We start from the raw sequence: 55,157 nt of genomic DNA on the forward strand, positions 1-55,157 counted from the left end.
GGTTGATGTCCAGGAGTATTATAGATTTTATATCAGAAATTATCCGAGAAATTTTCATAGAAACTATTGGTTTTTCTATGCTTTGACTATTATATTGAGGATAAAATAATTGCTGGGATATGGACAACCCTTGATTCGCAGCAAGTTAGCCTTGAATGTGAATAATCCTTTAAGGCAGCGGATTGTAGTGAAACATATGATGAGTAACATGCAAAAAGATGAATTAGGAGGGTATCTGAAAACCCGTCTGGCCTTTGGTGGTACACATGAAGAACTTTTCACGGCACCATCGATGGAAGCTATTTATGGCGTTACCAATGGAGTACCACGGCTGGTAAACAGCCTGGCTACAAATTGCCTCCTGTATGCCTGTGAGAAAAAGCAAAGACAGGTTGATGAAGAAACCGTTTATCAAGCTCAGAGTGAATTGAATTTCTAATCTTACTACCGGTCAGCCGCTGGAGTTATTTGATTCTGGCGGCTTTTGGTTTAATCAAATTGGATACCACTTTAAAATGAGAAATGAAATATTTTTTAATGGGCTAATCTGCAAAATTAACTCATAATGGCTCAATATGAGGTGGTTTTAATTTTAGAATTATGGCAGGATTAATGTGAGAATTCACAACAAAGCTATCGGCTCAGGATTGCAAGCAACTTCAGGTGCTCACCGCCTATATCAACGACCACTCTATTTTTGAATTGCGTTTGGACAGACTGGCCAGAATTGCATGTATGGGAACTACCAATTAAAAAACACTTTCAAGCAATACCATGGCTGCACCATCACTGAATATATCCAGCATCGGCGCATGGCGCAGGCCGAATCCTTATTATCTGAAACCGATCTGAAGATTGGCCAAGTTGCGCAGACCGTAGGCTATACAAACTCCAGCTAACATAGCCAGTCTATAACTGTTCTTGATATTTATGGTGGATTACGGTACCCTATATAGAACACATGTTCTATATAGGGGTGATTACACATGATTCCTGCCCGTATTGTGAAGGCTGAGGCATATAATCCCCGAACTCCTTGTAAAAACCAGTATTACCGGTGTGTAGAAGCACATTTTGAAGAACTGGCGGGCGTATGGGATGATAGGTTTTAAAGGGATTATGGTTATTGGCAGCCTTATGTACTGGACGTCATATATAAATACCTGGACTGTGGCGACCTTCGACGTCCACGGATGGACTAGTGCAGCGGTGCCATGGATGGCAAGGAGCTGCCGCTTGGGTTTTGCCCGGGTCAAATGTGATGACTGCCAGCATGAATACCTCTTGCCATTTTCCTGCAAACGCCGGTACTTTTGCCCCTCCTGTCATCAAAAACGGGTCCTCGAATTCGGTGAATTCCTTTATACCGAGGTACTCAAACAAGTACCCCACCGCCAGTGGGTCTTTAGCATCCCTAAAAGGCTGCGGCGCTATTTTATGTATGATCGCAGCCTGCTGTCCCAATTAAGCCGGTGCGCCTGGAAGGTCTCATCGCTTTACCTGAAGCAGGGAGTTTCTTTAGATGACCCTGAGCCAGGCGCTGTAATAGCCGTGCAGACCTTCGGGGATTTTTTAAACTTCAACCCGCACTTGCACATCGCCACGAACGGCTGTTTTGCAACCGATGGAGGATTTATGGTGGGGACTGTACCGGATGCTTCGAACCTCATAGACCTGTTTCGCCTGGAAGTATTCAGAATGCTAGAAAAGGCGGGGAAAATAAACGAAGACATTATTGAGAATATGATGAACTGGCATCACAGCGGTTTTAATGTCTATTGTGGGCCAGCCATTAATCCAGGGGATCAGGAAGGACTGGAAAAACTTGCTCAATATATTATTAGAGCGCTCCTTTCGCAGGAAAGACTGCTCTATATACCTTCATCCGCAGTACCCGACGGCATAGCCCGGGTAATCTACAAAGGGAAAAACAGCAGCATTCGGGAAAGTTTTACGGCCCTTGATTGGCTGGCCAGACTTGTCAGCAATATCATGAAATTTCGACCCCATTTTAGTTCTCAAGCATGCCTGAACCATTATTTACTACCTTGTGGTATACTGTTCTGGAAAAAGCAAATTCCTATCCAATGAGAGTTTTGCATAATGGAAAAATCCAACCTGTCATTCTGAGCGTTAGCGAAGAATCTTTGAGATCCTTCGGCGTTGCCTCAGGATGACAATTCTAAAATGCCGGTTATTTTTAAGAAAAAACGAATTATGCAAAACCCTCACTTATAAGTCAATGAATTTTAACACTCGAAAAATGCGGTTAGAGTATTCGATTTGAGGTAGCGCCATCCTTACTTCATGTATCGCTTCACTTCTTCATAGAAGCGCTGATGTTGCCTTTTTAGTGCCCTGGATGAGTGTAGGAATCAGTATTTTCAGCGTATTCCTGGTGGTGTTTGTCACGATGATGTATTCAGTCAGCAAGGTCAAAAAAGAAAACACGGCGGATGCACTCAAGAAAGAGGCATTGTAATTCAGTGCCCAATAAATACTGCCTTTTCGCAAGATTATTGACAAAAGAACAAAATATGGTTGTATGATGCCATAAGGAGGGCTGTAAAGCAGAAGTATAATATGTTAACACCGAATGACATCGAAAACTATGCTCAGGTCATGTTTAACTGGACAATGAGAAGTTGACGAAAATGAACCGTCTCAAATACCCTATTACCAAAGGAGTAATCATTATGAAGAGAACCAAAACGAAGTGGACATTGGTAACAACATTGCTAATTATAAGCTTATTCACGACAACCTGTTTCGCGGACGAAATAATAAAAAAAGAGATTAAAAAAGACCAATTTAAGGTGGTAGGATACTATTCCGGAGACCTGTTTAATGAACCAGTAGAAAAGCTGCAGACGGATAAGCTGACCCATGTGATATATGCATTTTTAATTCCACAAGAGGACGGTACACTGGTTGATCTGGAAAAGCCTGAGCAGCTTAAGCAATTGGTATCCCAGGCACATAATGATGGGGCGGAGGTTTTTATAGCCCTGGGTGGCTGGTCATATCAGGGCAAGCCCTTGGCACCCGTATTTGAAGCGGCAGCGGCATCTCAGGAAAAAACAACGCTGCTTATAGATAACATCTGCGCTCTGGTAGAGGAATACGACCTGGATGGGGTGGAGCTGGATTGGGAGCATCCAAATGTAAATTCTATAGCTGATTACGAAAGACTGGCTGTTGAACTCAAGACCGCCCTTGATCTGCAGAATAAGGAACTGACAGCTGCTCTTAACGGTGCTTGGTCTGCAACTGAGGGGCCGGAGGTATCTAAGTTGATTACTAATGCATGTCTGGAAAGCTTTAGCTTTGTAAATGTAATGGCTTATGATATGAATAATGAAGACCATAGTCCGGCTTGGTTTGCGGAGACATCTGTAGACTATTGGCTGAACAGGGGAATCCCAGCAGATAAAATTGTTTTGGGAATGCCTCTTTATGCGAGGCCGAGCTGGCTTCAGTACCGACATCTTGTGGAACAAAATCCTCAATTTGCTTACTCGGATTATGCTCCAACGGTTCCATTAGAATCTTATTATAACGGCTTAAATACACTGCGTGAGAAAACCCTTATTGCTTTAAAACAAGCAGGTGGTGTAATGCTCTTTGATGTTAATGCGGATTCAGGGGACAAGACCAGTGTTATATTAATGATAAATGATATTCTCTCTAGGACTAAACATCTGTCAAAGGATGAATTGAACAAATATATTACCGTAATTATTGATAATAAAGAGCTGGTATTTCTAGAAGAAGAAGGCTTTGGAGTTCCGTTTATAGATGAAAACAACAGAACCCTGATTCCTTTGCGAAAACCATTGGAAGCCATAGGTGCAACAGTAAGCTATGATGAAAAAAACCACATGGTAAAAGTGGAAAAGGCTGGAACAAATGTAACGCTGCCTATCGGTGAAAATATCATCACGGTCAATGGGCAGGAAGTAAAAATAGATACAAAGTCAATAATTAAGGATGGCAGAACCTATATTCCTTTGCGGGTTGTCTTAGCTGCTTTTGGTTACGATATAGAGTGGCACGGCAATAGTGCAACTATATTGATATTGAATAATTCCAAGGAATGACAGAGGGACGGTAGACGGGAAGGGCTGTTGAGATATATTTAGGATAGGAGCTTGTAGATATGGGTTTGCGCTGCGGTAATCAAATACAGAAGACTGTAAGGCAGGTATTTCGGGTTGAATGATTTATTGATGCACCCTTTCGAAAGTATTAGAAACTTTTCCTTATTAGCAATGCCGAGTTGACCACCACAAAAACGGAACCTACATTGTGAACTATCGGAAATGGCTAAATAGCCGACCATTTCTTCTGATTGCTTAACGATTAAAATAGTTCCGAAATGATCCTCATTTTTTATCTTTTCGTAGTCCGGGCCGCCTTCATTCACTGCGCCTACAAAGACCTGTTTTCCATCGACCATAGCTTCGATACCTTTACCGACGATCTGACGAAAGTTTTCGGGTTCGGTAAATGTGCCATTGGCTTCGTGAGCAGCTTTAAGGATGGCTCTAGCAACAGGACTTTCAAACAATAGGATAGCATAACTACTAGCCTTGGTTTGTTTTTAAATTATTTTAATTGAATCTTCCTTCATATAGAGCAGGTTCTATGGTAATCACATCCACAGTTCAGTACAACTCTGTAAGGCCTCATCATTTCATATAGATATATATCACTCCCTACTTTTTACAGTTATTCTTATAGCAAGCGCTGACCAGTGAAAATCTACTTGGCAGCTTCTGACCCGCTGTAAAATTGTCGGCTAACGAATAAATTTTATCGAATAGCGATAAAATTATATTGCAATTCAATAACTATTTTGCTATGCTACAAATAATTAAGGGTGCATCCCACCCGGTTAAGAAAGGAAGAAATCTATGTGGAATGGAGAGAAATCCATCATTTTGAGTAAGCTATGCGTTCTGCTCTTTATGGGTTTGCTTGTAGCTGCAGTAGTAACAGCACCTTGGCTGACCCAGTGGTATGTGCAATTTTCGCAGGCCGGGCTTGAGGAAGAGGCAGCCTATTTCATGGCAACCATTTATGTGGGATCTGTTCCTGCTGCTTATCTGCTCTATAGTCTGTTAAAACTGCTGCGCCGGATCGAGACCGGACAGGTATTTACTGCTAAAAACGTAGAATTATTGAGGCGGATCTCCTGGAGTTGTTTTGTAGGGGCGGGAATAGCTCTGATTTCCCTGCTTTACTATTACCCGTGGTTCTTTATGGGGGTGGCTGCTGCTTTTATGGGCTTGATCGTGCGGGTGGTGAAAAATGTAGTCGCACAGGCAGTGGAACTGAAAAACGAAGCCGATTACACAGTATAGGGGAGGAGGAACAGTATCATGCCAATCGTAGTAAATTTGGATGTAATGATGGCCAAACGAAAAATATCCTCGGGCGAACTGGCTGAAAAGATAGGCATCAGTCCAGCCAATCTCTCCATACTTAAAACCGGCAAGGCTAAAGCGATTCGTTTCTCTACCATGGAGGCGATCTGCAAATCGCTGGATTGTCAGCCCGGAGATATACTTGAATACAAACCGGACCAAGACTGAGGAGGATTGCAAATGGATGAAATTTCGATTAATAAAAATGAGGCAGATCTGATCTCGGGAAGCTTAGTTTTGGGCGAATCCGAGGAAAGCGTGCCGGAAGTCCCCATACTGAAAAAAGGAAAAGCGCCTTTTGCGGCCGACCGCAGGGACAGTTATTTTGCCCTGTTTGCCTTTGTACTAGGCTTTCTTTTTGCCCGTTGGGTATTGTTTGCCTGGCAGGGCTGGGGAGTGACCTTGTTCACCCTGCTCTTCTGCGGCTCAGTGACCTTGTATATGCTGAAAAAAGGGGTGCAGATCCCTAAAACCAGTTGGTTATGGCTGGTGGTGGTGCTGCTGATAGGACTAAGCTTCAGTCTATGGACCAACAACGGTCTGGCTCCATTGCACGGTTTGCTGTTATTCGGCAGTGCCGTGTACTGGATACTATGTGCAACCGGACTGCTCATCCAGGGCAAAACCAGCGATCTGCTTTTATTGGACAGTTATAATGCCTTGTTGGTTATTCCATTCAGCAATTTCGGCTGCCAGTATAAGGGTCTTGCCCTTCTGGGCAACAATAAACTTACCCGGGGAAGACAAGTTCTTTCTATAGCATTAGGTTTATTCTTATCCTTTATTGTGGCGGCTATGGTTTTACCCCTGCTGATGGAAGCTGACAGCGGCGGTTTTGCTAAACTCATCAATGGCATATTAGACGGATTTCGGGGGTTAGGCGACAAATTTTGGGAAACATTCTGGCAGCTCATTCTTGCCGTTCCCATTGCAGCCTATATTTTCGGTCTGGTTGCCGGCAGTGCTCATAAAAGAGGCACCGGTTTGTTTGAAAAGGACAGCACCCTTCAGCAGATTTCAGGCTTGCGGATACTTCCCATGACTACGGTTTACATTCTGATGGGCTTGTTGTGTACGCTTTATATAGTATTCATCGGGAGCCAGTTTCCTTATTTCTTTTCTGCCTTTGTCGGCCAGCGGCCAGAGGGGTGGCAGATTTATTCGGAATATGCCCGCAGCGGATTCTTCGAGCTGTGCCGTATCGCAGTCATAAATCTGTTCGTACTGACAGCAGCCAACATCATGAGTCAAAAGCATAGCAGGGATAGTATGTTCCTAAAGCTGCTCAACGTATTGCTGACCATTCTCACACTGGTGCTTATCGCCACTGCCTTCAGCAAAATGACCTTGTACATTGGTGCATACGGTTTATCTATGCGCAGGCTGCTGCCCTGTGTTTTTATGACCTTTATGGCCGTCATATGCGGGGGGGTTATAGCGCTGCAAAAATGGTCATTCTCCATAACTCGCTTGGCAGTTGGGGCGGGGGTAGTTATATTTTGTATGCTGTGTATAGTAAATCCCGACAGTTTGGTGGCCAGATACAATGCAGACCGTTATCTATCTGGAACGCTGGAGAACTTTGATGTGGAGATATTATACCGGTCCGGACCGGCCGGTGTCGATTCGGCCTTGAAGGTATATGAACAAACCAATGATCCGGCGCTGCAGTTTAAGCTGAAGGAATATCTGCTGGCTGAGCAGCAGCAGGCTGATGAAGTGGCTGGAGAGCCCGGTGACAGTCTGGAAAGAGCCCATGCGCGGTACAGAATTAGCGAATTTTATTGTGGTCAGAGTTTGCTAAGCGAATAGCTGATCAAATTCGCAAAGAGGCCTTTCCATCCGGACTTCAGGGGGTCCCTGCTTTGGAAGGAAAACCTAATCTGGGGGACGTACATGCTGGGCTAGATCTTGCTGCTGATTATAACTGCAGAAGACGAGATACATAACAGCGACTGATTCTATAGTATTTTTAATGCTAAAACAAAACGAGAATTATTCGCACTTTGCTTTAGCATTCATTTTGATTACAGATTATTTAATCCGATAAAAAAGGCCCCCTTCGGGAGCCATTAATTTGCGGATTAACAACATCAACTAATGATTTAAAGCTACAACCTGATGAAGTTATAGGTGCAAAGTGGTTTAGTAAAACAGAGATATGTGATTTACAGAAAAATGGGAAACTTCATCCTCTTATTGATTATCTTGATTGTATCTAACAATGCGATAGGTTCTTTGTTTATAAGTTCTGTTTTATAAAAAGATAGCCCATTAGGATTATATATCAGCAAATACAAACAGGCAGTACCCGCTAAATAAAAAAAACGCAAGTTTGGCGGGTCTGTTTTCATGCCTAAATAACCATAATCAAAAGCCCTCTGGACTTGCAAGTTTGGAGGGTATTTTCATGTTTAGCCAGTATACTGCAAATACTCAACAGTCGCTACCCAGTAGCGGCCTAGCGTGATAAAGCGGACATCATTGTAAGCACCAATTTAATCGGTAAACGATTAAAAAAAGCCTGTGCTGTTCATGGGGACAGTATGCTCATCAACGCGAACCATCAGAACCCATAACAGGATATGTAAAAACGCAAGCATTATAAAAGCTCATTTGGATTGTGTCCAAGTGAGCTTTTTTTGTCGGATAAAGAGTATTTTTGTGGGCTGCTGTTCCCCACCCTCTGTTTTGGTTTTCTACAAAGAAATCAAAACGGAGGTTTGAAAAATGAAAAGGATCAATTTGCGGGATTATTACCCGTCTTATACATCAGACTTTTTTATGGAAGTAGCAGATGAAATCGCATTATCCCTGAAACGCTTTGAGCTGGATTAAAAATCCAATTGGCGCGTACATACAGGCATAAAGCGTACTACTCTCTTGACCGGAACGATGGTATGCTGGTTATGGCATGGTGGTAGATGCATCTTCTACTCGTGGGCAAGTGGTCTATCGAAAGCTTTATGATGCCGCCAACCAGGTGCTTTACGGCAGACCGGGAATTTCCTAAATAGTTGCCCCTGAAAAAACTCCAAAATTGAGTTAGTCAGATTAAAACTGGTTCTTTGAAAAAAAACTAGATAACCAAAATAACTATTAGAACTTACAACTTGGTTTTTAAGCCATCAAAGTTGCAATTCTTTTTAAATTGTAGGCCAAGATCCCATAACCTACCCAGGTTTGTGTTCCATGTGGCTTACGAGATCGACAACGATTTAGACCATACTTACGCTTAAGCAGGCTGATAATGGCCTCACCGCCAGCCCGCCAGCGTTGTAGGCGCTTAAACCATGGTTGTGATTGATATTGTTTGCGTTCGGTCCCGATTTTCCCCTTGCGGGGAAGAATACATCGCTTAATACCCAGTGTTGTTAGGGTTTGCTCGTTCTTTGCGGTACCAAAACCACGGTCAGTTGCTACATTCACCGGTACACGGCCTACATTTTTAGTGTGCAGGTCAACAGCATCGGTAAGGAGGCTATCATCACTGGGGTTACCTTCGTAAACTTGATAACCAGTAACCACATGTTCTTCGGTATCTTGAATAAGAACTTTACGCCCAAATTCGGTTGGGGCAGAAAGCTTTCCTTTGCGTATGGGCCTGGCATTTCTATCAAAAAGGCTTACCACCCGGTCTTTTATGTGGGTGTTACCTGACTGTACCTGGGTAGTCTGATCAATAACCTGTTCGGTTATGGTAATAGCGTCTTCCAGTTTTTCTGCTAGTTTTCTGGCCTTGGTCGATACATCTTTGCCTTTACGCCAGATATAATGACGAGCATTTTTTAAAACCCGATTGGCTTCTTCAACTACCTGTTGAGCCGTTTCCATAACCTGGTCGGTAACTTGCCTGACTTCATTGTAGGCTTGCCCCGTACGCCGTTTGAGTATTTTGGTCATGGATAGGATTTTTTTCTTTACGGTTCTTTGTCGGTTGTGAAAGTCAGTCCTGATAGCAGCCCCGGCTTTCTTTATCTGTTTTACGGTTCTGGTTATTACCCGGATACCATCTGATAACAAACTGGCGTCAGTAGGATAATGGATATCTGAGGGAACAGCCGTAGTATCAACCCTGAGGCTTCTGCCCCGGATGATCTTTTCTTCAGCGGCTTTCTGTACCAATAGATGGTTTAGTTCTTCTACTATCTCAGAACCATACAGATTAGTAAGTTTGATCAGGGTAGTCGAATGTGGAACTTTTTTATCCAGTGGTATGTAACAGAACTTTCTCCACTTTATGCTATCATCTACCTCCTGAACCAGAGTTTCGTAGCCCAGTTGGTAGCGAAACTTAAGATACATCAGACGCAAATATGTGTCTACCGGTGTAGTAGGTCTACCAGTGGTAGTATGAAATCGCTTAATAAATGGGCGGATGAAACGATCATCATCAAGTATGGTATCTACCTTGGATAGTTCGGTGTTCAGTACTAATATTTCCGGGGGTAGAATTGATTCCCATAAACATTGTTGTGTATCCTTGACTACTAACATACGCTCACCTCAATTTTGCAGGAATTAGAGGTGAAATATAGAATGATACTCATAAGGGGTTCCTCCCTATCGCTTGTTTTGTGTCGTTACTAACAAGAATTCGAGTATCAGGAGGTAATCCCTTCTTGCTTTTGCCTGAATATTGGGATTTTACACTGTCTTTTGGGATTTGTTTCTGAACTTTCTCCCCGAGTTTTTCAGGGGGAACTAGATAATTAGATAGATAAGCCAGATTCTTTGATAAGAGTTTTTATAAGCCCGCAAATTCTTTTATTATTTCTATTGACATTACTACACCGACGTAGTAAGATAAAATCACTACATAAGTGTAGTAAAATTGTCGCAGACGTGCGGCAATGAACGGAGGGTGTACACCATGAACAATTTTCAAAAACTATCAGAAACAGAAATGGAAGTGATGCAGGTTATCTGGGCATCCGGTCGTCCAATTACCTCTAGCGAACTACTTGATTTTTTTGCGCGGAACAAAGGTAAGGCGTGGAAAGGACAAACAATGGCAACCTTTCTGGCAAGGCTGGTAGAGAAAGGTGTCCTGATTTCCATAAAACAACAGGGCCGCACGAATATCTATGAGCCTTGCATGTCTCCGGAGGAATACCGGAGCCAAGAAGCAAAGAGCCTACTGGAAACGCTATACGAAGGTTCGGTCAAAAACTTTCTGGCAACGCTTTATGATGGCAAAGAACTGACAAAGGATGAAATATCCGAATTGAGGCACTGGTTTGCAGAAAAGGCGGGTGAGAAAAATGGGTAATCTGTTGTCCAATCTCCTTGCCATGTCCGTTACGGGAAGCGTAGTTACTGGGCTGATGCTGATACTTCGACCTGTAACGGCGAAAATTTTTCCTGCCAAGTGGCAATACGGAATTGGGAAAATGGCAATCGCTTTTTTTCTCTTTCCTGTTTTCCTCTTTGCCGGAAAGCTCCATTTGGTTCAACCTGTCGTGGAAAGCTATCCTGCCGAACCGTATATCATCCAGAAAGCACTACCATCAAACGGTTTTGTGGATGCAATGGATACTCTGATGGAGAAGCATTTGACGGTTGAATTGATGGAAGCCGTTTTGTTCATTTGGCTTGTGGGAGCAATGGTTTTTGCCGGATGGCATTTCTATTGCTACCGCAGATTTTCTAAACAGCTTCGGACTGACAGCTTCTCCGTAGCGGACGATACCGCAACCGTCGTCCTGCTTTCCTCATGCAAAGCAGCGTTGGGCATCCACGGCGAAGTAAAACTCATGCTGAACCCCAAAATCAAAAGCCCTATGCTTGTGGGGGTGCGCCGCCCCATGATATTGCTGCCAACCTCAAACATGCAGGAACTTGACTTGAAGCTTGTTTTAGCCCATGAGCTAATGCACCTGAAGCGCAAGGATTTATGGGTAAAAATGCTTGCCCTGCTTGCTGGAACCGTGCATTGGTTTAACCCCCTTGTCCATGTTCTACGCAAGGATGTAAGCACATGGGGCGAGTTGTCCTGTGACGAAGCATTGGCATGTGATATGTCCAATGAGGAAAGAAAACATTATGGCGAAGCCATCTTGAACACGCTGGATAACCATTCCGGCATAAACACGGCTTTTTGCTCTTCCCTATGTGAGAGCAAAAAGCACATCGAAAGGAGATTAACCATGTTGTTAAATGTTAAGAAAATGAAGAAGCATGTTGCGCTTTTTGCTGTTGTCGTAATCGTAGCAATCGCAGGTATCGGAACGGCTGTATCCGCTTTGGCTGCGGATAATACTCTTAAGGCGGACTCTTTGACAAGGAACCCATTTGCACCAATAATGAACTCAGAGGTAAATGTAGCTTTCACTACGGACACGCCTGTTATCATTGGTTCCATAGACGGCTTGAAAGAGGTTGAACTCAAAGGAGACGGCAAGGAATACACTTTTGAAGAATTTAAGCAATGGTTGGAAGCTGCACGTCTTGAAGCTGCCGAGTTGGTGAAAATAGGCATATGGACGCAGGAACAAGCCGATAAAAAATTAGCACTTTATGAAAACACGCTGGCAGATATTGAGCAAAAGGGCGGCAAGACATTTGGCAAAATGATAGACAAAGGAGATGAAATTTTCCCAGAAACAGTTGATGTCTTTTACACAGCTGATGAACTTGTATTTGAGCTTCCCGCCAAACTTGCAGATACAGCAAACGGAGAAGTTGGTTTTGGATTAAGCGTTCAGCCCAAAAAATAGCTAAATGCAGAGTTGGCGGTAACTACCGCCAACTCACTGAAAAACATTCCTTGGAGTTGATTTTTACCTTGTGTCACTACGAAGATTTACTTGCTGATAAGGTAAAAAACCGTTGTTTAGATTGTGTTATTGTTAATTTTGACGATCATAGATAAACAAAATTAATATTGTGGTATTAAGGGCAAACTTGCCGAAAGGTAAGGACGCAAAGCCACAGGGTCTAAGATGTATTTTTCATTATGATAGCCTGGCTGCCGCATTGATTATGTATTAAACCTGCCCTTGTATAGTGGCAGGTTTTAATTTTAATACGAAAAATGAGTTAGTTAATACTGATCCTTGAAAATATGACAGTGATTTAGCATTGCTGAGGTTGTTGTTAATGATAATCTAAAACTACCCCATATTAATAATTGAAAAGTACCCCAGGATAAAATAGACTTTCCTATGTTGTCTAAAAGATATATAGGAGGTTCTGGGGAGATGATCAGCCTGGAGGAGAAACAGCAAATAATATTACGTCATTATCATGATGGGGAGTCCCAGCGAAAAATAGGGTATTTGTATAGTTTTGTGTAAATGGATTTTTCCATTTTACTTTTTCCGCGTATGCTAAAACAAAATGAGGATTATTAGCACTTTGCTTTAGCATTCGTTTTATTTAATTCGAGAAAAAAGGCCCCCTTCGGGTGCCATTAATTTTCGGATTAACAAGTCAGCTCCCCCCGGCCATATTTGCCTGGTTCACTTAGCCAGACTTAAGAGCAGTGGCTGGCAAGTATAATGGGGAACTATAGGACTATCAGCACCGGATGGGTGGGGAGTATTTGGTGGTGTATATCGCTAATAATGCGATGAGAGTCGTGTTTTCGGAAGATAAATTGCAAAATTTTTTAACAGGCACCCGGGCACAGGGTTCTGAACACAGTGGCTCTGCTCACTGGAACAAGAAAACAGAACCAACCACCTGTTTGGTAGTTGACCCTGTATAATCTCTTTGGACTTGGCCCCTATTCTCCTACAATAACTTAACAACTTAAGTGCCTGGCCCCTGTTCTACTCGAAGGTACCTTTTTACCTCTTCCAGGCTTTCATAATCCAGGATGCCGTCAATCATAACTTCTAAAGTCGGGATGTCTAATTTTGATATTTCTGCCTTAATTTCCTCTGATAACAATCCAAACTTTTTAGTAAGTAGCTTTATCGATGTTCTAACCAGGCAAATAGAGCGTTTTAGGGGAGAAGAGCAATGCTGCCGCTTGCTGGTAGGGATGCAAAGACCGGAGGAAGAGCTTTTGCGCAATGCTCTGGCCAGGATTGATGAAGGATTGATGGATAATCCTAGAGCTCTGGCCTTAAAAAAGGAAATCGCTCTCTCTTTCAGGGTCCCCTGATTAGCGAAAAACTTCAGGCAGGGATACAAATCTAGGAAGCAGGAATCGGAGGAAAGGAAAAGTAGGTAGGATGAAAGCCAGCCTGGGAAATGAAGAATTACTAAATCTGCCTAAAACCGCTTTTCTCTGCAGCCGCCGGGTACTGGCTTCCGCTGTGCTCAAATGCTATGATTGGGCCAACGCCCAGCGTGAGGCCGGTCGTTGCGTTATTGGCGGTTTCCACAGCCAGGTGGAAAAAGATGTCCTGCATTACCTTTTGAAAGGTACCCAGCCCATCATTTTAGCCCTGGCTCGCGGCCTGAAAACCCGCCTGGAACCTGAACTGAAAACCCCTTTGGAGCAAGGCCGCCTGCTCATCATTACCCCCTTTGACCATTCCGTAAAATGGGTTACCGCAGAAAACGCCGCCATCCGCAACCGGATGATGATAGAGTTGGCTGATGAGATAGTGGTGGGCTATTCCAGCCCGGAAGGACAACTGGATATGATTCTTCACTATTATAAAGAGAGAATGATTGTCAGGTTGTAAGCATTGGAGTGGATCTGCTGCATATTTCCATTGATCCACCCATAAGAATCCTCGTAGTTGCCATCCGCAAACGGAAATGCGGTTTTACTTTATGAGTTATCTTCATAAGTGTTTTCAAGCAATAGATTCATCCAATCCTGCTTGCTATGAAGTATCCTGGCAATGAAAATTTCGTCTTTAGCGATGCGATAGAAAATGATATACGGTTGGACTATAATGCGGCGGTATCCAGCTTTGACCAGGGACAAATCGTTGGTTGGCAGTACGGTCCCCAGGCGAGGTTTGTCCGCCAGTTTTAGAATAGAATTCTCAATTCGTTCCAACAACCTGGCGGCAGCCTTTCGATTATCTTCAGCAATATAATCGAATATGCTGTCCAGGTCATCTACCGCGTCCCGGGTGTAGCGAATTTTAAGCCTGGCCATGGATACGCTCCTTTAGATGAGAGAAAACCTCTTCGTGGTCGAACAGTTCGCCTGCTGCAATCTGCTTATCTGCTGCGGAGAGCTTTGCTTGTAAGTGAATCCAGGCTTCGCGGCGGCAAAAGGCTTCATGGCTCATTACTACCAGGTCATTTTCGCCGTTGTTGGTGATCAGAATAGGGTCGTCAGTTTCATGACAGAGCTTGGAGAAACCCTTATAATCCGAGCGAATCACCGATGACGGCTTAACAATCATGAGGCCGGGCCGGCGGATTCTGTTTAGCATCATGCATGCCTCCTATCAATTATCTGTCAAAAGTCTACCACGAGGGTTAAGGCAAAGTCAAACAGACCGGTTGGCAGGGCTATTCCGGCGCACCCAGATGATGATAAAGCTGGCCGATGAGATAGTGGTGGGCAATTAATGCTGTGTTTCCACGTCTTCAAAGAGTTCCTCAATCTTGACCTTAAAAAGGCGAGCCATTTTAAATGCCAGTTTTAGTGATGGATCATAGCGCTCTTTTTCAATGGCGTTGATAGTAGCCCGGCTAACTTCCAGCTTTTCGGCCAGTTGCGCCTGGGTCAAGTTGTGCATAGCACGATATACTTTAACATAGTTTTTCATCTGCCGGTCTCCAATACTACATATGATAGAAGCCATATAGTAATACCAACCGTTAAAACGCTGAGCCAGAGCCGGGTATCTTCCAAGCTGACCCAGGGTTGCAGCAGACTGAATATCAACATAATCATTAGGGCTAAAAAACCGAATAAGCCAGACCATAATACATGCTGTTCCTGGCGTTCATCAATGCCATTTTCTATTGCGTTATCAGTCCCTGCCAGGCGAGTGGTTGCCGAGTAGGTTGAAATAGATTCTATCCCCAATCCAAGAACCCATACCAACCCAACAGCCCAGCCGGGCACATCCACCCTCATTACTATAGCTGCAAGTATTACCATTGCCGGTAAGATAAACGAAGCCAACATCATTATTATAGTTGTTCCCCAATAGTAGTTAGGTTTACTTTTCAAGTACCTGAGTACAATATAACCCAGGAAAAAGCCTATTAAAACGGCCAGAGTTGCCTCAGCATCAATGCTGTTGTTTTTGCTATAATCAAACAGCATTACTATTGTGCATAGCAAAAAACCGATAATTATACTTAACGAAAAGAAGTTTGATAGCTTGTTTCTCTGCTTAGTGTATGAGTAAAAAATAAAAGAACCAAACCAGAATAATTCTCCCACTGCTAATGTCCCCAGCCACAGGCGCAAATCATTATAATGTAGCCATGGCTGAAGCAAGGCCAGTATTATTGCCCCGGCCAGGATAATGAAACCAGGATGACCAGCCTGGACAAGAAGGTGAATATCCCGTTCATCTGGCTTTGGCGTTTTGTCCCAGGGTGGGGGAATATCCATTAGTAGTTGACCAAGAACCCGGCGGCTTAAAAGAAATATAACGATAAGAGCAGCCGCATATATGAACATTAAAACTCCAAAAGGAAGTTGCCAGTGCAGTATATTATTAAGGGTCATAATAAAAGTGAAAAATACCATGGGGATTAATAAAAAGAAAAACATAAACATAGCCCAGGCGGTGCCGGTATGTTTTTGCTTTCGTGACCAGGCCAGAATTATGTATGCCAGGAACCAACCTGATAAGATAGAGAGAATGGAACCCGTTCGAAATACCCAGTCAGTTGCATAATCAATGATTAGAATTGCGGTTGTCCCGGCTAAAGCAGCCATCAGATAAACAATGAAAGACCACATCACATATCCCCCAATGATTTTGGACTAATATGAGTATAAAGCATACTTTACATATAGTCAATAAAACTTTACATTGGATGCAAGGGAACGGTTCTTTCTTGTATGTTGTTGAAACGCAAAAAAAAGCCGCTATTAAAGTTAAACAGACCGTTTCGTAGGGGACATTCCTGCTTAAATTTATCCGGCTCAGGGTGATAGCGACATCGTGGAACCCGCCGCCTGTTTTGTTAATAGGAACCTGACAGCTTAAAGAAGGGGGGACATATTTAACCTCGTTATAGCAATTTAATAAATTCATCCACTGTTAGACCGCTCTTTCTAATAAGGCTACGTAGAGTCGCGCGGTCAAGAGTTTTATGGTTAGGAATAATGAGTTTTACAGAACTCCCTTCTTTGGTCATCTTTATATGGCTACCTTTTTGAGAAACAAAAATCCAACCATCTTTTGAAAAGGTAGAAATTGCTTGTTGACCTGAGATAACAGGAAGAGATGGCATTATATTACTACCTCTATTTCTGTATATTCAGCGCTTATTTCAAACCCGGCGGGTTCTTCTTCGAGCCAGAGTTCAGCAGCTTCCCTGATATTATCCAGGACTTCTTCTTTCGTTTTTCCCTGAGATATACATCCGGGTAATACGGGACATTCTGCAATAATCCAGCCATCTTCCCCTGGAGTTAATATCACCGGTAACTTCATTAGCAGTTAGCTCCTTTCTTTAACTTTCTTATCCTACCCAAAGTCTATCACGGCTGTTAATGCAAAATCAAACAGGCCGGCACATTTGCAGCGTTTTAAAAAAAGGAGAAGTTGACAGCCTCTTTCTTCGCGGGGCTATTCCGGCGCTTAGATTATCCGGCGCAAGGTGAAAGCGACATCGTGGATGCTTTCGATGTAGAACATTCTGTCGACTACTGTTTTGAAGGCGGATATGGTTTCCTGGTAATAATGATCGTCCAGATCCCGAACACGCGGGTCAGGGTTGAAGAGATAGAGGCGCTTGACTCGCCGTAGTTTGTCCAGGGGAGCTAGGGCAAAAAAATTCTCATAAAGCTGGCAATCGGTGAGCAGAATAATTGTGGTACGGGAGTTGAGCAGGTGGGAGTAATTATCCCTGAGCTGGAAGAGGGGACGCCATAATCTTTGGTATAATTTAAAATAGCTTTAAAAAGGGGGATGGGTATAGTGTTAAAAAAACAGGTTCTTGGAGTTATTCTCATCATTATAATGGCTCTGGGGTTAGCCGGGTGTAACAGTGCAGTAACAAAAGGCGGACAGTCGGAAGGCAAAGATGTAATTCCGTTGATAATGCTTACATCAGAGCCTGCGGGCGAAAATGATGCTGGCAGCATGGAGCGGGAGGCGAGACTGGCTTCCTGGGATTTGAAGAGCGGCAAACTCTCCTGGGAGCAGGAAGCTTGTTTCCGGCAGGAGATGGGGGAGGAGTACAATCCTCGACTGGTCTGGGATGGCGGCTCCCGGCTTTTTGCCTGTTCATTTGGAAGCCAGGAAACGGGGAGATTAATAAAGGGCCATGCCAGTAATTTAAGCGTTCAGGAAGTAAGAACGGACAGTATGCCTATGGTGGCAGCTATTAAGGCCTCATCCGAGCAGGATGAGCTTCTGCTGGCCTATCCTCGTTCCCCGTCAGGGGAATCACCGGATTCATCAATTCCGGAGGTGATCGTTATCGAAAGTCACCGGGGCGATTTGGTGGTGAAGCGCGAACTACCGCTACCGGATTATGCCGCTAAGGGTGATATTATGCCTTTACTCATTTCCGGCAACTCTTCTCAATTCAAGCTGCTTTTGCTTAATAATGATGTTGAAGCCGGAAAGAATGGGCTGCTTTTAGCCAAGGTCGCTGAGCAGCAGGAAGATTGGCAAAAAATAAAGGGTGAAGCTTTGGGTTTAATTGTTGGCGGGGGAACGGACCTGGCTCAAGTCGGCAGCAATATCTACAGGACTATACCGGAGCCGGCAAAGCTCAGCCTGCAACAGCGGGAACCGGTCTGGGAAGAATTTTCGCCTCTCAGTGACCTCCAGGCCGGTTTAAGCAAGAATATTGAAAAGGCTATGGAGAAGTATGGCGATGCTTATTGTAATCTGCGACTGGGTAGTTTTAAGGATATTTTGCTGGTAGCGGCTGACCTGCCTGAAGAACACTGGATATGGGCTTTTCGAGGTGATAAGTGTATAGGCCGCTTGTATACCAATAATGAAACTCAAAGCATGGAGAGTTCCCCGGGGAATGAAAAGATGCAGGCAACTGCGTTTTCAGCCCGGGCAGACTGGTTTATATTGCCGACTGATGGTTACGGGCAGTATAAATAGTTTGGTTACAAGCATCGTAAGGGGGGAATAGGTCGGGGAAAGTTTTGGGGGATTACATTCAGTTTTGGACTTTAACCGGATTTCCTATTATCCTCGGCAGTAGCAAAGCCCCCATAGATTGTCAAGAGACAAGAAATTTACGGCAGTAGTGAAGAAAAACCTTTTACAAATAATTGTACTCGATTAAATATCGTCATCCAACTTCTTTAAGCTCCGGCCCGGCTTTTAATATTAAACTGGATATTCGGGCTCCAGCGAAGGTTTTCAGGCTACATGTCAAGGTCATGGATTTATTTGTACGGCTTTTTTATTTGAACTTTACCTGCGATTCACATCGCGAAAAGACATTAATCTTATCCTAACGCATAATAATCTGTGCTCCCTGGTTAATTAACAAAGTAACAACTATGCCCAGGAGCAGGGGAAGCAAAGCGGACAGCAAGGTCCAGCGAGCACTGCGGGTCTCTTTGAAAATGGTATAAAGAGTGGTGCCGCAGGGAAAATGGAGCAGTGAAAACAGCATGACGCAGAGGGCGGTAATCCAGGTCCAGCCATGATCAAGCAGTAAAATTCGCAATGCGTTCAGGCTGTCCAATTCCAGCATGCTGCCGGCGGAGATATAGCCCATGATAAGGATGGGCAGGACAATCTCATTGGCAGGTAACCCCAGGAGGAAGGCGATGAGGATAATGCCGTCCATGCCCATTAGCTGGCCCAGGGGGTTCAGCCAGCCCACTATTAATGCAAAAACGCTGGTTCCGCCAACAAAACTATTAGCCAGTATCCAGGTCAGGGCTCCCGCCGGGGCGGCAATGACCACGGCCCGCCAGAGTACGAATAGGGTGCGGTCCAGCAAGGAACGTATAAGGATTTGACCCAGTTGGGGCCGGCGAAAGGGAGGGAGCTCCAGGACAAAAAAGGAAGGCATTCCGCGAAAAAGGGTGCGGGATAGCAAAGATGAAACCAGCAGGGTAGTTGCTATGCCGGTCATAATTATTGCTACCACTGCCAGGGTAGCCAGTACGGAGCTATAAGCTTGGGAAACCAGGGTACCCATAAAGATCGTAGACAGGGCGATGAGCGTGGGAAAGCGGCCGTTGCAGATGGAGAAGGTATTGGTGAGTATGGCTATCAATCTCTCCCGGGGGGAGTCGATAATGCGGCAGGAAATAACCCCGGCAGCATTGCAGCCAAAGCCCATGCACATGGTTAAACACTGTTTGCCATGGGCTCCAGCCCGGCGGAAGAGCTTATCCATGTTAAAAGCTACCCGGGGTAGATAACCCAGGTCTTCCAGCAGGGTAAAAAGAGGGAAGAATATGGCCATAGGGGGAAGCATAACTGAAACTACCCAGGCCAGTGAACGATACATACCCTGAATCAGCAGCCCGCTCAACCAGACCGGCGCGTTTACGGCCAGAAAAAGGGCAGTAAGCTGCTCTTCCAGCCAGAACAGGCCGGTGGCCAATAACTGCGAAGGATAGTTGGCCCCCGTTATGGTAATCCAGAGAATCAATGTTAGAAGAAGCAACATAATAGGAAAGCCCAGCCAGCGGGAGGTAAGAATATTGTCCAGTCTGGCCTCCAGGCCGGTGTACTGTGAGTTTTTACTTCTGACTACCTGGGCCGAGACACTCTCAGCCTGCTGGTAGATACTACTTACTATCCGGTCTTTTATATTGGCTGTATTAGTGGGAAGAAGAGGTTCAATTTCTTGGAGTACGGATAAGCCCGGGTTGTTTATGGTAGACATAAGGCCACTTCCTCCTTCAATACTTGCCGGGGAAAATCATTGTTTTTGTGGTTGCTTATATGCTCCAGGATGCTGAAATCCCTTTCCAATACCCGCAGGGCCACCCAGCGGCTGTTAATCCAAGCCGGCAGGTAAGGAGCCAGTCTTTTTTCAATCTTATTTATGGATCTTTCCAGCTCGGGATCATAAACAAGCTGCCGTGGCCGGATGGCTATTTTACCGGCCAGCATATCGTCCAGAACATTTTTTAAGCTCTCTAAACCCCTTCCGCTGCGGGCGGCGGTACCAACTGCCGGTATTCCCAGCTGCCGGGCCAGCATGGCTATATCTACATGAATTCCTTTCCTTTCGGCTTCATCCAGAAGGTTTACACAGACTAACACCCGATCGGTAATCTCCAATATCTGTAACACAAGATTCAGGTTGCGCTCCAGACAGGTGGCATCACATACTACCAGAGTTATATCGGGGCGAGAAAAACAGATGAAGTCGCGAGCTACCTCTTCATCGGAAGAACTGGTGTGCAGCGAATAGGTTCCGGGCAGGTCCACCAGGGTATAATGCCGGTTACGGTGGGAAAAAGTACCTTCAGCCTTTATTACGGTTTTCCCCGGCCAATTGCCGGTATGTTGCTTCAGCCCGGTTAAACGGTTAAACACAGTGCTCTTGCCCACATTAGGGTTGCCGGCCAGGGCTATAACGAAATTATTTTGCTTATCCGGGCTATTTTCAGTGGACTCAGATAAAAGGGTGGTATTAATCGCCATGGGTTACTCCTTTCGTATTATTAATTAATTTGTATCCACCATGATTTGAGCGGCATTTTCATTGCGCAGGGCTATTACTGCACCCTTAATCAAATAAGCAGTCGGATTGCCGGAGGGGCTGCGCCGGATAATTTCAACTCTTGCTCCCGGTACCAGACCCAAGTCGAGAAGCCGGCGGCGATTGTTGCCTGGAGTCAAGATCTCGGCAATCCGGACGCTGGCTCCGATGGGGATATCGGCCAGGGATAGAGTATGGGGCATATTTCTTTCACCACTTTCGATTAGCCGGCCAATATTTTAACCCGATGTTTTTCTATAAAGCTATATATGGGTAAAAATGTTGCACCCGGCTAACTTTTAAAATCTAAATTAATATATTAGCCGGAAAGCAATTTGGTGTTTGTCCACGGAGAATTATGAAATTCACCTGGCACTCACTAACACTTTCTTTTCCGGTTCAGAGTTGAATAAGGGGAAGGTTGGAAGCAGCACATTTTTGGGGAGAGTGCGAAAGCAGACCATAATCAGGTATAATTAAAGTAGTAATTCTATGCAAAAACTCCTTTTGTTGCATAAGGTTGCAGCCGGAACTCAGTAGAGTCAAATAATCAATTTTTGACTCTACTGCAAAAACCCCTTTTTGCTGCATAGGGTTGCATAAATATGCAAAGCAAGCGTTGGCGAAGCATGGATGCAACACCCTGCGGGTGCTCCTGATGTCTTCGGATGTCACTATTAAAGGTTGTCTCCCATGGATGGGAGATTAGCGCGGTACCCCTTGAGCCGCGAGACAAGAAAAATTGTGAGAGGATAAGCCGACTGTTATGGATAATACCGTTCTATCCTTTCTTCAAGCCAGTAAAAAGAAAACTATATTACTAAGTGAATTGGAGCAACTGGTGGGAGGACAGGCCAGCTATGAAGATTTTGCGCTCTTGATTAATGATCTGGAGCAAAAAGGAATATTAACGGCTGTGAAGCAGCAAGGCTATAATCAGAAACCCATCCCCCTGGCCAATGCTTACCGTATAATCCAGTCCAAAATCCCGGCTGATTTCTTGCAGGAAATTGAGCGTTTTCATTTTATCCTGCATCCCTTAATCAAACTAGAGGCATATTATAGCCTGGCGGCTTCGGAATGGGAAAACGACCTGCCCTATATTCAACATATAAACCGCTTCCTGAAAGAGCAGGGCTTGCCTGATGATGAGGCTACCGCTCCCGAAAGGTCTTATGCTCTGGTGGGGGATGAAAAATGGATTGACGAAAAAGGCGGCAAGAAGCTTCTGGAGAGGGTGGGAATCTGGTCGGCTATGAATATTGTATATTTGCCTGATCCTCTGATGCTGGCAGTAAACCAGCTTCAGCATGCCCAGAGGGACGAAACCGGCCTGCATCTGGTGGTAGAGAACAAGGCTACTTTTCATGCTTTGCTGGAATATTTACCGGATACGATGTTTTATAGCTTGATTTATGGAGCAGGTTGGAAGATTACCGCCGATATCATCATGCTGGATAAACAGTTAAGTTTGCAAAACCGTGAGCATTGCATTTATTATTTTGGGGATTTGGACTATGAAGGAATCAGTATCTGGCATAGCTTGAACATGCGGCATCTGGCTCTTCCGGCGATAGCGTTTTATCGTGCTTTATTATCCAAACCGGCAGCTCGGGGCAAAGAAACCCAGGTTTGTAATGAGGAGGCTCTGGCTCACTTCCTGACCTATTTTTCCTTTGCGGAACAGGAAACAATCAGGGATATATTGGGTAATGGCGGTTACTATCCGCAGGAAGCCCTGAGCCGCGCGGAGCTGGGAGCAATATGGAGGGATGCTTCGTGGAGCTAGATGCGCGAAATATTACGGCTAATTATCGCGAACGGGTGCAGCGGCTAGCCATTTTTGATCCTTTATTTCGGCTGGAGAATAAAAAGACTACTGATAATAGCAATCGACCCATTGATTATTTCGGCCTGGGTTTACTTACCCTGCTGTTTTTCTTTGAAAATATGCTGTTGCGCAATCACAAGACCGGGGTTAAGGAACTGGCCCAGTTTTTCCAAAGCATTAATCAGGGAGAACTGGATCTGGATAGCGAAGGCTATGAAAAACTGGCCCGCGATATTATTGACGTATTTCGTCCTCCGGGTGGGAAAAGAAACTCCCGCAGTTTTTACGATTGGCATACCCGCCAGGAAGATACTATTTTCATCTCTATTTTAAAAGCAGACCGGCGTGATATTAAAAGCTCTACCCAGTATTACAGTTTGGCTGATCAAGGCCTGGAACTGGTATTTGCCACCCGGGAATATTATAGTGAGTTTCAGGTCTCCATAAATCAGCTGCTATTGCGCAAGCAGCTGGAAAGAGGGCAGTTCTGGGGAGCATTGCGTCAGATTGATGAAATGCGGGTGGCAGTTGAGACTCTGGAAGAAAGGATAATACGTATTCGCCATGAGGTGCAGCGCAACATTGTGTCGGAGAGTACGTATCAGCGTTATCGGGATATAATAGAAGAAATTAACCTGCGCCTTAGTCGTGAAGATAAAGAATTCGAAGAGCTGCAGGTCTTTGTCGGTGAGACCAGGGAGCGTTTAAGCTATGAACGAAAGACGCCCAAAGACGAGCAGACCTATGAACTCATGGTAAGAATTGATGTCGAGTTATTCGAAGTGCATAATCAACACGGGAATTTATTAAGGGAGAGTATCGAACTAAAGACTACCGCCTTGCAGGCTGCCCAGGAGTCTTTATACTTTGCCGGTATTGATTCATTTAATTTTCAAAAGGAAATTACCGAGCAGCTGCTGGCTGCCCCCTTGCCCCTAACTGCCGCTCGCACCCTGGTAGAGCCGTTTCTGTTTTTGGAGCGCAGAGAACAGTGGTCGCCCTTGACCGTATTCGCCCGGCAGAGAGTGGAGCGGCGTAAGGAAAATGTGGAAACCGAGGGATTCCTGCAAGCCCGGGATGAAGAACTGCAGGCCCGGGAGAAAGCAGTCCGGCGGAAGAATTACCGCCAGGTTATGGAGTTGGTTCTTGAAGCCCTGGGAGAAGGGGAGGAAATATATTTGCAGGAAGTGGTTAATTACTGCTATAACAGTGGGCAGGAACATCTGCTTAAGCAGCGTTTCTTTTATGATTTTTGGATACTGCTGCATCAGCGTTCACCCATTAATTTAGACAAAGACCTGGAAAGCATCCAGGAAAGTACCCTGGGGGAAGCTGTGGCCATTCTCACGGGTAAAGCCCGGAGTTTGACCGTGGTGGAGCGGGGTGAAGTTTTGAAAGTTACCGCACGTTACAGTATCCGTAACATGCAACTAAGATTGGAGAAGGAAAAAAATGCTCTATGAAGAACAGCAGGTTATGGAAGCCTTTCGCCTTTATACCAGGCTTGCGCTTAAGGGCTATGGCGATAAGGAAGCCTTGCGGCTTTACCTGGCCGATGACGTGGTGCGGGGATTGGTGGAGGAATTTGCCCAGGAAGTTGAATGTACGGTAATATCTGCCGGAGATCAGCTGTATCTTATTCCTCTGGCCTTAAGCTCACCTTTTCATGTGTCCAACCAGAGCTTGAAAGATCAGTATTTACCGGCGTACGCTGTGAATGCCGATATTTATCTAATGTATGTAGCTATTATCATACTGTTTGGGGAATTCTACGATAGCTACCAGACCATGGAAGCTACCCGCGAGTTTCTGACCCTGGATCATTGGCTGACCAGATTAAATGAGCGTCTGCTGGCCTTAAAGGAAATCAACCCCAAAGAGCTGGAGAAAATGGAATCCGAGCTGGAATATAACTGGCAGCAGGTGATCGATAAGTGGGATGCACTGGATGATTTAAAGGAGAAGGTCAAAGCCCGGGATGCCCGCACCCGCAGCCGTTTAGGGTTTTTGAACACGGTTAAAAAATTTCTGGAGGCGCAGGATTTAATCAGGGATATCGGCGAGGATGAAGTGACACTGACCGAAAAAGCGCAAACCATTATCCAGCGCTATTACATGGAAGTACAACATAACCAGAATATACTGGAGTTTATCTACCGGAACAGCCCGGATAAGGAGAGAAAGTAATGCCGGCTATATCTCGTATTCGATTTACCAATTTAGTCTTTGAAAATGGGGCTAAACGTTATAATGATGTGATTTTTCAATTTGATAGCTATAACGGGGTAATCCTGCTGGAAAATGGAGGAGGCAAAACCGTACTGGTTCAGGCGGTTCTGCAGACAGTTTTGCCCCATACCCTGTTGGGGGAACGTAAAGCCAAAGACACCTTTGCTCTGGAGAATAGTCCCGCTCATCTGGCGGTTGAATGGCTTATCAGCGATAGGCCCAGACGATACGCCCTTACTGCCGTGACCCTGTTTCATAGCAAAGAAGGTATGGACTCTTACAAATATGTGTACGAATATGGGCCTGGTGATGAACACTCTTTGGAGGGGCTGCCTTTTGTGCGCGAGGGGCAGAACGGCCCGAGCAGGCCTTCCAGCAAAGAGGAAATAGCAGATTACTACCAGTATATGAGCCGCAACCATTTGAATGCGCATTATTTTAGCAGCAATCGGGAGTATCAGAGTTATATTGAAGATAACTTTAAAATAATTAACTCGGAATGGAAAAGTGTAGCCCGGATCAATGCTGCCGAAGGGGCGGTGGAAGGTTTTTTTGCCGGATGCAGCACTACCACCCAGTTGGTTAACCAACTCTTGATTCCCACCGTGGAAGAGGCTCTGGCCGGTGGCGGAACCAAAGATTTCGTAGAGACCTTTAAAAGGCAGCGGGAGCATTTTAAAAAACACCGGCAATTACGGGATAAAATCTTAGAGAGTCAACAGGTTGATAGGAAAATCAATAGTTATGTTAATCGTTATGCGCTTTATGATGAAGCCCGGCAGGCCTTGCTCAAGGTAAAAGGGGATACCCGGTCGCTATATCAATTGGCGACCCAACAGCAGGAGCAGGTCGCACAAAGGCTGGAAGAACAGCGGCAGGCGACTACCCGGTTGCAGGAGAAGCGGCAAGAGTGGGAAAGAAAGCAGGCTTCTTACCAGTTGGCCAGTCGTCGGCAGGAACTGGATTATACCGGTCAAATCTATGAAGAGCGGCGTAAAGAATATGAAGAGCAACACGAAGAATATGATCAAAAAAACAGCCGCTTGCAGAATCTGGAGATTTCTCAATTGAAGGCGCGGATTCGCAGCAGTGATGAAGAAATTAAATACTATACCGAGCAGATAAGGAATTTGGCAGCTGATCCTGATGTAAGAAACCTGGAAGAAAAAATTAAGAATAATGCCGGGTATCTGCGTTACTGTTATTTGCAGGAAGAAGAGATACTGAATGGGCAAAAGCAGGAGAGTCAGGCTGAACTGGATAATGTAAACCGGGAACTACGGGAAATAGAAAGAAATCACAAGGAACAGCAGAACCATTATTACAAACTGCGGGAGCAAAAGGGACAGGCTGAGCAGCAGCGTATTCAAGCGGAAAATGATATGCAGAGCATTGCCAGTCAGATTCTGGCCAACCCGGTCCAGGAAGAGGTCATAAAGGAAAAAGCGAAATGGGAACAGCGAGTGGCCGAGTTAGAGCGCAATCGCCTGGAAAATCAGGGTCTGATTCGAAAATTACAAGAGGATAAGCGGCGGTTGCTGGAAGAACTGGCGCAGCTGCGTCCGCAATTACAAAACTACGCTCGTGAGGAACAGAGTCTTAAGGACCTTAATGAGCGTATTCAGGAAGAGCAGGAAAGCCTTTTATTGCGCATGAAAGAATTGAAAACCGAACTTTATTCTGTTCATTCTTTGTATACCCAGCAAACCACCGTAATAAATCATTTTGAGGATACGGTAGAAAATCTCCGTTTACATAAGGAACGGGCCATATTGGAGGAAAGCCAGGCTCTGGCCCTGCATACGTTTTACGAGTCCAGCATTTATTATAGCGCTGACCCGCTGGTTGAGACCTGGATTGATGATTGGCGGGAGCAGTTTACCTACCTGGAGGCAGGGGCGGTTTATGTTGAGAAAGCGGCCCAACAACTGGGATATTCAGTCAGCGAATATTTCTCGCTTTACCCCTTCTGGGCAATTAGTCTGGTATGTGGGACCTCCGAAGCCAATAATCTCCTGGCCCGTCTGCGGCGGCAGGCAATGATGCTGACTCATCCGGTTTTTATCCTTACCCAGGAGGAGGCCCGCAGCATACTGGACGGCCGGGGTGAACCATCCCATGAAGCTCCAGAGGTGAAAAGGCGGGTATTTCCAGCTAACTGGGAAGCAAATCTGTCTTCAGAAGCCTTTCAAAACTGGAAACAGGAATTGGAGAAGAAGGCGCATGATGCCAGTTCTGAACGTCGGCAGCAGGAAGTCTTGCTGCAGGAAATGGAAGAGTTCAGGAAACAGCTGCTACAGTTTTGGGAGAAGCATCCTTATGAAGAAACTTGTCAAGTACAGCAGTCCTGGCAGGAACTCCGGGAACAATTGGTAGAGCTGGATCAGGGTATACGCAGCCGGGAAGAGCGTTTGCAGGAGATAGATACCCGGCTGGATAGCCTGAGCAAAATGAACAATGAGATAAGTGAGGAACATGCCTACTTGAGCAACCGGATTATGAAAGCGCAGGATTATATCCGTAAAACCGGCGAGCGCGATAAAGCCGAACTGGATTTACAGCAGTGTCAGGAGCTCCTGTTGGCCCGGGAACAGGAACTAGAGCGGCTAAACCGGCAAAAGGAGCGAGGGGAACGGAGAAAGCAGGAATTGCAGCAGGAATTGCTGATGATTAAACAGGAATTACGCTATTTGCTAGAGCAGCCACTTTACCAGGAAGTCAATTCGGCTATCCCTCAGGAAAGCAAACTTAGTCGCGATTTGTTGGAAATCGAGCGCCGGGATTTGGTGGATGTCCTGCATCAGAAGCAAAAAGGCAGGCAACAGCTGGAAGACCGGCTGAACCAGGCCCGAACTGCCAGAAATGATAGTGAAAAAAACCTGGAACGGAAGCGGCGCCAATGTGACACTGAAATAGATGAAGACTTCATATTTCCTCCTGGCGGCGAGGAAGAAATTAATGTAATCATTCAGCAGACGAAAGTACTTAAGCAGCAGTTAAAAAGGCTGGAGCCCGGGTTTAAGCAGGCGGAAAAAGACTATGCTATCGCTCAGGATCGTTTTAACCAGCAGGAAGGCGATTTTTATAAAAAATTTACCCAGGCTGTTGTTTTTAGCCAATCGCTTATTGTGGTCAAAGATGAGCTGGATCAGGAGTACCAGGAAATTCAAAGCAAACAAAACTATTTGGATGAGCAGGCCATCATTTTAAAGGCAGAAGAAGATATGTTTAAGCAAGCTCTGGTAGAATTGGAACGCTATCATGAACGGTATGAATATCTGCAGGATGACATTGCTTATGTGGATTTGCCCTCCTCGGTGGCGCAGGACTTTAGCTACCGACCCATGCCTATAATTGAACGTTATATAAAAGAATTGGAAGATAAACAGGCCCACCTCAATCAGCTTGAGGACGGGCTGGAACAGGAAAGAAGCCGCCTGGGGCAGTTCTGTCGGGAGGAATTGCAGGATATTAAGCTGCGCCGGATGGTTATGAACGGGTTAAAATATCTGGATAATTATCAGGAAGTAGGGGAATGGAAGAATCGTTTGAGCAGCCGCATTGCTCTGGCTATCCGCCATGCTGAGGATGATATGCGGGAACATGATCGTCAGTTGCAGCAGTTTATTAATCATATACACAGCTATTTGCTGACTATGGCGGGTGAGCTGCGGGCTATTCCCCGTAAGACCAGGGTTAAGGTCCAGGATAGTTGGAAGGAAATATTTCAATTTGATGTGCCGCAATGGGAAGAAAAGGAAGGCAAGGATGAGCTGCGCAGGCATGTAGATTGGATGCTCAATCAGATTGAGGAGAACCGCTACCGTGATGAAAACGGAAAAGAAAACTATGCTCTCATGCACAAAGACATTGAAAAATGGCTGCAAGCCCCGCAGCTGTTGAGTAATGTCATGCAGGGAAAGAATATCAAGGTTAAGTGCCGCAAGGTTACTGCTGATGGCAAGGTCAGCAGTTATCCCAGTGCTTGGGAGAGCTCCAACCAGTGGTCAGGAGGAGAAAAGTGGAGTAAGAATATGGCTTTATTCCTGGGCATTCAAAATTACCTGGCCGAAAAACGGCAGGCGGTAAACCCAAGGGTGAAACGCAGCCGTACAGTTATTCTGGATAATCCCTTCGGCAAGGCCTCCAGTGAGCATATTCTGGATCCGGTCTTCTTTATTGCTGAACAACTGGGCTTCCAGATTGTTGCGCTGACTGCTCTGGCTGAGGGTAAATTTATCAGTGATTACTTTCCCATTGTATACAGCTGCCGCTTGCGGCCCAGCACCAGTCCGGATAAATACCTGATTGCAGCAGACAAAGAAATACGGCATGCTTATTTCCAGGATCATGATCCGGAAGCGTTGCGACGATTGGGACAACAGAAACAGATGGAACTGTTTTAGGATTTCCTGGAGTATGTTGGGGTTTTGCTCCGAAAGCTTAAATCTTGACGGGAGACAGTAACTACATAAAATAACGTCAAGCAGCAACTCGGGCTTGAATCTGAATCAGGATATACACTAAAATTTTAAGCATTAGAAGATACTGCGGAGCATTTTCAACACCTTGCTGCAACGAGGCGGGAGCTTTGAACCCGCCGCCTGTTTGGTTAATAGGAACCTGACCGCTTAAAGAAGCAGGGGACATTTTTCACATCGTTATAAATTATTGGGGTTCAAGAAAGGAATGATTACAAATGAGTATGCAGGAAGAATTCTATTCTGAGCTTATGAAGCGATTTCGAAAGATAGTGGAAGACAATAATCTTTTGGAACAAGAGATTATAATCACCGGCCGGCCGCTTACAGCGGAAGAGGCCATAGGAAAACCCAAAAGACAGGATTTTCCTATTATTAAAGGTAAAGAGAAGTTAATGCAGGCTGAGTTCAAAGGCGCCAAAGGACAAGCCTTTACCGACATGGCAGGTAATTTCAAGGGAACCTTACAACAAGTATTGAATATGCTGTTGACAAACAATTTTGACCGGGCGGTGCTAATAGCCAGTATGAATGCTGTATGCCGCTATTTGGGCTTGATTGATAGGACCGTTCATTGTCATGACGAGCAGCCTGAGCAATGTGCTGCCGAATTGGTCGAACAAATAAAAAGAGATTTTGGCATTCCCCGGGTAGCCCTTATTGGCTATCAACCTGCGATGCTGGAAAAACTGGCGGCATTTTTTCCGTTGCGGGTGGTGGACCTGGATCCTGATAATATTGGGAAGATCAAATCAGGTGTACAGGTAGAAGGCTATGAAGCAACCGATGAAGTGCTGGAATGGTGCGATGTTATTGCAGCTACGGGCAGTACCGTGGTAAACTCCACTATTACTGCGTATTGTAAACAGAAGCCGGTATACTTCTTCGGCACCACCGGTGCCGCTGCCTGTCATCTTATGGGTTTGCATCGCTTTTGTGCTTTAGGAGGATAAACTCAAATATTAAAGCATGGGGGTTAATCAACCCTCATGCTTTTTAAAGTCGTAAAAAGCTTGTTTCCATTCGGGATTATCCTCCATGAATTCGACCAGCAGTATAATTTTCCCTATAGTTTCCGGACTGATATAATGTTCAATTTTTTCAGTTTCCTCCAACAATTGCTCTTTAACCCCTATAATGCTTAAAAAGCGTTCCAGAGTCTCATGCCTTTTTAACAAATATTGCCCATGTTCCTGCCCCTTTTTGCTTAGTTCTATCACACCATACTTTTCAAACTGCAGGTAACCCATATCCGCTAGCTTCTGTACCATTTTACTGGCCGATGGAGGTTGCACATTAAGGGCTGATGCCAGGTCACCCATACGGGTATATCCCTTTTTACCAGCCAGGCGGTAGATCATTTCCAGATAATCTTCCATGCTGGCGGTAATAGTTTTAGTTGCCTGCTGCTTAATTTGATAACCCCGAACAGTGCGAAACTCGCGCCCTTGCTCTCCCATATAAACCATCTCCCCAACAATTCAAACAGTTTTATTTGCTGCTGGTTAATTGCTTGACTATGGTATTTATATTCGATTTTTGCAGAAGAAATACGGCATTGTTTTTGGGGGATGAATATTTAGGTGAAATTAGGGAGTTATGTAACGTTCTTATTAGATTTAAAGAATCTGTCCAAAAAGAGAGAAAATAGACAATTGAGGTATTTTGCCTAGATATATGGAATAAAAGCTTTTACAGAGTGCTGACTAAATAATAAGGAGAAAATTCTCCTCCTGATAAACTGCCAATGGGGTCAGGTCCGGGAAAAAGCTGTTGAGCAATTTCCGTATTGGTAAATCCTCTATTTCTTAATGTCTGAATATCTTTTTGTAGTTCCAGTAGATAATTCAACTTATATTGAAATAATACTTTGGCGTTTTTTCGAATACCGCTATGGGTGCAAAATACCGTAGTAAAATCCAGGTCCAATATTTTCTTGATTGATAATATAGTTTCATTCATATTCTCATCAAACATAACACTTTTTGGCTTAAGATTGTTTAAGAGATCACCGGAAAACAACCAACCTTTATTTTTTTCATGTAATACTTTGTGATAAGGGTAGTGCCCGGGTGAATCAATTACATCGAAAACATAGCTTCCGGTTTTTATTGTATCGTTTATGGGCTCGGCGTTGAATGGCTTTCTCCTACCCCATATATCCAACCGGTATTTTGCTAATTCAGGCTCTTGCCTGGCTTCTTCCAGAGAACTCTCATGCAGATAAATCGGAACTTGCATCTTTTCTTGCAACCAGTAGGCCATTCCGGCATGGTCTTCATGGATGTGCGATAAAAATATCTGCTCTATTTTATGGGCATTAAAAAACTCTATGGCTTCTTCTGCCAGAGAATATGGTCCACTATCTATTAGCAAGCCATCGATAAGATAATAATAGACATTCATTTGAAAAGAAGGTTTCCAGGGCATTTCCCTGCTGCCCCGCGCACAAATTATATCCTCGTAGTTGAAAACATCAAACATTATTATATTTACCTCCTTCCCCATGCAGAATTTTGCATTTGGGTAAAAAGCATCTTTAATAGTTTACCATGTCTGGCGATTGCTTTCACTTTAATCCTTCCCCATACTATATCGTTTTGCAGAAATAAGGAAAAAGTAATAACGAAGATAAGTTCATTTGAAGTGAAATGAGCAGTCATGAATACATTGCCACCGGAAACGACAAACTAGATAAAAATAAGAAAGGATGAGAGATGTGGCTTTACTTGGTGATCCCTTTGTAGCTAATTTACCCCGTCCCCTCTCCAATGAGGAATTAATACAGGCATTAAGGGTTGATATTGCAGGTGAATTGGAGGCAATCATCGGCTACGAAGCTCATATTATGGCTACTACTGATGAAAGGGTGAAAAAGGTACTCACTCATATTGCCAATGAAGAAAGGCGCCATGTAGGTCAATTACAGCAGCTTCTATTCGTTTTAAACCCGGGTGAACAGCAATATTTTGACCAGGGATTGCAGGCCATTCAACAACAGCAGTCCCAGAATTTCCAGATGCCGATGCAATAAAACAAACGGGGCAGGTCCATGTATCTGCCCCAACGGCATAGCCCGAGGTGACTATCTCTTTGTCATTGCATTGCTTTCGCTTTAATCAGTGACCCCCACCTGATGGGAACTCGCCCCTTCCTATTCATTCTATAATGAAAACCTTCCTCCAGCCCCAGCTATTTTCCATAAAACTTATAAATATTTTAAAACTGCTTGACATAATTGTGTCCGGAGAAATATTATTAGGATAAAGATTATGGGCATATGTTCATTATCGGAAACCGCTTTGCAAACATATGCCTTGCCGGCTATTATCGGCTAGATGCCTTGGTATCCCTTAATCGGGAAGCACTTGTCGGCTGTTGCCAATCTGAAAGGTGGTGAGAAGAATGCCTAAGAAAATTGCTGTTTGTTCCGCCGATTCATCCCCATCCTCTCCAGTGGACGGAAGATTCGGACGCTGCAAATGTTTTATGCTCTGGGACCCGGAGACCAGGCAATATGAGTCTCTAGCCAATACCGGGCCTGAGGCGGAACATGGCGCAGGCACAGGAGCTGTTCAGGCTCTGGTACGAAACAATGTGGGAATGGTTATTTCCCAGCGGGTGGGGCCTAAAGCCTATGCAGCATTGAAGGAAGCTGGGATAAAGGTATTTGCCGGCGCCGGCGGGAAAACGGTTGAAGCAGCCCGCCAAAGCTATGAGGCTGGTGAGCTCCATGAATTATTGACTCCTAATGCTTGAGTTTTACGCTTATTGCCAAAATATGTTTAATAAAATTTAGTTAGTGGAGGTAGTTTATTATGTTAGTAGCCATTCCTAAAGAGGGAGATATGGTCTGTGCCCATTTCGGGCATTGTGAAGAGTTTACCCTTTATGATACGAATGCCAAAACATTAAAATCAGTAACCAATCCCGGGCACCAGCCCGGTTTCCTGCCTGGTTTTTTGAAAGAACTGGGCACTGAATTGGTTATAGCAGGCGGCATGGGCGGAAGAGCTCAGGATCTATTTGCTGCCCAGGGCATTCACTTAATTGTCGGGATATCCGGCAAGATTGATGATGTTATTGTTCGTTTTGAAAAAGGCGAGTTGGTAAGCAGCGGAGAAGTATGCTCCGAACATGCCCATGCCGGAGACTGCCATAGTTGACAAGTCTTTAGAAAGGAGTTAAACATGCAAATAGCAGTCGCCAGTGGCAAAGGTGGTACGGGGAAAACTTTGGTAAGTACTTGTCTGCTGCGGATTTTGGGTGATAAGAATTCAGCTTTGATTGATACTGATGTGGAAGAACCCAATGCGGGATTGGTATTAATGGCTTCGGCCCCAAAAACTGCTGATGTAAGCCGCTTAGTACCAGAAATCGACTATAATTATTGCAATTTTTGCGGAAGGTGCGCCGAAGTATGCAATTTTAATGCCCTGCTGGTACTTAACGAAAAAGTCTTGCTTTTCCATGAGCTATGCCATTCCTGCGGAGCCTGTGCTTATCTTTGTCCCCTCGCGGCCATAAAGGAAACAGAGCACCCTATCGGGGTTATTGAAGAGGCCCATTTACCGGAGCATGGCCGAGTATTGACCGGTCGGCTTAATATCGGGGAAGCTCAGAGTCCGCCGCTCATAAAAGCAGTGAAAAAGCAGGGGGAAAGAGCCGCCTTAAGAATAATCGATTGTCCTCCCGGAACTACCTGCGCCATGATTGAGTCCATAAGAGACAGTGACTATTGCCTGTTGGTGACTGAGCCTACCCCCTTTGGCTTGCATGACCTGGAACTCTCCCTGGAAGCTGTGGCAATGTTGGGGATACCCGGAGGATTGGTGATAAACCGCTGGCAGGGGGAAGATGGAGAGCTATTAGCCCTGTCCGGCCAAACCGGGGTTCCTATACTGGGGCGCATTCCCTTTAGTGTGGAATTGGCCCAGGCTTATATGCAAGGCCGGGATCCTTTGGAGGCCATGCCCGTTTTGCTTGATATCTTAAGCGATGTTTTTAGGCAGATTAAGGGGGCCTTATCATGAAAAGCATTTATTCATTAATATTTGTATTGCCAAAAGTAGCGGCGAGATGGAGGTTATCATGAAGGAGATATTGTTTATCAGCGGCAAAGGAGGTACCGGTAAAACCGCGCTGACCTCTTCCTTTATACAACTGGCAGGAAATTGTATAGCCTGTGATTATGATGTCGACGCCTCCAACTTACCTATTCTCTTAAAGCCGCAAAATGTAAGGGCCTACCATTTTACTGCTGGATATAGCGCCCATATAGATGAGGAATCCTGTATCTCTTGCGGCCTTTGTACGGAACTCTGCCGTTTTGATGCTATCAGCTCGGAATACCAGGTTTTGCCGCTATTCTGTGAGGGATGTGGATTTTGTGAGAAGATTTGCCCGGTGGAAGCCATTGCCATGCAAGCACGGTCTTCAGGGCACTGCTTTGAGGGAGTATTCAATCAAAAAAAGCAGAACTTGTTTTTTGCCGACTTGAGACCGGGCGAGGAAAACTCCGGCAAACTGGTGGCTCAGGTTAAAAGCATGGCACGTAAAATGGCCGATATGAATAAGGCCGAGCTAATTATTGCCGACGGCCCTCCCGGAATCGGGTGCGCGGTTATTTCCTCCATGGTAGGGGTTGACCTGATAGTTTTAGTTGCCGAACCAAGCCTTTCCGGCTTCCATGATCTGCAGCGCGTTCACCAGTTAATGCAGTTACGGGGCATAAAAGGCGTATTGATTATCAATAAATGGGATCTAAATCCCCCGATCAGCCGGGAGCTAGAAAACTGGGCGCTGAAAAACTCCCTGCCCCTGGCCGGTAAAATACCTTTCAGTGCTATTATTGCCGAATCTATTGCCAAAGCTCAAATCCCAGCCACTAATCCCGAACTGCATAAAATGCTTTTTCCCCTCTGGGAAAATATTATTGGACAGTTGAATGCGGTTTAAATTAGAGAGGAGTGGAAGCTGATGCCTAATCGAGACGGAACCGGTCCTCTGGGTAGGGGAACCGGAACTGGTCGCCTTGGAGGAAAATGTTCGGTAGGTCGCGGGTACAATTGCCCTAATCCTGGCAGGGGACGCGGGCGCAGGAACGGCAGCGGCAACGGTCCCAGGGGTATAGGAGGCGGCGGGATCCGTGAATTAAACACCCCTGAAGATACGTCCGGCAAATAAGTCAAAGAGCAGGAGGGAGAGGGGTTATTCCCTTTCTCTTCTGCTCTTCGCTTGCCGAAGAATGCGAGCGGTATATTTATATAAGCCAATGAATATTAATAACTTTTTGCATTAGAATCAAATCAAGCAATAGAAAGAATATTCGCTGCTTAGGTATTGATGGATTTGCCAAGCTAAGAACCTCTTAACGGTTATTTATCTAAATACATCTTCCAGCTTAATTTCCAGTCCGGGAAAGAGCTTGGTGCTCAATAGCTGGTCGCTGGTAAATTCCCCGCTTTTTTGATATCTTTCCTCATCATCCAGGCTGTATACCACTACAACATTAAATTTGGGGAAAACCACCCAATATTCGGGAATACCGCTACGCTCATAAAGGTTGAATTTTTCATTCAGTTCTTTCTTGGCAGTGAAGGGGGAGATAATTTCTATTACCAGGTCGGGCGCACCCTTGCAGCCTTGCTCGTCCAGTTTACTCGGGTCGCAGATTACGCTCAGGTCGGGTTGTACAATATTATAAATTTCCTCGTCTTTTTTCTCGTTTAGCGGCAGGCGTACATCAAAGGGGGCGGCAAAAACCTGGCATTCTTTATCGCGCAGGTAATTTGCTATTTGTCTCCCTAATTCCATGGATATAGATTGATGTTTGGTAGAAGGCGCCGGGCTCATGTCATAGGGAACCCCATCGATTATTTCCCATCTCTGTTCATCCGGCCACTGCAGGTAGTCGGCATAGCTGTATTTTTTATCTGGTTTGGGAGAGGCCATGGACATTTCCCTTTCCTCCTTTCCGCAATATAACAAGGTGAAATATATCCCCGCTAAGCGGTCGCCTATTCACAAACAGGTGGCGGGTTCCAATCCCCAAAATTCCAGACTTTGTAATTTCTATTATACTCGAAATTCAAAATTGAAGGCAAGTAACATCAACGCTGTTTCAACTAACACAAAAAGCAATTATACTACGGTTGGGTATGCTTTTTGTGTTCTAAAAGGAAATTTTAGTGGTTCCAACCCATCCCGTGACTCTTTTGTTGAAATGAATTATAATAAATAGTAACCCTGGTATTTTTACTTCCCGGGGTCGCAAATAATAGGAAGGTGAAAAAATGAACTCCCCCAAGAAATACCCCAATAGATATTCTCCTCTGTAGCGGAATATCCCTCTAGCTACACATTAATTCATTGTGTCCATATCCAATATGCAATAAACGGCGGTAGTGGCGTAACTAGCGCTATTTGTGTTTGTAAAAATAGAATAGGAAGGTGAAATCATGAAAGATCCAGCATATACGGTCGAGTGTGCTCGGATCCTTGACATTGTGCCCATGTTAAATCTGGAAAGAAAGTACTTCGATACTTGTTGGCACTCTGAAGCGGCGCTTATCTGCAAATTAATTGAGCAAGAGCCGATGATGTTTCGAGTATGCAAAGTAAATGGCAAGGTTAAAGGCTACTATTGGGTTTTTCCTCTGGAGCATTCTATATGGAACAAAATCATAACTGGAGAAATGCCTGAAGGAGAACTGGTGAAGCACATCAGGTCGTTTGATGAACCAGAGCTGTATCTCTATATTTCTTCGGTAATCGTTGATCAAACTGATAAGCTGCGTAAAAACTATACCAAAGCTCTGGTATATGATTTTGGTCGGCGTTTTGTTTTGGGGAAAAGCAGCGATGCTCCAGACGTCCGTGCCATTGGCGCATTTACCATATCCGAAGGTGGACGGCGCCTGATGGAAAGAGCTAAATTTTCTTACCAGGGAAATTTCAGGGTTCATGGAAAGGAAATGAAATCCTGGGCGATTGACCGCCGGACTCTGGCCCAACAAAGTGTTTCAGAGCGTCAGCTGCGTCTGACCAGAAAGATTGCCTAAGGCAAAGGAAAAGCGAACGGACAGTTTCTTTGACATCACCATTTTCTCGGGGTATAGGAAAAATGGTGGTGTCTTTTTATGCCCGGTAAGAACCAATGGAAAGGGTGATGTTCCTGGGCATGTTACTCATTTCTTAACTATAATAATTATTCATTTTACATATAACTTATTACAATGTATTATATGTGTAAATAAATACATAAATGGAGTGTGATAGCAATATGTCAAACCTCAAAAGGCCCCCTTTGAAGAGAAGCATGAAGCTCGTTACTATTACCGTTGTTTTCCTCTTATTGTTTAGTCTGGCTGGTTGCAGCAGCAGCAAGCAAGGGGTCAATTCTTCAAGCGATAGTGCACCTCGGTTAACCGACCAGGCTATGGAAGGCTACTATGTTGATGCCCGGTGGCTGCAAGAAAACCTTGACCAGGTAACTATTGTTGATGCCCGGGCGGATAAGGAATATAAAAAAGGACACATTCCCGGAGCTGTAAATATAAGCTGGCAGGCTCTGTCCAATATGCAGCCCAAACAGGGTGAACCGGGATGGGGTGTGGTGTTATCCAATGAACAGTTAAGCAAAAAGCTTGGCGAATTTGGTATTAATGGGAAGAAGGATATCGTAGTTTATAACGATCCGGCTGGACTGGGTGAGGACGGAAGGGTCGTTTGGATGCTAAGGGTAGCTGGTTTACAGAATTCCAGGATGCTTTTTGGCGGATGGCCGGCATGGCAGAAGGCAGGCGGCGAGGAAACAAAGAGTATCCCACAGATTAAAGCGGTTTCTTTTTCCATTACTAATCCGGATACATCGCTGCTGGCAACTACTGAATATATCAAGGCCAATAAGGATAAGGTTAAATTGCTGGATACCAGATCGCCGAAAGAGTTTACTGGTAAGACTGACCATGGCGAAAGAGTCAGAGGACATATTCCCGGCGCTATTCACTTGCATTACAGCGATGCACTTAATGCCGATGGAACCGTGAAGACAGTAGATGAACTCAAGGATATGTTCGCTCAGGCTGGACTTAAACCCGGGGACGAAGTGATAGCTTATTGTACCGTAGGCATACGCTCGGGATTTATGACCGTATTATTGCGCATGTGTGGGTATGAAAACGCTAAAAATTATAATGCATCATTTAGTGAATGGGCGGGTGACCCTAACAACACTATTGAAAAGTAGTTGAAATCAAGGAAATTATCAGATTTTATGAACAGGCACAGGCCCGCCCTCGCTGGATAGGAGCCAATAAATGTATTGCATTCAATGGAAACAGTATAAGACTTTATTTAAGGCAATTATATCCCTGGGTTTACTTATCTGGCTGGGATACTCGATTCAGTGGCGAGAATTGGGACAAATTCTTCTGGATGTAAAGCTATATTGGCTAATGACTGCCCTGGGCTGGATTATTCTGTCTATGATTATCAGTACCTGCAAATGGCAAGTAGTCCTCAAGGCTCAAAGTTTAAACCTGGATTGGGTGGAACTTTGGAAAGCTTACTGGGCGGGTATTTTTATGAATAATTTTCTGCCATCCAGTATCGGTGGGGATGCCCTGCGAATTTATCGGGTCAATGAAATAACCGGTAATGTTAGCGCGGCAACTGCTTCTGTGCTTATGGAGCGAGTACTGGCTATATCGGGAATTGCTCTGGTGGGCATGGTTGGCGCTATTGTTACCGGAAAAACACGAGACGGTATATGGTTATTATTTATAGTATTGCTGCTAATTACCATCATTTTAACCGCCCTACTTCTCTCCCGATATTCCTGTAAATGGCCAAGAGCTCGTCGACTGGGTCAGTTCCTTGAGGGCATTGGTGATCAAGGAAAAAATTTTCGTGCGAATTGGCCTAAGCTGGGAGTAGTGGTAGCCCTGTCACTATTATTTCAGATTACTGTGGTAGCCGTTAACTACAACATTTTCCTGGCGTTTAATCTTAGCGGTTTGGGTTGGTGGGATGCCTGTTATTTAATACCTGTAACCTCGGCGGTAGCAATGATACCAGTGAGCATAAATGGTTACGGAGTAAGAGAAGGCGCATATGTGGCTTTACTTGCCGGTTATCAAGTTTCGCCAACAGTAGCGTTCAGTTCATCGTTGCTATTTGCCTTCATGGTAAGTTTATGCAGCCTGTACGGGGGAATAGTCATTTTGCGGCATAATAAACAAGGAGATATAAACAATGGATACCAAAAGGGCTTCGCAAATAGCCGGTGAAGAAATGAAAAAAGGCAGGAATTGTTGTCAGGCCGTATTGTTGGCGGCCAAAGAGGTCTGGAGTATTCCCGTAGATGAGAATATTTTAGCGGCGGCTGCTCTCATGGGAGAAGGAATGGGGGCGGGTTGTGTTTGTGGTGCTTTAAGCGGGATTATAATGGCATCCGGCATACGCCAGCACTATCAAGCTCATCCGGCTGGAAACAACCTGCCGGTTATTCTCCACGATGCTTTTAAAAATGAATTTGGAGTCACCTGCTGCCGAGCTATCAAAAATAAGCGTAGCCTGGTGGAGAAAATTGGGAGAAAAGGCTGTATCCAACTAACTGAACGTGCTGCTGCTATAATGCTGGAGGAATGGGAGAAGGGGAGCAATGCTAACAAAGATATCTGTAATAGTACCGGTACTAAACGAGGAAGAATGTCTTCCTGAATTATTGAATAGCTTGCAGCGTTTCTCGGGCATAGAAATCATAATCAGTGACGGGGGGAGTAGTGACCGTAGCCTGGAAATATGTAGCCGCCATCCGGTAAAAACAGTAACCGGAAGCGCGGGGCGAGGTATGCAGCTAAACCGGGGTGCACAACTGGCTACGGCGCCAATCTTATTATTCCTGCACGCAGACAGTCAGTTGGAGCCCATAGTAGTGGAGCAGGTGCTGGAGGCCATAAAGGAAGGTTACCACTGGGGCTGTGCAACCATGGATTTCGACGAACGCACCCCTTTTTACCGGGTACTGGCCTTTTTCTCCAATCTTCGTGCTCGCTGCTGGAAAAGCTGCTACGGTGACCAGGCCATATGGTGCCGCAAGGATGTTTTTTTTAATAATGGCGGGTTTCCTGACATTCCCCTGATGGAAGACCTGGCCTTATCCCATCACCTGCGTTCAAAATACCGCTGCCGGGTAGTATCAGGCAGGGTAACAAGCAGCGTCCGGCGTTTTATAGCCGGAGGGTTATGGGCAACCCTGATAAAAATGCAGGTTTTAAAGATGCTATATTTTCTCGGGACCAGCCCGGAGCGATTGGCTGATTACTACCAGCAGTGGCGGAGGGTAAGCTTATGAAATGTGCGCTGATAGTGATGAGCAAGATTCCTATAGGAGGCTTTACCAAGACCCGCCTTATGGGAAAGCTATCAAAAGAAGAATGTGTTGCCCTGCATAGTGCCTGCCTTTATGACATATGTTCATTGCTGACCGAATTAGGTTGGCCTGCTTATTTTTCCTATATCGGGGTATCTTCCACCGGAGAGGTCATTAATAAGGAAATACTGGAGCAAAAATGTAATCTTCCTCAGGGTATGCTAAAGCCTTTTGAAGTTCTGGAACAGAAGGGAAGTGACCTGGGTGAACGGATATTGTATTCCTTGGACCAGGTATTGAAGCACTATACTGCTGCCATCATCCTGGGAAGTGATTTACCCCAGCTAAAGGTTAAGACCCTGCAAAAAGCGGCCCAATTGCTGGACGAGAATGATATAGTGCTGGGGCCTTGTAACGATGGCGGTTACTATCTACTGGGAGTAAAGCACCCCTACCCTTTTTTATTTAAAAATATGCCCTGGGGTAGCAAGCAGGTATTGCGTCTTACCAGTGAGCGGGCCAAAATACATAAGCTTAAGCTGGCATTTTTAGACAGAGACAGGGATCTGGATCGATGGGAAGACTTATTATATTTTATGGCTCAGGGTGTAATTGATAAGAGATTAAGCAGCCTGCATAGCTATCGTTATATTAGTAATCTGAGAGTAAGAAAAGAGGCTCTGAAAAGGGGGATTTATAATGAAAACACCGATAAAGCAAATTTGCGACAAAGCTCTGGGTGGAGCTCTTCTTAGTGCCAATGAAATCCGGGGACTATTTGCGATCCCGCCTTTATCCGAGGAATCTTGCCATATTCAATGGGCCTCCCGCTCTATTAGCGAAAAAGCTGGCCTGGCGGAGATACACGGACAGGTAGGGGTTAACACTGCTGCTTGTCCCTGTAATTGCAGATTTTGTTCCTTTGCTGCTGCCAATCTTATCTTTAAGGAAAACCAGGTTTCGGATTTGGAATATATTATCGAGCAGTGTTTGCATCTACAGGAACAAGGTGCCAATGCGATTTATCTAATGGCTACTGCCAATATGAATTTCGCCGACTTTCTGAACATCGCCGGCGAAGTAAGGCTTAAATTGCAACCAGAAAGCATTATGATTGCCAATGTCAGGGATATTGATTATTATGAAGGGCTGGCATTGAAAGAGGCAGGGTTCGCTGGTATTTACCATGCAATTCGCCTGGGGGAAGGTGAAGTAACCCGCATTAGTCCGAGGAAACGATTGGAAACCGTTCAGGCAGCTAAAAAAGCCGGCTTAAAGGTAGGTACCTGTGTTGAACCGGTTGGCCCGGAGCATAGCCTGAATGAACTGGTGGAAAAAACTATCATTGCACGTGAAATAGAGCCGGTATTCAGCGGGTCTGCCCGGCGTATAAGCATTCCCGGTTCAAGCTTGGAACAGTATGGTATGGTCAGCGAAGCCAGTATGGCTCACATATTGGCTGTAGTTCACCTGGCTATGGGGCCGGGGATATCAGGGAATTGTACTCATGAGCCCAATACCCCGGGAGCCATAGCCGGAGCCAATCTATTTTGGGCGGAGGCAGGATTTAACCCCCGGGATACGTTTGAAAAAACTGAAGCCAGTCGTGGTTTTGACATTAAGAAATGTCAAGATATCTTTAAAGAAGCTGAATTTCCGGTATTGCAGGGATCTTCAGTTTTCTTTGCACGGGATTAAAAAACTAGTCGGGAGGGATTCTATTGAATAAAAAGGTATGGAAACAATGGTGGTTTAAAATAGCCTTATTGGTCATACCGGTACTTTTATACTATCTGGTGCCGGCATTCCAGGAAATTATTCAAAATGCGATTAAGGTTTTATCGCGGGTGGATGTAGATGCGGCCCGGGATTACATTCTGTCATTTGGTATATGGGCGCCGGTGGTATCTTTTTTCCTGATGGTGTTTCAATCAGTGGCGGCACCGTTGCCGGCTTTTGTAATTACCTTTGCCAATGCCGGTCTATTCGGCTGGGTAAAAGGTGCAGCTTTATCCTGGAGCAGTGCCATGGTGGGAGCCATACTTTGTTTTGCCATTGCTCGCCTTTATGGGCGTTCTGTGGTTGAAAAATTCACTACCCGCAGGGCCCTGAAAGAAGTGGATGTGTTTTTTGAGAAGTACGGTAAATGGGCGGTGTTGATTGCCCGTCTGTTGCCCTTTATTTCCTTTGATATTGTAAGTTATGCTGCCGGTTTAACTGCCATGGGCTGGTGGGAATTCATCTGGGCTACCGGTTTGGGTCAGCTTCCGGCTACCCTGGTATATTCCTATGTGGGAGACATGCTGGTGGGCAGTGTCCGCAATGTAGTCTTTGGTTTACTTATCTTATTTGCCCTGACCACTGTAATTATAATGGCTCGGCAGATTTGGAGGGATCGTAATGCTATGCAAACTACCAGTGAGGAAATATAAATTTAGTTATGACCAGTAAGAAAAGTGGGGAGTGAGGAGTAGGGGTTATAGTGTCAAAAGGACCGTCCGAGACTGCTGAAAAAGTGCTCTTTTGCGTGTCATTCTGAGCGATAGCGAAGAATCTCGTTAGCTAAAGTCCCAATATTACGGACTTCCAAAAGAGATCCTTCGTCGCCTGCAGCTCCTCAGGATGATATTTATGATACTTTTTCAGTGGTCTCGGACCGTCCCCTTGACACCTATTTCTATTATTTACTGGTTCCCTGGCGACCAAAGCCTTCGCCCAGCTTGATAGAATGCAATTGTCCCCCGCTGGCCCAATTATCCCGGGTATATTCATCAATCACCACTGTCACCCAATCGGGTTCAATTTCCAGAATACGGGCTGTTTCGCTGGTCAGAACAGTGACCAGTTCCTGTTTCTTATCCTGACTGCGGCCAGCAATCATTTTAACATTTATGATAGGCATAGCTATTCCCCCTTTTCAAGACCTCTTAACTGTTATTTATCTAAATACATCTTCCAGCTTGATTTCCAGACCGGGAAAGAGTTTGGTGCTCAATACCTGGTCGCTGGTAAATTCCCCGCTTTTTTGATATCTTCCCTCATCATCAAGGCTGTATACCACTACAACATTGAATTTGGGGAAAACCACCCAGTATTCAGGAATCCCACTGCGCTCATAGAGATTGAATTTCTCATTTAATTCCTTCTTAGCAGTGAAGGGGGAGATAATTTCTATTACCAGGTCGGGCGCACCCTTGCAGCCCTGTTCGTCCAGTTTACTAGGGTCGCAGATTATGCTCAGGTCAGGTTGTACAATATTATAAATTTCCTCGTCTTTTTCATCGTTTAGCGGCAGGCGCACATCAAAGGGAGCGGCAAAAACCGAGCATTCTTTATCGCGAAAAAACGACCATAATTGTCCTGCGAGTCCCATGGATATAGCTTGATGTTTGGTAGAAGGCGCCGGGCTCATATCATAGGGAACCCCATTGATTATTTCCCATCTTTCTTCATCTGGCCACTGCAGGTAGTCGGCATAGCTGTATTTTTTATCTGGTTGGGGAGAGGCCATGGACATTTTCCTTTCCTCCTTTTCACAATATAACAAGGTGAAATATATCCCCCGCTAAGCGGTCGCCTATTCACAAAACAGGCGGCGGGTAATCCCCCAAATTCCAAACTTTGTAATTCCTATTATACTTGAGGTTCACAAATGAAGGCAAGTGGCATATTTACCTGGTGGTCTATGACAAAGGGATCGGCTCCCGCTGGATGAGTAGAGCAAAAAAACACCTAAGAATTGAGTATGATATGTTCCCACAAACGATAGCCAATCTTGGATATGTTTCCAAATACGAGCGTGGATATGTTCCCAAAAACAACAGGGGTTGAAAACGCAGTTTTGATAGCTATTCCCTCATCTCAAAACATATTGAGACAGTGGTATTGATAGAACGGAAATAACGGCTTACAATGATTCACGTGTGGAAGGATGATGGTTATGAATCTGTTTGATATTCCTGGACATTTGAGAGATAAGGAGTTTTTTGAGTCTCTGCTGCCTGACCGGGGGATTCTGATTGAGCGCATCATCTCCACAGGCCAGGCATCCCCCACGGGTTTTTGGTATGATCAGGACCGGGATGAATTAGTGATGCTTCTTCAGGGTGAAGCCCAACTGGCATGGCCAGAAGGGAGAACTCTGTCAATGGGAAGAGGGGATTGGCTGCTGATTCCAGCCCACGAACGTCACCGGGTGGAGCGGACATCAAGCGACCCGCCCTGTATCTGGCTTGCAATTCACGGCCAACTGACGTGACGGGTCATAGCCCAGATGGTGTGGGAAGCGATTGCTGATGAAATTGGTGCGGTAGCTATGTATGCACAAATGGCCAATATGGTAAATAATGTAGAACTCAAGACCATGATAGGGCCCTGGCTATTCCCGCCACTGCCCTGAATTATAGCGAAACGAGGTGAGATCTCCCAAGTCAGGCAGCAGATTGCATTTTAGCTTTCAACTTCCTTATTCATATCATCTTAAGGATATTTAAAGTCTCCAGCTGCCCGGCCATCAAATCAAAATCACGATCATTGTGCAGAAGCAAAAGATTGTTTTCTATGGCAGTGAGTGCAATTAGAACATCTATTGTGCTGCGGGGTGTTATACCCTTGCGGCGCAGGTCGAAATAGAGCCGTGCCGCTTTTTCATAGGTAGCTGTTTTCTCAGGCAAAAAATAAATGATTTGGGTTGAGAGATAGTCACGCAATTGTTTATATTCCTTTTCATTTCGTGCTCCTTGTAAAACCTCCTGAAAGGTATAGGAGGAAAACCCAAAATCTATATTACGGGACAAGACTTGATCAAAAAGCTGGATTTTTTCATTGATTTGCCCTTTGAGAAAACCGATGAGTACCGAAGTGTCAACCAATATCATTTTCGCCCCTCCCGCATAGCCCTGTAATCATAATTGCCGGCAAACTGTATTTTGCCGCGCAATTCCTTCAAGTCCTTACGGGTACGGCGCTCCACAAATTCTATAATAGCTTTTTCCACAACATCTTTTTTGGTTTTTAGACCAGAAACCTCCATTGCCCTTTGCATCAAGGTATCGTCTATTATAATATTTGTGCGCATTGCTATACACCTCCTTATACACATAATAGTATCTTAGATTTGTTTGGTCAATAATTTTCGATGGAGATGGGCAGCAATGCTGCTAGCTGTCCTTTTGATAAACTAAATGCAATAAAGGAAGCCAGGAAAATACCTGCAGAATGGAATTGGAATGACAGGGGACGGGGTTGTTGACATGCCCGTACTACCATCTATTTGGAATGGTCGATTTTTGAGGGCTTATTGTATTTTGTAATGAACCTATAAAACACTTAGCAAAATTTTCAGGATATGTTATTGTCAATAACCCCGTCCCCCTGACACCGCCATTTCTCCCGCTATTATAATTCATGGTCGATTATATCTTTTATGCTTTTGAGAGTATTTATGCTGTATTGTAATTCATCAAGCTTATCCTGGCTGTAGTCATATTTTTGGTCGCTTTTTAAATCACAGGCTCCCTGGCCGGTAATTGGGTCCGGGTATTCGACTAATACTGATCTGGCATATTTTTGCTGCCCATCCAGAAAAAATCCTCTGTAGATTGCTTTTTCCATGGGTTCATAGGTTAGTCCCAGGTGTTGGCAGAAGATGTCGGCAATTTCTTTATCACCTGAAGCGCAATTTATCCATCCGTGAAAATCAATGATAATATCCGGGGCTTCTTCTATGACTAAGTCTCGTAAGGCTCTGGCTTCTGGTGAAGCAAATGGTTTGTCTCCGGTTTTGTTTCTGTTATTGGTCCGGACTTTAAAATCGTAGTCAAAATCCATATTAATATCTATGCCCTGGGATAAAAAAGGAAGGTGACAACATCTCCGTCGTATGTTAAGTACAATGGTGATAAAGATAAGAATAATTACATATACTATTACATGGCATTTGTAAAGCACTTGATTGACAATTGCTTTACGATTTGTTATGTTGAAGTTGCATAGGAGGGAGTGATATTTATGGCCCAAACAATGGTGAATTTTCGTATGGATGAAGATTTAAAAAAGAGCATGGAAAAGGTTTGTTCTGATATGGGGCTTTCTATGACAGCTGCTTTTACGATTTTTGCAAAAAAGGTTGCCAGAGAGAAACGTATTCCTTTTGAGGTCTCTGCTGATCCGTTTTATTCTGAAAGCAATATGAAATATTTAGAACAAGTTATCGCAGATATTAACGAAGGACGTGCTAAGCTTTTCGAGCATGATTTGATAGAGGCAGATTAATGCAGTTATTGTGGGAAGAAAGAGCATGGGAAGAATATGGCTATTGGCAAACACAAAACAAGAAAGTATTGAAACGGATAAACATATTGATTAAGGATATTCAAAGAAATACCTATGAAGGTATTGGAAAGCCGGAGCCTTTAAAAGGGAATTTAAGTGGTTGGTGGAGCAGACGAATTGATGAAGAGCATAGGATTGTTTATTGTGAAAAAGACGGTTCTATAATAATTGCCTCATGCAAAGGACACTATGAGGAATAAAATATCAGGTGGTGTAAAAATATACAGACGCTCCCACGGTTCTCCTAAGCCAGCCAAAAGCGGCGGCCGGAATAATAAAGTATGATGTTTATTATTCTTCTGTATCGTCATCCTCTCGGGAGGACTCGTAAAATCCGGGTATCATGTAGTTTTTGTGAGATACTTCGGCGATAAACCGGCTGGGGGTGTCATATCCTGTTTTTACAAGAATGCTTTTTAGATGAGTTCTTACCGAGTCATATTTTATACCCAATATGTCCGCTGTATCTTTTTGGGAGCTCGGCAGATTTGGAGGGATCGTAATGCTACGCAAACTACCAGTGAGGAAATATGAATTTAGTACATACCTTGTTAGGTCCTGGTGGATTTGCTAAGCTGAGTTTCAAGGAGGTGTTTTGAATGGAAACCCGGGAGGCTATTTTTGGTCGAAGGAGTATTAGAAAGTACTTGGACAAGCCGATTGAACCGGAGGTCTTGCAAGATATCCTGGAAGGCGCAGTCATGGCGCCATCTGCCGTCAACAATCAACCCTGGTATTTCCTGGCGATTCAGAGTCAAGAACAGATGGAAAAGCTGCGGGGCATTTTTCAGGAGGTTAGTGTAAAGACCAGGGCGGTATTGGAGAAACGTTTCCCTAACAATCCCGAGGTAGTCAGCGAGACCCTGGGATTTTTAACTGGTCTTGGCAATGCCAGGGTTTGCGTACTGGTTTTCCTGTTAAAGCCCAGCAAAGATTATGATATCATTGCGGTTGAGTCAACCTCCGCGGCGATTCAGAATCTTTGCCTGATGGCCTATGATAAAGGGATCGGCTCCTGCTGGATGACTGCGCCTTTATCGACTGGCTTTAGCGATATCCTGGAGAAAACGTTTGCACCTGGCAAGGGCAAGTTTATAGCCGCGGTTACGCTGGGGTATCCGGCTGTTTCTCCCCAGGCGCCGAAAAGAAAACCGGGGCGTTATGAGATTATCTGATCCCAAGCCCCCGGCTTTGCGACTGGCTGCTTTGACTGCTTGAATAAATCAGCCGCTATCCTCTTGCCACCGGTGGCCAAGAAAGCTAGTAGCGGCATTTCAGCAAGAGATGCTGATTATAGAATACAAAACAATCAAGGGGTTGCCGGAAGTTTAAACGATCACAGAAAATTAGTTGATATGAAAGATTCAGACCGGAGAAACATATTCATTATAATTTGGTTGGCAGGAGTTTTTGCGCTGGCTACATATACCCTGATCATAAATCTCAAGCTGTCATCTGGGTTTAATGGCGTATAATATCCTTCGTATCCTGGGACAGATGACGGTTCAGTTGCCGAATAGGCTGATACCTCTAAAGAAGATGGCCCAGAGACCGCATCTTAGCATTGTTAGAAAATGAGGACCGAAAAAAAGTATTGCCTTTGAGGCCAAGGGGAATCCCAGCAAAGCAGGGCTGGGGTTTGCCCGCAGCCAGGGAGTTGATTTCCTAAATTGCAGATACGGGAAGCAGGTGGGGTAGAGTATCTTTTGCTCCGAGAATGACATACTGTCATTTATACCCTCCTAACTTTTAAAGCGATATCAGAACCCGGACTTTAAGGTTTGGTTTTAGGCGGTGCCGCTAAAAGGAAACGCTGCCAATAGGGCCGCTTCTCATCCTCGACAAATCTGCATCCCAACACCGGCTCGGCATCCAAAGATAACATAACCGCTGCTTTCAGAACTTCCGTATCCAGGTGTTGATCGAATGTGATGACCGCCTGGATTTGCATATTGTAGTATCCGTACTTGAGTAAATATGCGACTCGATCAATTTCAGTTACCGGCAGTATGTTGGGAATTCGCGGTTCGGATTCTTTAAAAGCTATAGCGCACATAATCCTGTTCGCACGGATTGCCGGCAGCTATATATATGGCTCCCTCGGCCGGAACCGCGATAAACGAAGCAAGCGTTACCGATGATATTGGAGCGGCAGGATCAATATGGCGGCATATGGAATAGGGATGGTGCTCGTGATCAGCGAGGATTTCCATAACCGTTTCGACATTAATATGACCATAATGCTGATTCATGAAACTGCGGATTCGGTCTAAGCTATGGTAGCTGTCGGGCTGGTATTGCGGCGCAGTGTCCCCTTCCTTGAAGCGTTCGGTAAGATAATGATTGGAATGCAGCAGCAGGTCTTTTTCTGGACGAATAATTTCAAAATCGTTATGAATACTCTCATAACCCAACATATGACCGGTTATATCGGCCGGTTATTTTCTGGCATTCATCCTGCACCATCTTGCTGCAATCATTGCATACATGATGGACATCACGCCTTGTATTTAAGGTCTTTGTAGCGGTAGTCGGAAAACGGTATGGCGAATTCCTTTTTGCAAATCAAGCATATGGTATTGGTGTCGAGCATGTATTGCATATTATAATTCTTCCCGATTCTGAATTTCGGGCTGCTTTCTATCCGCCATAAAATCTTCAGTAAAGTAATGGGTGCCCGATTCAAGTATTGTCCATACGCTATCCATAGGAATCAAAACCACAATATCGTCAATTTTTTTCACATACACTTCATTTCCATCAAAACGATAATCTTTCGGCAATCGAACCGCCTGACTGCCGTTAATAAAAATTTTAGCTGTATCCAAAATAATCAACCCCCATATATGAATCATGATATATACCGCAGTATATAATCATCAATATTTACTTGTCAAAGAAGGTGGCAAGGTTCTGTTCACATCTTGACCAGCCCTCGTTTTTTTGGGTACTCCAATAAATATAAAAAATATTAAATAATTGTTGACATATTAAGATTACAGATGTAGGCTTATACATAAGCTTACAAATGTAATCGAAAGGAGGGTTTGATGTGCAGGAAGTTCCACAGATATCGGATGCAGAATGGCAGGTAATGAAGGTGATTTGGGCTGATTCACCGGTTAAGGCAAGTGAAGTAATTGACGAACTGGCAAACACAAGCTATTGGAAACCTAAAACAATTAAGACAATGCTTAGACGATTGGTAGACAAAAAAGTATTGGGATATTACCAGGAAGGAAAATCATATTTATACTACCCGATAGTCTCAGAACGCGATAGCATAAAAGCAGAAAGTGATTTTTTCCTGAAAAAAGTATTTAATGGTTCCCTTAATCTAATGCTGGCTAGTTTTATAGAAGAAGAAAAACTGTCGCAACAGGAAATTGAGCAACTAAGACGTACTCTCGATGATAAGGAGTAAAGCGGATGGTAAATTTGCCGGTAATTTCATCACTCTTTGATTGGATAATGCTGTCTTCACTGATGGGAACTATATTAATTTGCCTGATTTTGTCGGTTAAATTTGTATTCAAGCATAAGCTGGGAGCAAATTGGCATTATTATATATGGTTTCTGCTACTTTTAAGATTAATTATTCCGTTTACTCCCCAGAGTCCGGTTAGTATCTATAATCTATTGAATCAGAATAGTCAAAATATGCATTCTGATAATATTTATGATTATTTGGGGGAAGCAAAGCATCCAGCTATAGGTATTACAGATGCAACCGGCATTTCAGCAAGAGATGCTGATTATAGAATACAAAACAATCAAGGGGTTGCCGGAAGTTTAAACGAGTACAGAAAATCAGTAGATATGAAAGATTCAGACCGGAGAAACATATTCATTATAATTTGGCTGGCAGGAGTTTTTGCGCTGGCCACGTATACCCTGATCATAAATCTCAAGCTGTTATATAAAATCAAGTCCGAACCGATAATTAACAATTCATCAATCATAGCAGAATTAGAAGAATGCAAGTCAAGCATGAATATCTCCAAAAGATTCGCGATTGTTACAACCAGGCAGGTATCAAGCCCGGCATTGTTTGGGCTGATAAATCCAATTTTGTTGCTGCCCGATTCTATGGTTAAATCACTTGGTGCTGGTGATTTTAACTATATTGCGTTGCATGAATTAGCCCATTGGAAAAGAAAGGACGTCCTTATTAACTGGATAACCGTCATTTTGCAAATCTTGCACTGGTTCAATCCCGTGATATGGTATGGTTTTTACAGAATGCGTCATGACTGCGAGCTATCATGTGATGCCCTGGTTTTATCAAGATTGGCACCTGAAAAACATAAAGAATACGGACATACAATTATTCGTTTATTGGAGATGACTATTAAAACCCAATGGATTCCTGGAACAACAGGAATCTTAACGAGAAAGCCACACATTATGAGGAGGGTTAGCATGATTGCCAATTATAAAAAGGAATCGCATAACTTAACGCTTGCGGCTCTTGTGATATTTATTGTTATGGGGGTACTCGGCTGCACTAATGCTCAGGATAGTAAAAATCCTGATGCAAGAGCCAATATAGATGAGAGCACATACAATCAACTGCTTGGTGATTTGAAAAACAATCAAATAGCGGCAGGAACGGCTGATGTGGAAGGACCAGGGATAATAGTAAACCTTTCTGATCAAGCTGCAGATAATACTACAAAAGGAATTCCTGAACATGGATTGCTGGTTCATGATACTGATATTCTTCTTACTGTTAATGAGTTGATAAAAGCAGGTGCCGAAGCCATCTCAATAAATGATGAACGCTTGATTGCCAGTAGTGAAATAGAGTGTTCGGGAGACAAGATTCGAATTAACGGTACTCCGTGTAACAATCCTTATGTTATTAAAGCTATCGGTAATAGTGAAAAAATGCTGGAGACTTTGGAATCAAAGGGTGGCTATATAGAGTTCTTTAGAAAGTTGGGTTTTGGAGCAAATATAGAAAAGAGCGACAATTTGTTCATAGCAAAATATAGTGGAGAACTCAATTTCAAGTATGCCCGGGTTAAAAACTAGATAATTGCCATTTGTATAAAGCAGAGCAGATTTCTGGCGATACTTGGAAAAATCTGCTCTGCGTTCTTTGACAGCAGTGTTTTTCTGGCTTCTTTTCCGACCCGCTTTTTTCTCATAGATTCAGCCTATCTTCATGCCTGGCCAGCTGAGCGGCGAAAGGGGGCGAGCGACAGGATGTTGCGTTTGCATTAGAATCAATAGCAAATTTCAGTTAAACAGGAGGTCTGTCATCATGTCAGTAGAAACGGCAGGCTATCCCCACTATGGAGCGGTATACTGTCCATTTTTGAGCAAGCCCGCCGTCCCTTGATATGAATCTTTGTTTTAGTTTCCTGAGCCTCAGGAGAAGTAAGCCCTATCAACAGCTAGCCAGGTGATAAAAAGTATTGGCGCCCACAATGCCATCTACCTTTATGCCAGAGGCTTCCTGCAGTTTTTTTACCGCCGCTTCGGTTTGAGAACCGAATTTACCATCCAGCTTTCCCTGGTAGTAGCCCAGCTCTTGCAAGTTCCTTTGCAGCCAGTATACATCATAACCCTGATTGCGGTCCCAGCGGCCTTTTTGCAGGATGCGTGCCCCCATGGTAGCATAATTATACAACTGGTAAACTGTTTGGGGGCCTACTATGCCATCGTCTTCCAGGTGTACATCACGCTGGAAGATCTTTACGGCAGATTCCGTCTTACTGTCAAAATTTCTGTTTGCCGGCTGCCCCAGAGTTTCGGCAAATTTTTTGGCGGTGGTGGCCAGGCGATTTTGCAGAACCCAGACATCATAGCCATAACTGCCTTTTTTCAGAGTACGGGCTCCAAAGAGATTGCCTCCGGGGGGGAGATAAGAAGCCGTGGGTACACCTAAAAAAAGAAAGGTATTGGCTCCCACTATTCCATCTATGGCCAAATTGAAATACTTCTGAAATTTTTTTACCGCGTTTTCTGTTTCTTTACCAAATACCCCTTTTTCTTTTATACCTGAACCAATGGGATCGGGTAAGATTTTGAGCAGGTTCTGCAAAAGCTCGACATCCGTACCTTCATCGCCTCGTCTTAATACCCGGCTTCCCAGAGTGATATAGGTTGTCAATTATTTCGCCTCCTTTCTGCTGCTAATTTAACTTATGTGAAAAGGAAGCAAAAGGTTAACAAATAGGCCAGATAAACCGTGTCCAGGGGATATTCTTGGGAATAGTGCTTAGTATTAGTGGATAATATGGAGTCAAATAGGATTAAACCCTCATAACCTCCTCCTGATGTCTGACGCTTGCCGTCTGACGACCAATAACGCCTGACCCCTGACGACTAATTGACAAGGTCTTCGGGCTCGGGTAAACTTTAAGCATCGGAAGAAACTGCGGAGCAGTTTCAACACAGCGCTGCAACGAGGCGGGGGATTAGAACCCGCCGCCGGTTTTGTTAATAGGAACCCGGCCGCTTTAGGAAGCACCCTGCGGGCACCACTGATGTTCGCTTCGCTCACTATTGCGGTTGCGGGGGACATATTTCATCTCGTTTTCATGAATTTCATAAAAGGGCGATGAAAAAGAGGAGTAGGAAAGGGTAGCTTTTTAAGAGAGCCGGGATTGCTGGGAACCGGCAGGCGAGCTTTTCGAAGGCGCTTGGGAGCTGTCAGGAGGAACGCCTATAAGGTTAGTAAAGCCTGAATCCTTGAGGTGGGCAATTAAGCCAATCAGGGTGGAACCGCGGGTTATCCCGTCCCTGTTCAGGGGACGGGTTTTTCTATTTCTATATATTTTTAAGGAGGAGTAAACCCATGAATTTTCAAGAGCTGATTCTGCGCTTGCACAATTTTTGGGGCCAGCAAGGTTGCATAATTCAACAGCCCTATGATGTGGAAAAAGGAGCCGGAACCATGAATCCGGCAACCTTCCTGCGGGCTCTGGGGCCGGAGCCCTGGAAGGTGGCTTATGTTGAGCCCTCACGCCGCCCCACTGACGGGAGGTACGGGGAAAACCCCAATCGCCTGCAGCATTATTACCAGTACCAGGTTATTCTTAAACCCTCCCCGGATAATGTAATTGATCTCTACCTGGCCAGCCTGCGTGATCTGGGAATTGAACCGGAAAAGCATGATATCCGGCTGGTGGAAGATAACTGGGAATCGCCTACTCTGGGGGCCTGGGGCCTGGGTTGGGAGATTTGGCTGGATGGCATGGAGATTACCCAGTTCACTTATTTCCAGCAGTGCGGGGGCTTTGACTGCCTGCCGGTTTCAGCGGAGATAACCTATGGTATTGAACGTATAGCTATGTATATTCAGAATAAAGAGAGCGTTTTTGATATTGAATGGGTTGATGGCATTAGTTATGCGGATGTTCACCATCAGGCGGAAGTGGATTATTCCCACTATAATTTTGAAGCTGCCGATGTGGGGGCCTTGACCAGCATGTTCAATATTTGTGAAGAAGAAGCGGTAAGAGTGGCCGAGCGGCAACTGGTTCAACCGGCTTATGACTATGTTTTAAAGTGTTCTCACCTTTTCAACCTCCTCGATGCCCGGGGCGCTATTAGTGTTACCGAGCGCACTGCATATATAGGCCGGGTGCGTAATCTGGCCCGGATGGTAGCCCGGGAATACCTGGAGCAGAGGAAAAGGCTGAATTACCCTCTGTTAAAGGATAAAAACCTTAGAGAGCAATTAATCATCGAAGAGGAGGTGCTCTAAT

At 44.6% G+C, this 55,157-nt stretch carries 65 protein-coding genes, 1 riboswitch and 1 other annotated feature (1 of these 67 running past the window's edge); of the genes, 41 read left to right on the forward strand and 24 right to left on the reverse strand.

Features of this window, described 5'->3' with window-relative positions:
• The first annotated feature begins 109 nt into the window (after positions 1 to 109).
• The 4 genes from AWB54_RS10640 to AWB54_RS10650 all read left to right on the forward strand — a co-directional run bounded on the left by AWB54_RS10640 (position 110) and on the right by AWB54_RS10650 (position 4,100).
• Entirely contained in the window at positions 110 to 439 is a 330-nt protein-coding gene (locus tag AWB54_RS10640) for a hypothetical protein (protein ID WP_061214589.1), read from the forward strand.
• A 292-nt stretch (positions 440 to 731) separates the two neighbouring features.
• Entirely contained in the window at positions 732 to 899 is a 168-nt protein-coding gene (locus tag AWB54_RS16820; protein WP_455431853.1) for a helix-turn-helix domain-containing protein, read from the forward strand.
• Positions 900 to 1,098: 199 nt separating this feature from the next.
• A complete protein-coding gene (locus tag AWB54_RS10645) occupies positions 1,099 to 2,091 on the forward strand; it encodes a transposase zinc-binding domain-containing protein (RefSeq protein ID WP_235811161.1) in 993 nt (330 codons plus the stop codon).
• A gap of 605 nt (positions 2,092 to 2,696) precedes the next feature.
• Positions 2,697 to 4,100 (forward strand): glycosyl hydrolase family 18 protein, encoded by a 1,404-nt coding sequence (locus tag AWB54_RS10650; RefSeq protein WP_061214591.1) that lies wholly within the window; start codon positions 2,697 to 2,699, stop codon positions 4,098 to 4,100.
• Positions 4,101 to 4,138: 38 nt separating this feature from the next.
• Here the strand turns inward: AWB54_RS10650 and AWB54_RS10655 are convergent, their stop codons facing one another.
• Positions 4,139 to 4,570: a hypothetical protein gene (locus tag AWB54_RS10655; protein ID WP_061214592.1), complete on the reverse strand. Its 432-nt coding sequence runs from the start codon at positions 4,568 to 4,570 to the stop codon at positions 4,139 to 4,141.
• Between the two features lie 346 nt (positions 4,571 to 4,916).
• Here AWB54_RS10655 and AWB54_RS10660 point away from each other — a divergent pair, with 346 nt between their 5' ends.
• From AWB54_RS10660 to AWB54_RS10670, 3 genes are read left to right on the forward strand one after another with little or no spacing between them, the layout of a single operon-like run.
• On the forward strand, positions 4,917 to 5,366 hold the full coding sequence (locus AWB54_RS10660) for a DUF2975 domain-containing protein (protein WP_061214593.1): 450 nt from the start codon (positions 4,917 to 4,919) through the stop codon (positions 5,364 to 5,366).
• An 18-nt stretch (positions 5,367 to 5,384) separates the two neighbouring features.
• A complete protein-coding gene (locus AWB54_RS10665; RefSeq protein ID WP_061214594.1) occupies positions 5,385 to 5,597 on the forward strand; it encodes a helix-turn-helix domain-containing protein in 213 nt (70 codons plus the stop codon).
• 12 nt (positions 5,598 to 5,609) lie between these two features.
• Entirely contained in the window at positions 5,610 to 7,241 is a 1,632-nt protein-coding gene (locus AWB54_RS10670) for a DUF4153 domain-containing protein (protein WP_061214595.1), read from the forward strand.
• A gap of 1,308 nt (positions 7,242 to 8,549) precedes the next feature.
• Here AWB54_RS10670 and AWB54_RS10680 read toward each other — a convergent pair.
• Positions 8,550 to 9,926 (reverse strand): ISNCY family transposase, encoded by a 1,377-nt coding sequence (locus AWB54_RS10680; RefSeq protein ID WP_061214596.1) that lies wholly within the window; start codon positions 9,924 to 9,926, stop codon positions 8,550 to 8,552.
• Between the two features lie 376 nt (positions 9,927 to 10,302).
• On the opposite strand from AWB54_RS10680, the gene AWB54_RS10685 reads away from it, so the two are divergent.
• Both AWB54_RS10685 and AWB54_RS10690 read left to right on the forward strand, forming a co-directional pair.
• Entirely contained in the window at positions 10,303 to 10,701 is a 399-nt protein-coding gene (locus AWB54_RS10685) for a BlaI/MecI/CopY family transcriptional regulator (RefSeq protein WP_061214597.1), read from the forward strand.
• A complete protein-coding gene (locus AWB54_RS10690; RefSeq protein WP_061214598.1) occupies positions 10,694 to 12,148 on the forward strand; it encodes a M56 family metallopeptidase in 1,455 nt (484 codons plus the stop codon). Before AWB54_RS10685 ends, AWB54_RS10690 begins: the two co-directional genes overlap by 8 nt.
• A gap of 170 nt (positions 12,149 to 12,318) precedes the next feature.
• A riboswitch (cyclic di-GMP riboswitch) is annotated at positions 12,319 to 12,407 on the forward strand.
• 777 nt (positions 12,408 to 13,184) lie between these two features.
• Here the strand turns inward: AWB54_RS10690 and AWB54_RS16710 are convergent.
• Positions 13,185 to 13,325, reverse strand: a complete 141-nt coding sequence (locus AWB54_RS16710) for a hypothetical protein (protein ID WP_160328946.1) — start codon at positions 13,323 to 13,325, stop codon at positions 13,185 to 13,187.
• Here AWB54_RS16710 and AWB54_RS16050 point away from each other — a divergent pair.
• Together AWB54_RS16050 and AWB54_RS10700 are read left to right on the forward strand one after the other, a co-directional pair.
• Positions 13,282 to 13,542 (forward strand): hypothetical protein, encoded by a 261-nt coding sequence (locus AWB54_RS16050; protein ID WP_061214599.1) that lies wholly within the window; start codon positions 13,282 to 13,284, stop codon positions 13,540 to 13,542. The two genes, AWB54_RS16710 and AWB54_RS16050, sit on opposite strands and share 44 nt — an antisense overlap.
• 70 nt (positions 13,543 to 13,612) lie before the next feature.
• Positions 13,613 to 14,071, forward strand: coding sequence for a hypothetical protein (locus AWB54_RS10700; protein WP_061214600.1), 459 nt, complete (start codon positions 13,613 to 13,615; stop codon positions 14,069 to 14,071).
• A gap of 89 nt (positions 14,072 to 14,160) precedes the next feature.
• Here AWB54_RS10700 and AWB54_RS10705 read toward each other — a convergent pair whose 3' ends face one another.
• The 6 genes from AWB54_RS10705 to AWB54_RS10730 form a co-directional block, all read right to left on the reverse strand.
• Positions 14,161 to 14,496, reverse strand: a complete 336-nt coding sequence (locus tag AWB54_RS10705) for a type II toxin-antitoxin system RelE/ParE family toxin (RefSeq protein ID WP_061214601.1) — start codon at positions 14,494 to 14,496, stop codon at positions 14,161 to 14,163.
• On the reverse strand, positions 14,483 to 14,782 hold the full coding sequence (locus tag AWB54_RS10710; protein ID WP_235811162.1) for a type II toxin-antitoxin system Phd/YefM family antitoxin: 300 nt from the start codon (positions 14,780 to 14,782) through the stop codon (positions 14,483 to 14,485). Before AWB54_RS10710 ends, AWB54_RS10705 begins: the two co-directional genes overlap by 14 nt.
• 132 nt (positions 14,783 to 14,914) lie before the next feature.
• Positions 14,915 to 15,118, reverse strand: a complete 204-nt coding sequence (locus AWB54_RS10715; RefSeq protein ID WP_061214602.1) for a helix-turn-helix transcriptional regulator — start codon at positions 15,116 to 15,118, stop codon at positions 14,915 to 14,917.
• A complete protein-coding gene (locus AWB54_RS10720) occupies positions 15,115 to 16,272 on the reverse strand; it encodes a hypothetical protein (RefSeq protein WP_061214603.1) in 1,158 nt (385 codons plus the stop codon). The genes AWB54_RS10715 and AWB54_RS10720 overlap by 4 nt, the downstream gene beginning before the upstream one ends.
• Positions 16,273 to 16,547: 275 nt before the next feature.
• Positions 16,548 to 16,769 (reverse strand): type II toxin-antitoxin system HicA family toxin, encoded by a 222-nt coding sequence (locus AWB54_RS10725; protein WP_061214604.1) that lies wholly within the window; start codon positions 16,767 to 16,769, stop codon positions 16,548 to 16,550.
• Positions 16,769 to 16,972: a type II toxin-antitoxin system HicB family antitoxin gene (locus AWB54_RS10730; protein WP_061214605.1), complete on the reverse strand. Its 204-nt coding sequence runs from the start codon at positions 16,970 to 16,972 to the stop codon at positions 16,769 to 16,771. Before AWB54_RS10730 ends, AWB54_RS10725 begins: the two co-directional genes overlap by 1 nt.
• Before the next feature lie 486 nt (positions 16,973 to 17,458).
• Between AWB54_RS10730 and AWB54_RS10740 the strand changes: the two genes are divergently transcribed.
• Positions 17,459 to 18,607, forward strand: coding sequence for a hypothetical protein (locus tag AWB54_RS10740; protein WP_061214607.1), 1,149 nt, complete (start codon positions 17,459 to 17,461; stop codon positions 18,605 to 18,607).
• 358 nt (positions 18,608 to 18,965) lie between these two features.
• Here the strand turns inward: AWB54_RS10740 and AWB54_RS10745 are convergent, their stop codons facing one another.
• Genes AWB54_RS10745 through AWB54_RS10755 form a run of 3 tightly spaced genes read right to left on the reverse strand, consistent with a single transcriptional unit; the run spans position 18,966 to position 21,388 of the window.
• Positions 18,966 to 20,360 carry a nucleoside recognition domain-containing protein gene (locus tag AWB54_RS10745; RefSeq protein ID WP_061214608.1) on the reverse strand — a complete coding sequence of 465 codons (1,395 nt, stop codon included), beginning with the start codon at positions 20,358 to 20,360 and terminating at the stop codon, positions 18,966 to 18,968.
• Positions 20,348 to 21,127, reverse strand: coding sequence for a FeoB small GTPase domain-containing protein (locus tag AWB54_RS10750; protein WP_061214609.1), 780 nt, complete (start codon positions 21,125 to 21,127; stop codon positions 20,348 to 20,350). Before AWB54_RS10750 ends, AWB54_RS10745 begins: the two co-directional genes overlap by 13 nt.
• A gap of 24 nt (positions 21,128 to 21,151) precedes the next feature.
• Positions 21,152 to 21,388: a FeoA family protein gene (locus tag AWB54_RS10755; RefSeq protein WP_061214610.1), complete on the reverse strand. Its 237-nt coding sequence runs from the start codon at positions 21,386 to 21,388 to the stop codon at positions 21,152 to 21,154.
• A gap of 563 nt (positions 21,389 to 21,951) precedes the next feature.
• Here AWB54_RS10755 and AWB54_RS10765 point away from each other — a divergent pair.
• The 5 genes from AWB54_RS10765 (at position 21,952) to AWB54_RS10785 (ending at position 30,679) form a co-directional block, all read left to right on the forward strand.
• Positions 21,952 to 22,974, forward strand: coding sequence for a Wadjet anti-phage system protein JetD domain-containing protein (locus AWB54_RS10765; protein ID WP_061214612.1), 1,023 nt, complete (start codon positions 21,952 to 21,954; stop codon positions 22,972 to 22,974).
• On the forward strand, positions 22,965 to 24,479 hold the full coding sequence (locus tag AWB54_RS10770) for a replicative DNA helicase (RefSeq protein WP_201785624.1): 1,515 nt from the start codon (positions 22,965 to 22,967) through the stop codon (positions 24,477 to 24,479). Before AWB54_RS10765 ends, AWB54_RS10770 begins: the two co-directional genes overlap by 10 nt.
• Positions 24,469 to 25,203, forward strand: coding sequence for a DUF6063 family protein (locus AWB54_RS10775; protein ID WP_061214614.1), 735 nt, complete (start codon positions 24,469 to 24,471; stop codon positions 25,201 to 25,203). Before AWB54_RS10770 ends, AWB54_RS10775 begins: the two co-directional genes overlap by 11 nt.
• Positions 25,203 to 29,651: a hypothetical protein gene (locus AWB54_RS10780; RefSeq protein WP_061214615.1), complete on the forward strand. Its 4,449-nt coding sequence runs from the start codon at positions 25,203 to 25,205 to the stop codon at positions 29,649 to 29,651. Before AWB54_RS10775 ends, AWB54_RS10780 begins: the two co-directional genes overlap by 1 nt.
• Before the next feature lie 293 nt (positions 29,652 to 29,944).
• Entirely contained in the window at positions 29,945 to 30,679 is a 735-nt protein-coding gene (locus tag AWB54_RS10785) for a Rossmann-like domain-containing protein (RefSeq protein WP_153014712.1), read from the forward strand.
• A gap of 27 nt (positions 30,680 to 30,706) precedes the next feature.
• Here AWB54_RS10785 and mntR read toward each other — a convergent pair whose 3' ends face one another.
• Positions 30,707 to 31,186: a transcriptional regulator MntR gene (mntR, locus tag AWB54_RS10790; RefSeq protein ID WP_061214616.1), complete on the reverse strand. Its 480-nt coding sequence runs from the start codon at positions 31,184 to 31,186 to the stop codon at positions 30,707 to 30,709.
• Between the two features lie 232 nt (positions 31,187 to 31,418).
• Positions 31,419 to 32,210, reverse strand: a complete 792-nt coding sequence (locus AWB54_RS10795; RefSeq protein WP_160328947.1) for an MBL fold metallo-hydrolase — start codon at positions 32,208 to 32,210, stop codon at positions 31,419 to 31,421.
• A gap of 235 nt (positions 32,211 to 32,445) precedes the next feature.
• On the opposite strand from AWB54_RS10795, the gene AWB54_RS10800 reads away from it, so the two are divergent.
• From AWB54_RS10800 to AWB54_RS10825, 6 genes are all read left to right on the forward strand, one after another.
• Positions 32,446 to 32,760 (forward strand): demethoxyubiquinone hydroxylase family protein, encoded by a 315-nt coding sequence (locus tag AWB54_RS10800; protein ID WP_061214617.1) that lies wholly within the window; start codon positions 32,446 to 32,448, stop codon positions 32,758 to 32,760.
• Between the two features lie 371 nt (positions 32,761 to 33,131).
• On the forward strand, positions 33,132 to 33,485 hold the full coding sequence (locus AWB54_RS10805) for a NifB/NifX family molybdenum-iron cluster-binding protein (protein ID WP_061214618.1): 354 nt from the start codon (positions 33,132 to 33,134) through the stop codon (positions 33,483 to 33,485).
• Between the two features lie 59 nt (positions 33,486 to 33,544).
• Positions 33,545 to 33,892 carry a NifB/NifX family molybdenum-iron cluster-binding protein gene (locus tag AWB54_RS10810; RefSeq protein ID WP_061214619.1) on the forward strand — a complete coding sequence of 116 codons (348 nt, stop codon included), beginning with the start codon at positions 33,545 to 33,547 and terminating at the stop codon, positions 33,890 to 33,892.
• A 24-nt stretch (positions 33,893 to 33,916) separates the two neighbouring features.
• Positions 33,917 to 34,759 carry a nucleotide-binding protein gene (locus AWB54_RS10815; RefSeq protein WP_061214620.1) on the forward strand — a complete coding sequence of 281 codons (843 nt, stop codon included), beginning with the start codon at positions 33,917 to 33,919 and terminating at the stop codon, positions 34,757 to 34,759.
• Between the two features lie 58 nt (positions 34,760 to 34,817).
• Positions 34,818 to 35,684, forward strand: a complete 867-nt coding sequence (locus tag AWB54_RS10820; RefSeq protein ID WP_061214662.1) for an ATP-binding protein — start codon at positions 34,818 to 34,820, stop codon at positions 35,682 to 35,684.
• Between the two features lie 21 nt (positions 35,685 to 35,705).
• Positions 35,706 to 35,912 (forward strand): DUF5320 family protein, encoded by a 207-nt coding sequence (locus tag AWB54_RS10825; protein WP_061214621.1) that lies wholly within the window; start codon positions 35,706 to 35,708, stop codon positions 35,910 to 35,912.
• A gap of 195 nt (positions 35,913 to 36,107) precedes the next feature.
• On the opposite strand, the gene AWB54_RS10830 is transcribed toward AWB54_RS10825, so the two are convergent.
• Entirely contained in the window at positions 36,108 to 36,686 is a 579-nt protein-coding gene (locus tag AWB54_RS10830) for a Uma2 family endonuclease (protein WP_082736174.1), read from the reverse strand.
• A gap of 500 nt (positions 36,687 to 37,186) precedes the next feature.
• Between AWB54_RS10830 and AWB54_RS10835 the strand changes: the two genes are divergently transcribed.
• The 8 genes from AWB54_RS10835 (at position 37,187) to AWB54_RS10870 (ending at position 43,535) form a co-directional block, all read left to right on the forward strand.
• Positions 37,187 to 37,789: a hypothetical protein gene (locus AWB54_RS10835; RefSeq protein ID WP_061214622.1), complete on the forward strand. Its 603-nt coding sequence runs from the start codon at positions 37,187 to 37,189 to the stop codon at positions 37,787 to 37,789.
• A 245-nt stretch (positions 37,790 to 38,034) separates the two neighbouring features.
• The gene (locus AWB54_RS10840; RefSeq protein ID WP_160328948.1) at positions 38,035 to 38,976 is read left to right on the forward strand and encodes a sulfurtransferase; all 942 of its coding nucleotides are present in this window, start codon (positions 38,035 to 38,037) and stop codon (positions 38,974 to 38,976) included.
• 70 nt (positions 38,977 to 39,046) lie between these two features.
• Positions 39,047 to 40,018 carry a lysylphosphatidylglycerol synthase transmembrane domain-containing protein gene (locus tag AWB54_RS10845; RefSeq protein ID WP_061214624.1) on the forward strand — a complete coding sequence of 324 codons (972 nt, stop codon included), beginning with the start codon at positions 39,047 to 39,049 and terminating at the stop codon, positions 40,016 to 40,018.
• Complete coding sequence (locus AWB54_RS10850) at positions 39,984 to 40,451, forward strand: C-GCAxxG-C-C family protein (RefSeq protein ID WP_061214625.1); 468 nt, start codon at positions 39,984 to 39,986, stop codon at positions 40,449 to 40,451. Before AWB54_RS10845 ends, AWB54_RS10850 begins: the two co-directional genes overlap by 35 nt.
• Entirely contained in the window at positions 40,393 to 41,085 is a 693-nt protein-coding gene (locus AWB54_RS10855) for a TIGR04283 family arsenosugar biosynthesis glycosyltransferase (protein ID WP_082736176.1), read from the forward strand. Before AWB54_RS10850 ends, AWB54_RS10855 begins: the two co-directional genes overlap by 59 nt.
• Positions 41,082 to 41,858, forward strand: coding sequence for a TIGR04282 family arsenosugar biosynthesis glycosyltransferase (locus AWB54_RS10860; protein WP_061214627.1), 777 nt, complete (start codon positions 41,082 to 41,084; stop codon positions 41,856 to 41,858). Before AWB54_RS10855 ends, AWB54_RS10860 begins: the two co-directional genes overlap by 4 nt.
• Positions 41,803 to 42,801: a radical SAM protein gene (locus tag AWB54_RS10865; RefSeq protein WP_061214628.1), complete on the forward strand. Its 999-nt coding sequence runs from the start codon at positions 41,803 to 41,805 to the stop codon at positions 42,799 to 42,801. The genes AWB54_RS10860 and AWB54_RS10865 overlap by 56 nt, the downstream gene beginning before the upstream one ends.
• A 23-nt stretch (positions 42,802 to 42,824) precedes the next feature.
• Positions 42,825 to 43,535, forward strand: a complete 711-nt coding sequence (locus AWB54_RS10870; protein WP_061214629.1) for a TVP38/TMEM64 family protein — start codon at positions 42,825 to 42,827, stop codon at positions 43,533 to 43,535.
• 248 nt (positions 43,536 to 43,783) lie between these two features.
• On the opposite strand, the gene AWB54_RS10875 is transcribed toward AWB54_RS10870, so the two are convergent.
• Both AWB54_RS10875 and AWB54_RS10880 read right to left on the reverse strand, forming a co-directional pair.
• The gene (locus tag AWB54_RS10875; protein ID WP_061214630.1) at positions 43,784 to 44,005 is read right to left on the reverse strand and encodes a tautomerase family protein; all 222 of its coding nucleotides are present in this window, start codon (positions 44,003 to 44,005) and stop codon (positions 43,784 to 43,786) included.
• A 36-nt stretch (positions 44,006 to 44,041) separates the two neighbouring features.
• Complete coding sequence (locus tag AWB54_RS10880; RefSeq protein WP_061214631.1) at positions 44,042 to 44,620, reverse strand: Uma2 family endonuclease; 579 nt, start codon at positions 44,618 to 44,620, stop codon at positions 44,042 to 44,044.
• Positions 44,621 to 45,043: 423 nt separating this feature from the next.
• On the opposite strand from AWB54_RS10880, the gene AWB54_RS10885 reads away from it, so the two are divergent.
• Together AWB54_RS10885 and AWB54_RS16535 are read left to right on the forward strand one after the other, a co-directional pair.
• A complete protein-coding gene (locus tag AWB54_RS10885) occupies positions 45,044 to 45,361 on the forward strand; it encodes a cupin domain-containing protein (protein ID WP_201785625.1) in 318 nt (105 codons plus the stop codon).
• Positions 45,362 to 45,376: 15 nt separating this feature from the next.
• Positions 45,377 to 45,502, forward strand: a complete 126-nt coding sequence (locus AWB54_RS16535) for a hypothetical protein (protein ID WP_268873647.1) — start codon at positions 45,377 to 45,379, stop codon at positions 45,500 to 45,502.
• A 70-nt stretch (positions 45,503 to 45,572) separates the two neighbouring features.
• Here the strand turns inward: AWB54_RS16535 and vapC are convergent, their stop codons facing one another.
• The 3 genes from vapC to AWB54_RS10900 all read right to left on the reverse strand — a co-directional run bounded on the left by vapC (position 45,573) and on the right by AWB54_RS10900 (position 46,932).
• Positions 45,573 to 45,980: a type II toxin-antitoxin system VapC family toxin gene (gene vapC, locus AWB54_RS10890; RefSeq protein WP_061214633.1), complete on the reverse strand. Its 408-nt coding sequence runs from the start codon at positions 45,978 to 45,980 to the stop codon at positions 45,573 to 45,575.
• Positions 45,977 to 46,180 carry a type II toxin-antitoxin system VapB family antitoxin gene (locus AWB54_RS10895; protein WP_061214634.1) on the reverse strand — a complete coding sequence of 68 codons (204 nt, stop codon included), beginning with the start codon at positions 46,178 to 46,180 and terminating at the stop codon, positions 45,977 to 45,979. The genes vapC and AWB54_RS10895 overlap by 4 nt, the downstream gene beginning before the upstream one ends.
• Positions 46,181 to 46,500: 320 nt before the next feature.
• On the reverse strand, positions 46,501 to 46,932 hold the full coding sequence (locus AWB54_RS10900) for a hypothetical protein (RefSeq protein ID WP_153014713.1): 432 nt from the start codon (positions 46,930 to 46,932) through the stop codon (positions 46,501 to 46,503).
• A gap of 180 nt (positions 46,933 to 47,112) precedes the next feature.
• Between AWB54_RS10900 and AWB54_RS10905 the strand changes: the two genes are divergently transcribed.
• The 4 genes from AWB54_RS10905 to AWB54_RS10920 all read left to right on the forward strand — a co-directional run bounded on the left by AWB54_RS10905 (position 47,113) and on the right by AWB54_RS10920 (position 48,911).
• On the forward strand, positions 47,113 to 47,376 hold the full coding sequence (locus AWB54_RS10905; RefSeq protein ID WP_061214636.1) for a type II toxin-antitoxin system RelB/DinJ family antitoxin: 264 nt from the start codon (positions 47,113 to 47,115) through the stop codon (positions 47,374 to 47,376).
• Positions 47,376 to 47,636, forward strand: coding sequence for a Txe/YoeB family addiction module toxin (locus AWB54_RS10910; RefSeq protein WP_061214637.1), 261 nt, complete (start codon positions 47,376 to 47,378; stop codon positions 47,634 to 47,636). The genes AWB54_RS10905 and AWB54_RS10910 overlap by 1 nt, the downstream gene beginning before the upstream one ends.
• Before the next feature lie 399 nt (positions 47,637 to 48,035).
• On the forward strand, positions 48,036 to 48,611 hold the full coding sequence (locus tag AWB54_RS10915; protein WP_061214638.1) for a nitroreductase family protein: 576 nt from the start codon (positions 48,036 to 48,038) through the stop codon (positions 48,609 to 48,611).
• Positions 48,612 to 48,650: 39 nt separating this feature from the next.
• The gene (locus tag AWB54_RS10920) at positions 48,651 to 48,911 is read left to right on the forward strand and encodes a hypothetical protein (protein WP_061214639.1); all 261 of its coding nucleotides are present in this window, start codon (positions 48,651 to 48,653) and stop codon (positions 48,909 to 48,911) included.
• Between the two features lie 299 nt (positions 48,912 to 49,210).
• On the opposite strand, the gene AWB54_RS15960 is transcribed toward AWB54_RS10920, so the two are convergent.
• From AWB54_RS15960 to vapB, 3 genes are all read right to left on the reverse strand, one after another.
• Entirely contained in the window at positions 49,211 to 49,387 is a 177-nt protein-coding gene (locus AWB54_RS15960) for a hypothetical protein (protein ID WP_160328949.1), read from the reverse strand.
• A gap of 85 nt (positions 49,388 to 49,472) precedes the next feature.
• Positions 49,473 to 49,853 carry a carcinine hydrolase/isopenicillin-N N-acyltransferase family protein gene (locus AWB54_RS10930; RefSeq protein WP_061214641.1) on the reverse strand — a complete coding sequence of 127 codons (381 nt, stop codon included), beginning with the start codon at positions 49,851 to 49,853 and terminating at the stop codon, positions 49,473 to 49,475.
• Positions 49,854 to 50,039: 186 nt separating this feature from the next.
• The gene (gene vapB, locus AWB54_RS10935; protein ID WP_061214642.1) at positions 50,040 to 50,264 is read right to left on the reverse strand and encodes a type II toxin-antitoxin system antitoxin VapB; all 225 of its coding nucleotides are present in this window, start codon (positions 50,262 to 50,264) and stop codon (positions 50,040 to 50,042) included.
• A gap of 224 nt (positions 50,265 to 50,488) precedes the next feature.
• Here vapB and AWB54_RS10940 point away from each other — a divergent pair, with 224 nt between their 5' ends.
• Entirely contained in the window at positions 50,489 to 50,860 is a 372-nt protein-coding gene (locus AWB54_RS10940; protein WP_061214643.1) for a BlaI/MecI/CopY family transcriptional regulator, read from the forward strand.
• A 5-nt stretch (positions 50,861 to 50,865) separates the two neighbouring features.
• The gene (locus AWB54_RS10945; RefSeq protein WP_061214644.1) at positions 50,866 to 52,473 is read left to right on the forward strand and encodes a M56 family metallopeptidase; all 1,608 of its coding nucleotides are present in this window, start codon (positions 50,866 to 50,868) and stop codon (positions 52,471 to 52,473) included.
• A 358-nt stretch (positions 52,474 to 52,831) separates the two neighbouring features.
• Here AWB54_RS10945 and AWB54_RS10950 read toward each other — a convergent pair whose 3' ends face one another.
• Positions 52,832 to 53,557 (reverse strand): peptidoglycan-binding domain-containing protein, encoded by a 726-nt coding sequence (locus AWB54_RS10950; RefSeq protein WP_061214645.1) that lies wholly within the window; start codon positions 53,555 to 53,557, stop codon positions 52,832 to 52,834.
• Positions 53,558 to 53,998: 441 nt separating this feature from the next.
• Positions 53,999 to 54,194 (forward strand) — a binding site (T-box leader).
• Between the two features lie 50 nt (positions 54,195 to 54,244).
• Between AWB54_RS10950 and glyQ the strand changes: the two genes are divergently transcribed.
• On the forward strand, positions 54,245 to 55,156 hold the full coding sequence (glyQ, locus tag AWB54_RS10955; RefSeq protein ID WP_061214646.1) for a glycine--tRNA ligase subunit alpha: 912 nt from the start codon (positions 54,245 to 54,247) through the stop codon (positions 55,154 to 55,156).
• Position 55,157: a 1-nt sliver of a glycine--tRNA ligase subunit beta gene (gene glyS, locus AWB54_RS10960; RefSeq protein ID WP_061214647.1), read on the forward strand. It continues 2,066 nt past the right edge of the window; just 1 of its 2,067 coding nucleotides falls inside the window; the start codon is cut by the window's right edge — 1 of its three bases falls inside, at position 55,157; the stop codon falls past the right edge of the window.

The sequence above is a fragment of the Syntrophomonas wolfei subsp. methylbutyratica genome, assembly GCF_001570625.1.
GTDB classification, from domain to species: domain Bacteria; phylum Bacillota; class Syntrophomonadia; order Syntrophomonadales; family Syntrophomonadaceae; genus Syntrophomonas; species Syntrophomonas methylbutyratica.

Coding starts and splice junctions, on each gene's coding strand:
- AWB54_RS16820 (WP_455431853.1), top strand. CDS start 732: ATGTATGGGAACTACCAATTAAAAAACACTTTCAAGCAATACCATGGC.
- AWB54_RS10645 (WP_235811161.1), top strand. CDS start 1,099: ATGATAGGTTTTAAAGGGATTATGGTTATTGGCAGCCTTATGTACTGG.
- AWB54_RS10650 (WP_061214591.1), top strand. CDS start 2,697: ATGAAGAGAACCAAAACGAAGTGGACATTGGTAACAACATTGCTAATT.
- AWB54_RS10660 (WP_061214593.1), top strand. CDS start 4,917: ATGTGGAATGGAGAGAAATCCATCATTTTGAGTAAGCTATGCGTTCTG.
- AWB54_RS10665 (WP_061214594.1), top strand. CDS start 5,385: ATGCCAATCGTAGTAAATTTGGATGTAATGATGGCCAAACGAAAAATA.
- AWB54_RS10670 (WP_061214595.1), top strand. CDS start 5,610: ATGGATGAAATTTCGATTAATAAAAATGAGGCAGATCTGATCTCGGGA.
- AWB54_RS10680 (WP_061214596.1), bottom strand. CDS start 9,926: ATGTTAGTAGTCAAGGATACACAACAATGTTTATGGGAATCAATTCTA.
- AWB54_RS10685 (WP_061214597.1), top strand. CDS start 10,303: ATGAACAATTTTCAAAAACTATCAGAAACAGAAATGGAAGTGATGCAG.
- AWB54_RS10690 (WP_061214598.1), top strand. CDS start 10,694: ATGGGTAATCTGTTGTCCAATCTCCTTGCCATGTCCGTTACGGGAAGC.
- AWB54_RS16050 (WP_061214599.1), top strand. CDS start 13,282: ATGTCTAATTTTGATATTTCTGCCTTAATTTCCTCTGATAACAATCCA.
- AWB54_RS10700 (WP_061214600.1), top strand. CDS start 13,613: ATGAAAGCCAGCCTGGGAAATGAAGAATTACTAAATCTGCCTAAAACC.
- AWB54_RS10705 (WP_061214601.1), bottom strand. CDS start 14,496: ATGGCCAGGCTTAAAATTCGCTACACCCGGGACGCGGTAGATGACCTG.
- AWB54_RS10710 (WP_235811162.1), bottom strand. CDS start 14,782: ATGATGCTAAACAGAATCCGCCGGCCCGGCCTCATGATTGTTAAGCCG.
- AWB54_RS10715 (WP_061214602.1), bottom strand. CDS start 15,118: ATGAAAAACTATGTTAAAGTATATCGTGCTATGCACAACTTGACCCAG.
- AWB54_RS10720 (WP_061214603.1), bottom strand. CDS start 16,272: ATGTGGTCTTTCATTGTTTATCTGATGGCTGCTTTAGCCGGGACAACC.
- AWB54_RS10725 (WP_061214604.1), bottom strand. CDS start 16,769: ATGCCATCTCTTCCTGTTATCTCAGGTCAACAAGCAATTTCTACCTTT.
- AWB54_RS10730 (WP_061214605.1), bottom strand. CDS start 16,972: ATGAAGTTACCGGTGATATTAACTCCAGGGGAAGATGGCTGGATTATT.
- AWB54_RS10745 (WP_061214608.1), bottom strand. CDS start 20,360: ATGTCTACCATAAACAACCCGGGCTTATCCGTACTCCAAGAAATTGAA.
- AWB54_RS10750 (WP_061214609.1), bottom strand. CDS start 21,127: ATGGCGATTAATACCACCCTTTTATCTGAGTCCACTGAAAATAGCCCG.
- AWB54_RS10755 (WP_061214610.1), bottom strand. CDS start 21,388: ATGCCCCATACTCTATCCCTGGCCGATATCCCCATCGGAGCCAGCGTC.
- AWB54_RS10765 (WP_061214612.1), top strand. CDS start 21,952: ATGGATAATACCGTTCTATCCTTTCTTCAAGCCAGTAAAAAGAAAACT.
- AWB54_RS10775 (WP_061214614.1), top strand. CDS start 24,469: ATGCTCTATGAAGAACAGCAGGTTATGGAAGCCTTTCGCCTTTATACC.
- AWB54_RS10780 (WP_061214615.1), top strand. CDS start 25,203: ATGCCGGCTATATCTCGTATTCGATTTACCAATTTAGTCTTTGAAAAT.
- AWB54_RS10785 (WP_153014712.1), top strand. CDS start 29,945: ATGAGTATGCAGGAAGAATTCTATTCTGAGCTTATGAAGCGATTTCGA.
- mntR (WP_061214616.1), bottom strand. CDS start 31,186: ATGGGAGAGCAAGGGCGCGAGTTTCGCACTGTTCGGGGTTATCAAATT.
- AWB54_RS10795 (WP_160328947.1), bottom strand. CDS start 32,210: ATGTTTGATGTTTTCAACTACGAGGATATAATTTGTGCGCGGGGCAGC.
- AWB54_RS10805 (WP_061214618.1), top strand. CDS start 33,132: ATGCCTAAGAAAATTGCTGTTTGTTCCGCCGATTCATCCCCATCCTCT.
- AWB54_RS10810 (WP_061214619.1), top strand. CDS start 33,545: ATGTTAGTAGCCATTCCTAAAGAGGGAGATATGGTCTGTGCCCATTTC.
- AWB54_RS10815 (WP_061214620.1), top strand. CDS start 33,917: ATGCAAATAGCAGTCGCCAGTGGCAAAGGTGGTACGGGGAAAACTTTG.
- AWB54_RS10820 (WP_061214662.1), top strand. CDS start 34,818: ATGAAGGAGATATTGTTTATCAGCGGCAAAGGAGGTACCGGTAAAACC.
- AWB54_RS10825 (WP_061214621.1), top strand. CDS start 35,706: ATGCCTAATCGAGACGGAACCGGTCCTCTGGGTAGGGGAACCGGAACT.
- AWB54_RS10830 (WP_082736174.1), bottom strand. CDS start 36,686: ATGTCCATGGCCTCTCCCAAACCAGATAAAAAATACAGCTATGCCGAC.
- AWB54_RS10835 (WP_061214622.1), top strand. CDS start 37,187: ATGAAAGATCCAGCATATACGGTCGAGTGTGCTCGGATCCTTGACATT.
- AWB54_RS10845 (WP_061214624.1), top strand. CDS start 39,047: ATGTATTGCATTCAATGGAAACAGTATAAGACTTTATTTAAGGCAATT.
- AWB54_RS10850 (WP_061214625.1), top strand. CDS start 39,984: ATGGATACCAAAAGGGCTTCGCAAATAGCCGGTGAAGAAATGAAAAAA.
- AWB54_RS10855 (WP_082736176.1), top strand. CDS start 40,393: ATGCTAACAAAGATATCTGTAATAGTACCGGTACTAAACGAGGAAGAA.
- AWB54_RS10860 (WP_061214627.1), top strand. CDS start 41,082: ATGAAATGTGCGCTGATAGTGATGAGCAAGATTCCTATAGGAGGCTTT.
- AWB54_RS10865 (WP_061214628.1), top strand. CDS start 41,803: ATGAAAACACCGATAAAGCAAATTTGCGACAAAGCTCTGGGTGGAGCT.
- AWB54_RS10875 (WP_061214630.1), bottom strand. CDS start 44,005: ATGCCTATCATAAATGTTAAAATGATTGCTGGCCGCAGTCAGGATAAG.
- AWB54_RS10880 (WP_061214631.1), bottom strand. CDS start 44,620: ATGTCCATGGCCTCTCCCCAACCAGATAAAAAATACAGCTATGCCGAC.
- AWB54_RS10885 (WP_201785625.1), top strand. CDS start 45,044: ATGAATCTGTTTGATATTCCTGGACATTTGAGAGATAAGGAGTTTTTT.
- AWB54_RS16535 (WP_268873647.1), top strand. CDS start 45,377: ATGGTGTGGGAAGCGATTGCTGATGAAATTGGTGCGGTAGCTATGTAT.
- vapC (WP_061214633.1), bottom strand. CDS start 45,980: ATGATATTGGTTGACACTTCGGTACTCATCGGTTTTCTCAAAGGGCAA.
- AWB54_RS10895 (WP_061214634.1), bottom strand. CDS start 46,180: ATGCGCACAAATATTATAATAGACGATACCTTGATGCAAAGGGCAATG.
- AWB54_RS10900 (WP_153014713.1), bottom strand. CDS start 46,932: ATGGATTTTGACTACGATTTTAAAGTCCGGACCAATAACAGAAACAAA.
- AWB54_RS10905 (WP_061214636.1), top strand. CDS start 47,113: ATGGCCCAAACAATGGTGAATTTTCGTATGGATGAAGATTTAAAAAAG.
- AWB54_RS10910 (WP_061214637.1), top strand. CDS start 47,376: ATGCAGTTATTGTGGGAAGAAAGAGCATGGGAAGAATATGGCTATTGG.
- AWB54_RS10915 (WP_061214638.1), top strand. CDS start 48,036: ATGGAAACCCGGGAGGCTATTTTTGGTCGAAGGAGTATTAGAAAGTAC.
- AWB54_RS15960 (WP_160328949.1), bottom strand. CDS start 49,387: ATGCAAATCCAGGCGGTCATCACATTCGATCAACACCTGGATACGGAA.
- AWB54_RS10930 (WP_061214641.1), bottom strand. CDS start 49,853: ATGTTGGGTTATGAGAGTATTCATAACGATTTTGAAATTATTCGTCCA.
- AWB54_RS10945 (WP_061214644.1), top strand. CDS start 50,866: ATGGTAAATTTGCCGGTAATTTCATCACTCTTTGATTGGATAATGCTG.
- glyQ (WP_061214646.1), top strand. CDS start 54,245: ATGAATTTTCAAGAGCTGATTCTGCGCTTGCACAATTTTTGGGGCCAG.